Consider the following 57671-nt stretch of genomic DNA (forward strand, 5'->3'; position numbering starts at 1 on the left):
CTTAGATTTCCTTTTTCGACGTTCTTTTTTTAGCGTCTGGAGTTTTATTGTGACATTTTCATATGAGCTTTTCGGGAAAAAAGTTTTTGTGGCCGGTCACAACGGAATGGTTGGATCGGCGATTGTTCGCAAATTGGCTGATCAGCACTGCACGATAATGACGGCCGACCGACGGCAGCTTGATCTCGCCGATGCCGGCCAGACAAAACGTTGGTTCGAGAAGAACAGGCCGGAGGTCGTGGTTCACGCAGCTGGAAAGGTCGGAGGTATTTCGGCCAACAACAGCTTGCCTGTCGATTTCCTCTGCGAGAATCTTCACCTCGAGCTCAACGTCATTTCAGCGGCTCATAACACCGGTGTTGAACGCCTGCTGTTCCTCGGCTCGTCGTGCATCTATCCGAAGCTGGCAAATCAGCCAATTCGGGAGGAAGAGCTTCTCGCGGGCCCACTTGAGCCAACGAACGAATGGTATGCTGTGGCCAAGATCGCCGGGTTGAAAATGTGCCAAGCCTACCGACGACAGTACGGTGATGATTTCATCTCGGCAATGCCAACTAACCTTTTCGGCCCGGGCGACAATTATCACCCCGAGCACAGCCACGTTCCGGCTGCTCTCCTGAGCCGCTTTCACGAGGCGAAATTGACAAAGGCTCCTTCGGTCACGATTTGGGGCTCAGGTAAGCCGCTCCGCGAATTCCTGTACGTCGATGACCTCGCCGACGCCTGTGTATTTCTTCTAAAGAATTATTCCGATCACATTCCGATCAACATCGGTGCAGGATCCGACCTTTCGATCAGGGAGTTCGCTGAAGCCGTTGCCGAGACGGTAGATTATAAAGGCCAGTTTATTTTCGATACGAGCAAGCCAGACGGCACGCCACGTAAATTGCTCGACAGTTCGCGGCTTAACTCACTTGGCTGGCAATCGCGCACGTCGTTGCGAGAAGGTCTGGCCGCCACATATCGCGACTTCCTGCAAGGTGGGGGGCGCCATACCAGGATCTCCGCCGATCAGGTCGCGTCTGCTAGATAGCGTCAGAAGCATAGCAACTCGTTCCTTTGGCTGCCGCCAACGACCTGTCGGATGCAAAGTCAAATCATGACGCATGCCTATGGGGTTAACGCAGCAATTTAGAGGAGAAGAGGAAACAGAGTTGAAGCAGACGAGGCGTAGCACCGGTAACGAAATTGGGCTTTCAACTGTGCTCGCTGAGAAGTTTATCGTATTGCTCATTTTGAGAAGCCAAACTCTGCGAATTCATTGTGAATCCAACCTCCGTTGAGCCCATCAAGCTTCCAGGGAAGGTTTGAACGCGCGATCGTTCATGGCTCAGTATGAAGAGGCTTTGTAGATCTTGGGATTCAGTAGATGGTAAATGGATTTTTGGAAGACATAGTGTTCGAACAGGTTGTGCATTACGCACCTTTATGCGCGATCGATTTTGTTCTCCGGGATCCTGCTGGCGCGGTGTTGGTGGGGGCACGCCGAAACCAGCCTGCCAAAGGTTTTTATTTTGTGCCCGGTGGTCGGATAAGAAAAGGCGAGCGTCTCGCGCAAGCTTTTCGTCGACTGCTTTTGAGTGAAACGTCTATCGAGGCTAACATCGAAGAAGCTGTTCCGCTCGGCGTCTTCGAGCACTTCTATGAGACTAATATATTTGAACGAGACGGTTTCGGCACTCACTACATCTGCCTACCTTACGAGATCACGTTAGATCATCGTCCAGTGATCCGCGGCGACTGCCAACATTCTGAGCTTCGGTGGGCTTCATCATCGGACTTGGCTGCGCTTAGAGTCCATCCTTACGCGATGGCGTACTTAGAGCGTCTGAGGCAGGCTCCGGTAGATAAAAAACAGCAAGTGCGGGTTCATCATCGAGAAGTTCAAAGCGAGTTGGAGTCCGGTAACATTGCAGAATCGATTGACGGTGCAGTTCTGTCGTAACCGTAAATCTGACCTCGCGTAGGGACCGTCTCGCACGGCGGAGCCTGCTCCGGGTCTGGCCCGGGTGATGGCGCAGTCTCCTGCCCCGCTAGGCTGCGGACCTCTCCGCTTGGGCCGACGCTGAGTGCTTCGATCATGTGACATTGTTCGGACACTCGATCGTCCGGTGCGCGGCTTTATCGGTCAATACGCACGGCGAGATGCCCGACCCAAGTGCGCTGTTAAACCTGCGCTGCTGAAAGCGCTAGGTGGCAGCGTTGCAGCCAACGCTTCTTGCATCCAGTGGCAATTCTTCGGGTCCATAGTGGTTGTTTTTCGCGAAGCAGCGCTCTCAGGTTGTTTGACAAGCTTTGCTGAAACAGAAGGTCGCTGTAGTAGCTTAGGTAATTGGCCCTGTACTTTTTGTGACGGCAATCAAGTCAGCCAATCGCCAAAATTCCAAGTCTCAAAAGAAAAGTTGTGAATGGGCTCACTCGGGCAGCGATCAAACGGGGTTAAGGTCACCCGAAAGTTCGTGGTGGAAGGATCTCTAGGGTGATATTCAAACGACGGGGGCAACCATGCCCGCCATATTCGACCTGATCTATCGAGAATACTGCCGCGCTCGGCTCGCTGAAATGCGCAAACAGCTTCTGCTCAGAGGCAAGCATCCTGAACGCCTACCACCCGATTATGGTCGTGCTGATCAGGGTAACCTTGGCAGGACCGACACGCCGCAAGAAATCAGTGCCCGCGAGCCGAATTGAAGAGACCTCCCTACACGTGGTCCTTTCCGCGCCGCACACTGACAGCACTATGGCAATAGCTTCGCTCTCGGGAGGCAATAATGATTTCCGATTGGCTCACGGTCCCTGCGACTATCATTTGCATTGTTGTTCTGAGCCTTACCGTTCTGATTGCCATTGGAGCCTGGTAGGCAGGCAGCTAAGCACTGCTCCGCGTCCGGTGTGGCCCGGCAAGGGCCGCTGGATTGCCACTCAGACTGCCTGATTGACTTGCTCATTTGGGTCGCGCCAATTCCAGGGGCAGCAGCTCATGGACGGATTGGGCTGGATGTGCAGCGATGCGCGCCAAGGACGTGGGCGAGCCAGGGTTGTGGATCCAGGTCGTTCATTTTGGCGTGGACGATCAGGTTGTACACCGTCGCGGGTGATGAAGAGGGCGCCGCATTTGAGTCATGGGACACTCGAACGAGACGCTCTGATCACCGAAACTATGGCCTTCCGGGACAGTCTAGGCTGAGAGTGCCCGGCTTGGGCAGGCGGGCAAGCCTTCGTTGTCGATGAGTTCAACGAAAGCGAGATGGTCGCGACCGGGAGGTTCACTCGGCTGGGCATGTCATGGGCAATTGTTCAGGTAAGCGCATAGCCGTGTGGCCAGCGAACAGTCAGCCGTCAAAATGTCTCGGTAATCTTGCTGAGGCGAGGAGGACGATCCGGGTCAAATCCGCAGCTCAGCGCAGCCTGCTCGATCATTCGATAGGCTGGCATCAGCATGGTGATCGGGTCGGTGGCGGGGTCATCTTCGGCTAACCAAGGCAGCGACCCGTGCGGTCCGCCGCATAGATGCAGCGCAATTTTTTGCTGGCGCAATTCTTTTGCCAGCGCGTCGACCATGGGCGCCGTCTCATCCATGATGCGCATCATGAGAAGCGGCGTACGGGATGATAATGCGCCGCGGGGCCCATGCTGCAGTTCGGCAGCGCTCAGACCAATCGAGGGCAGGCGCAGGACTTCCGAAAGCTTGAGCGCGATCTCCCGCGCGGAGCCGAGGCCCAGGCCGCGTGCCGCCACAAAGACAGCTGACGCTTTGGTGAGATCATCAGTAATACCGCCCCAGTGGAGCGCCAAGGCGCGGCGCAGGCGCTCGGGAAGCCTTTCGAGCGCTGACCGCAGTATGCGATCTTCGGCCAGTTCGGCAATAAGTCCAGCGCCAGCAGCCATCGAGCCGATCACAGTCTTGGTCGCCGCTACTGAGTGCTCTCGCCCTGCCTCGATCGGAATGACGAACTCGGCTTCGTCGGCGACTGGGGACGATGCGGCATTGACGATAGCGATGGTGCGGGCGCCTGCGGTGCGTGCCGACCTGGTCGCCGCGACAAGATCGGGGCTGCGCCCGGATTGCGAGATCACGATGAACAGCGCATGCCGAAGCATCAACGGCGTCCGAAATGCCGTGATCACCGAAGGAGCGCTGGTCGAAACGGGAAGTCGAAGGCGCGTCTCGATGAGGTATTTCAAGAAAACACCGACGTGCCCAGAGCTTCCCCGGCCGCAAACGACGCACAATGGGGCGGAGCCAATCTCAACTCGTTGGGCGATCTCGCGCGAGGCGGGGCGGTTCTGGACTATTCTGGCCACGACGTCAGCGCTTTCGCTGATTTCGATTGCCATGGCGGATGTCATCACGGCTTGACCGCTCCGCCTTGCTCGTGTGCTGCCGCCTGCTTGCGGGGAACACGATCCCTGCCGAGTTCGGCAAATACGCACCGAAGATTACCATGACCGTTTTTTAGCATTCTCTCGGCATCACCCCTGTCGAGCCCCAACGCGAGGAGGCTTGCCGTCTTGATGTCTCCGCCGGCCTGCTCAAGCGCGCGGGCCGCATGCGACGGATCGCAATGCGCGATTTGCGCCACCATGCCTTCGGCGCGTCGCTTCAGCTTGGCATTGGTCGGCGGCATGTTCACCATCATACCCTGATACACCCTGCCGAGCCGCAGCATGATGCCTGAGGAGATCAGATTGAGGACAACCTTCTGTGCTGTGCCGGCCTTCATTCGCGTGGAGCCGGCAATCAGCTCGCGGCCGGTCTCGATCAAAATCGGAAATTTCGCTGAGACCAGGAGTGCAGAGCCGGCATTGTTGGCGACACCGATTGTCGTTGCACCGAGTGATCCTGCCCGCTGCAGCGCCGCGACGGTGAATGGTGTTGTCCCGCTGGCGGCAACGGCGATCACGACGTCGTGCGGTGTGAGCCGCGCAGCATTAATCTGCGTGACCGCATCATCGACATCATCCTCCGCACCCTCGATGCTGCTGACGAATGCACTGGCTCCGCCGGCGACGATGAAGCAGACGCGCCCGCTTGGCCAGGCGAAGGTCGGCAACAGCTCGGCGCCGTCCTGAACCGCCACGCGGCCTGAGGTGCCGGCGCCGACGTACACAAGACGTCCGTGATCGCCGAGCGCCGCTTTAGCCGCTTCGGTCGCCGCCGTGATCGCGGGAAGGGCATGACCAATCGCCGCGACCGCCGCAAGCTGACCCTCCCACATGGCTGCCATCGCTGATGTCAGAGACCATGCATCAAGGTCGGCAAAGCGGGGATCGACTTCTTCAGTGGCCATATAGTTGATCCCTGCCTCATTGAATGCTGAACTTTGATGCCTGTTCACGATCGGTATCTTGCTTGGGCACGTCGAGCCGCCCTCGCGCCAACAACAACGCGCCGCCCGCCGCATCGGCGTCAGGATGCCGCAGGCGGGCCCGCAGGTCGGGCGTCAGCCATGGCGCAATGGCGTCGGCGAGGCCGCCCACCAGCGAGAGCCGCTCTATTCCTCTCGCCAGGAATAGGTCGAGCAGATCGCCAATGGCATCAGCCGCGCGTTCGACAATGCGACGCCCGACCGGATCGCCCTGATTTGCATGCCGCATCACGATCGGCGCGAACGCAGCATAGTCCGTCGCTCTGGCTTCTTCCGACCAGGCCACGGCCTGATAAGGATCACGATCGAATGCGTCCAGCACCTCTGAAAGTAATGGGGTCAGCTCGCTGCGGCAATCTGCGGCCCGCAGCGCCAATCGAACAACCTGCAGGCCGATGTCGGCACCGCTGCCTTCGTCCGACACGGGAAAGCCGTAACCGGCGAGACGGATCTCGCGGCCCGCGATCAGGCCGACACCGACCGACCCTGTGCCGGCTACCACGATGGCGCCGTCCGCGCCGCTATGAGCGCCGAGACAGGCCGCCAAGCCGTCGCTGACGAACATGACGGACGCAAAGGGATGCGCGATATCGTTGAGCGCAGCTGCCGCGCCTCGGCGGCCAAAGCCAGCCAGGCCAATTCCCGCGTGCATCCGCGCGAAGTCCTCTCGCATCAGTCCGGCCTGTGCTGCGGCCGCTTCGGTGGCTTGCATGATGGACTGCCAAGCCTTCTCGAAACCAACCCGCGTAGAGGCAGGGCCCGAATTCGCTGCACCAAGCAATTTGCCGTTCTCGTCCTCAATCCGGGCGCGGCAGCGGGTTCCGCCACCATCAATGCCGAGATATGTGGTACCTTTTGTTCCCATGGAAGTTAACGCGAAGATTTCCTTCCGGGTTCCGCCCAATCACCTGCGGAATGGCGAGCCCGCGCGCACTCGTGTGACGCGTCCGAAACCGGGATATAGGATCAAGGTCGATGGGCTACGCTGGTTCTTCCTCTCTTACGATTGCCGCGCGGCACATTTTCGATGGTACCGATATGCGCGGGCCGGGGTCGGTCAGAATCTCGCAGGGGCGGGTTGAAAGCATCACCTTAGGTGAGGGGGAGACGTGCGCCTCGATTCACCTTCCCGCAGACGCGATCCTTGCACCTGGGTTCATCGACATCCAGGTGAACGGGGGCGGGGGCGTCCTTCTCAACGAGCACCCAACTGAGGCCGGGGTTCGGCGCATCGTTGAGGCGCACCGAGAGCGGGGGACCACCGGATGCCTGCCGACGCTCATCACCGATCGGACCAAGGTCATCGAGCGATTGGCTGCTGTCGCCGCGAGTTGCGTGAACATTCCGGGCGTTCTTGGCTTTCATCTGGAAGGACCGGCCCTCAACAGGTCTCGCAAAGGCATTCATCCAGAAGCCGAGATACGGGTTCCGGATCGGCGCGATGTCGCGGCGATCAAGAGTTTTGGAAGCCATGGCCGATCCGTTGTGACCTTGGCCCCCGAATGCGTGCCCGCTTCGATGATCGACGAATTGATCGAGGCTGGATTGCGTATCGCCGCGGGCCATAGCGAGGCCAGCGCAGCCGAAATCGGGCGGGCGGCCGAGCGCGGGGTGTCGGGGGTGACTCATCTGTTCAATGCCATGTCGCAGCTGCAAGCCCGGGAGCCTGGCCTGGTCGGCGCCACGCTTGCGGATGACCGGCTGTTTGCGGGCATCATTTGCGACGGCATCCATGTTGACCCGGTCGCTTTGCGTGTTGCGTTCCGCTGCAAGGGGCGCGATCGATTGATGCTGGTCACTGATGCCATGCCGTTGGTGGGCACCCAACTCCTGCAATTCATATTGCAAGGAAGGCAAGTCACTTTGCGTGAAAATCGCTTGACGGGGCCCGATGGCACACTCGCCGGCGCTCACCTCAGCATGATCGAGGCGGTTCGCAACGCAGTAGCGCTGCTCGAAATTCCCCTTGCGGATGCTCTGATTATGGCCTCTCGGACGCCCGCGGCTTTTCTGGGCCTTGAGTTTGAGCTCGGACGGATCGCGCCAGGATACCGCGCAGATTTTGTCGCCTTCAATGCAAACTTTGAGATCGTCGGCACGTGGATAGGCGGCGTCGGTTCGATGGACAGCGCGAGCGAGGTTTCTCGCCGAGGTTCGATGAGCTCAACCTAGCTTCGCGCAACCTGTGGCGTTCTCCCTTAGATACGCACTCCGCGCGGCTGCGCAGTCCGGTGGCGGGATAGCCTGGCGTGATACCCTTTCACCACGCGACTGGCTGTTGTCGAACCCAGTAATCGCTACTCCGATGATTACGACCAGAGGGCGAGGACCGCGCTGCCATCATGACATGGCTGTGGGGCGTTAACAGGCAGTCAGCCACCATGTGGCCCGACTGAAGTCGGGCGCAATAACATTTACCTCGAGCAATTTGCGCATGGGTTATTCACTCATTCCGCCGCTTCGTCAGAAAAATCTGTAGGCCAACCGGCTATGCTATGAGCAACCAACGTCGCTTTCGGCTATGCACGAATTGATTTACCCCGATCGTGGCATTCGCTCCGCCCGGCTTCGCTGCCTTATAGTGCCGAGCTTCGAAGGAGCGCATGTTCGCTATCGCGTCCTTACTCTGCAGCTTTAATCAACGATTGGACTTGAGCCGAAGCCGTCGCTAGGCTCTCATGATCGTCTCGCTTATTTCCAACTGCTCCTTTTTTGCCGAATTTTCGGAATTGCCATGCAAATCATTCTGATCGTGCTCGGATGCTGGCTGCTGCTGAACGTTTTTTACGTTCTGCTTGTGGTTCCGCCACGCAGGTCCAGGATCTCAACATCCCTGTTTAGAGCTATTGAGGTCATCAAGGGCTTCTTCAGGAGCCGCAGAGGTTAGGCACGGCTTTGAGGTCTCGCCGCGTTCACGATCGGGAAGCCAGCGAGGATGCGGTTGTGAGCTTCATCAAGAAGTCGGCCGCCATCAGGCACTTATGGGCTCCATCGAAGCTTGAACCGGTCGCGACCTGTTCTGCCATCAATGACCGGGCTCGGTGCAGCATTGGGCGCGCCGGCACCCTTTTTCGAATTGATACCCTCGGCCAACTTTCGAACCTGGCGCGTACGAGATCTTGATTTTCTCAAAATTGATGGAGCCGTCCTGCACAGATAAATGGGATCTGGTCCAGCTTGCGGCAGCGGTGAGGGGATGCCGGACAGCTTTTTGTCTGGAGCTTTCGAGGGGCTATGCCGCCATCTCGAATGACGCAAGCAGGGCACGCACCTCGTTGGCCAGTTCACGATAGTGTTGGCTTGCTCGCAGATACATCTCCCGATGGCTTTCATCAACTCGCTTGGCGATCAACTCGCATTCGGATGCAAGGCATTCGAAACGTTCCAATTTGGCTCGGAAACCATTCATCGTAGCACCCAGACCGGAAAAAGGAGGGCGACGATATTTGATGATCTGGGTCAAGGCAAGCATTGCTATGGAAGATAATCATAACGAGCGAAAGCTGGCAGCCTTACCCGGCGCGACCGGAGGTTCCACTACTCGGGGAAGTTGCGAGTGAAAGCCGCTGTGCCGAAATTTGCATTTCCGCTGCCGTAACGCTCATCTGCGTTGGAGATGTTCTCCGCCACGTGTTCGAACGGATTATCGAGATATGCATTGCCCCCGGTCTGCTTGATGGCGGAAGGATAAGCCGTTGGGAGCCTGATTGTGGCCGACGCGAACAAGCCGCGCTCGATCGCAGGTCAGGATTGGCGCAGGGATCTCGATCCGGCCAGGTCTAACCGCGCGGTGAAGGATTATTTGGCAATCCTCGACGATCCGGCGTGGGGCGCCGCCAGCGATGTCGTCCCGAAGTTTATTTCGCCATCCGAGCCAGCAGCGCAGTGAACCGGCGCTCGCAACGGGCCGGCATTCTTCGCGCACTCCGACAACTATCTCATCGACGTGAAGTTCGGCGTCATCGACGATGTCGAGGCCTCCCGCGCCATTCGCCAGGCGAGGTCGGTGCAGCAAAGACCATGATCGAACGGACCGAGCAGCGCTTCGGTCTCAAGCCAGAGCGACTTGTCGGGGATACCGCTTACGGAGCGGCTCCGATGCTGAACTGGCTGTCGAGAAGGGCATCGCGTCGCATATCCCAGTGTTCGATAATCGAAGCGGGACGATGGCACCTTCTCGCGGAGCGACTTTCGATAGGACCCGACCGGCGGGGGTCGTGGAAGATGCGTCGACCGCTTGGTCGCCCATGAGCATCAATTTCGCATCGTCGTGTGCAATAAGGGCCCGCCGGTAGGCCGTTCGCGTGATCTCAGGGTCCATCGGTGAGCGACCGCGTATGTGTGCTCGTGGCCCATCGCTTCCATAGGCGCGGTGTAGCCCGATGCCCCCGTATGCAGCCAGATCGGAAGTTTGCGGCCAGCATCAACCGACGCGATTGACCCTGAGCGAACATCGCCCACGTGCTGGTTGTTGTCGCGGGCGCGCCCAGTGTACTGGTCGCCCCTTTCTACCTAGGCCGTTGAGGCGGCGCGGCCATTTGAGTAACGAGCTAGTTCGAGTTGATCCTCGTGTGCCTCCAGCTCGTCCTGCTCCGCTCGCGCGAGCGGCTTTGGGAACGGGATCATCGGCCGATTCACCATACGGTCAGATTTCCGAGAACACAGCGACCCTTCGGGGGTTCTAATGGCAAGGCCGGCCTGAGGTTGAACGTGATCGAGGTGACTTCCGTCTTGTTTATGATCGGCGCAACCATCTGCTTGGCCTTATGGGCAATGGGCGCACCGGACTGAGTGCTTTCCGCCGACTAGCAGTAAGATTTACAGGAAATTAGGCCATTTGCGCTGGAAACGGGCCAGTGCTTGATATCCATAGGAACGGGCGCGCATCACCTTGGGAGATCCACAGGTGGCTGCGGGTCGTCATTGCGGTAAACCTGCCGAGCGCTCGCGCTCGAGCCTTGATTGGCCTCATGCCTCAGGCGCTGGCTCTTCGGGCTGGGTTCGACCCAGCGACCATCAACAGTAGAATACTCTACCGCTGACCTACCCAAAGAATGCGTCGCTTTAACCTGTACAACTAAAGAACCCCGCCAGTCCGGCTGAGCGGGGTTCTTGACCGGCTCCGAACGTGACTTGGGGGTCCCGTGGGGTAACGGTGTACAGTGAAGTTAATGCATTCTTAATTCCCACTGCAAGCAGAATTTTGATTGAGGATCTCAGCCGTTCGGATGGGGCGCGTGTGCATCAGTCAGATACGCTGCCTTTGCCGGGGCTGGTATTTGTATCCCGAACAAGATTGCAACCGGTCTTAGGGGGCGCCTTGAGAAAGGCGCCCCTTTTTGCCGAGTGGTGTTGGCCCGAATAGGCCACTCCGCATTTCTCATTCAAAGTAAAAGGCCGCGGCCTTCGTCGCTTCGAACTGGCGGCTCATGCTGACGCCCAACCTTTCCGGAGCTATTCAGCTTCTCTTAACTTTTTGGGAGCTCTCTTTGCAGGCGCGGTATTCGGCTTGGCTCTGAGCGAGGCAAACACGTGTTGAAGGACGGCGAATATGTCGCGTGGTTTCAAACCGAGCACGGCTCTGGTACTGGTCGCCTTCTTCTAAAGGACGGCATTATCTCAGGCGGCGATACAATCATCAGCTATGGCGGTACGTACGAACTCGACGGGACTCGATTTTCGGCAACGCTGACCACTCACCGACACGCTGAAGGACAGCCGAGTGTTTTCGGCGTCGACGAAGTCGAGATCAAATTGACCGGGACTGCGGCGAGCAACTTTGCTTCGTGCTCGGGTCAAGTTACAGAAGTCCCAGGAATGCTCTTTCAGGCTACTCTGATGCCCGTCCAGGAGGAGATAACGAAGCCCGAGCGAATGATCAATCCGGCGGACTTCCATCCCGAGCGACTGCCGAAGTCCAATGTTCGCTAACTCGCGAGAAGTGAGATGTGATGCATAACGTTCATCCGATTCGAAGGTTCCTCGCAGTTCGCATGATCTTAGATCTTACCGCACTGAACAAATGTGTTCATCGCCTCGATCACTAAACATCGAGAACGAAGAAGCCAGGTCGAGCCAACGTCGTCTCTTACTGGGTCACACGAGCCAGCGATGGTTCGCCAAACATCAGGCTCGCGCCGTCAAGTTGATCAGCCGATCAGCTCCACGTGAGCTACCCTTCTGCCGCTGTTCTCCTCCCGCCATGACGTCTCTAGCCTTTAAGAGCAAGTGCGCGTCCACGATGCGGTGATGAATGGCGATCTCGGCGCGGTGCAGCAGTAGAAGTATTCTTCGGCCCAATTGATCACCTTTCTAAATCTCGCTTCCTAAGGTCCCGCGAAAAATAGCCCTAGTTTCCGAGCCGTTTCTGTTAGTCCGCGTAGAGCTCATCACCTAGGTCCGTAGCCCGGGTACGGCATCGACGATACTGGCTGACCTCTATGTTGTAGTCCAATCTCTGCCCGGCTCCGCGGGTGGTTCGGTGACCAAAATGATTGACGCGGTAGATCTGGAGAGCGCATGAGATCGCCAAGAATCTTAATCAGCTTCAGGGGACTATCCGAGTTCCGACAACTCATCAATCGCCTGATGAAGCCCACCTGCACCAACATCCAGTGGGACGAGCAACGCGAATAGTAATGCTGTGTGCGGAAGTCGTCCAAAACGACGATCATGATAGATCTGTCGCTCTTCGGGCCGCGCGATCCGCAACCGGAAAATGGAGAAGTCATCGCACAGGGGCACTTCTCCTGATCTCAAGGAGGATAACCTTTTGGGCAGATATTCATCGTGGATGACGGCTTCGGCGGCAGCATGCTTCCTTTCGGCAAATGCAACGACCGGCTTTCATCGACCTCAAGTGTGAAAATTGAGAGTGAAAAACCCTCGTCCATATGCTCATTTCTCCTCACGCCGTTGGTCTCCTGCGATCGGCACTTCGCACTTTGATCGCAAATAGTCCGACGACTGCCTTTTGGCGGCCGTTCCGAAGTTGGTACTGCCAGCACCGCGGCTGCGCGCTTCGGGATGTGGACAAAGTAGGTCTCGGGGGGAGCTTACGAGCTCATGGGATGAACTCGAGCGAAGAGAGGGGAGAGAAGCGCTTGAGCCGCGACTATCGAATAAACTGGATTCCTATGCGGTTTTGCGAGGACCAGACCAGCCGACATTCTCGAACGGAGCGGTCGCTATCCAACATAAGCTGGAATTGAGGCCGCGCGAGGTGCGGGTCGGCCAACTCGATCGCTGCGCCATTTTCAGAGATGTTCTTGATGACGCATCGGATGCTCGACCCGTCATCAAAAATGTAGCCGATCTGCTCGACCCCGTCGCGTGGAGCTTTTCTACGTTCATCCACGCAAGCTACCTCTTGGACTGCATTTGTTTTTCCAGCATTGTGCCGGTGTTTTGAGCCATCCTCTTTACTGATGCGGGATATCGCCTCAGTTGGATGCCTATTTTGGATGCGCTCGCTCCTTCTTTGGCGAGCCTGATTAGCTGGCCGATCTCGGCTGGCGTCCATTCTTTTGGTTTGCGAGATCTCACTGATTATGCGCCCTTCTAGTATTTTTCCTGCGCTGGACGACGCTCAATAGCTTCTTCTCGAACAGTTTTCGAACCTGCTTTGATTGCCGTAGTGAAGATCGCCTTCAGAACGGGCCGGCGCCGAAGTTCGGCCGCGGCATCAAAATCCTTATCCTTATGCCATTCCGCTCCAGGCTGCGGATGGGGCATGTCGCTCGCGCGCGTGACGTACGTTATCCTGCCGGTCAGGCGACCTCGGCTAAGCCACTCCACATATCTGTCGATCAGAAGCTCAGGTTTGGTGCTCATCAGCGTTGAGCCCGCTCATCCGTAGACAAGAGCCGGAGGATTGCGACTTGCCGTTCCATTTGCTCGGCCAACCGCTTGCGTTCGGTCTTCAGTGCCGCATGCTGTTCGAGTGGGTGGTGGCCGTCACTCTCAAGAATGCTGATCAAGAAGACCTGATCTTCAATGTGTCGCTGGCGAATTGCGACCTGCTTGCGCAGCTCCTCTAATTCTTTCTCAATATCGAAATCCACAAATATAAACCCCTAGATCGCCCAAGGACTCTAAAGGGCACACTCTTTCATGAGTCCGCTTAACGGAACGTTGCGGTGAGCCAATATCTGGGCAAAACAGCCGAGACGATACGGCTCAACGCAAGCGCACGGCCAACGCGGCCATCCCGGCGAGCATGTTCGTGAAGCCGTGGTGGCTGGGCCAGCACGGGCGGGCAACTTCGTAGAGGCTTCCATGCCAGCGCCGGGGCACTTCTAGGTGGTGGGCGGCTGCTAGCCTCCATTGCGTAGCGGGTAAGTTGGCCAGATCGCGGCGCACCACTCTGCCGCGACGCGGGCGCGCGGACCATATGGAAGCGGGAGCTCCAATGCTCGTCGGCCAAGTCAGAAGAGCACGGTTAAACTCCTGGTGTAGGTTCTACCTTGGGCGCAGCCTAGCCAACACGGGTGCCAACGAAAAAGGTCGGCGTGAGCGCTCACTCGGGAGCGTCGCTTCCTTTCGGCTGTTGCAAGAACTTTGGCGTGTGTCCACGCGCTTCACGGTCACTAGCGGCGGAGCGTTCGGATGGAGTGCGGCCCAGCTTGGACTGCAGCTCGACGAGGTCGGTGAAGACGTCAGCTTGGCGGCGCAGCTCGTCGGCGATCATCGGTGGCTGGCTGGCGATCGTGGAGACCACGGTGACGCGAACACCGCGGCGCTGAACAGCCTGGACGAGGGGGCGGAAGTCGCCGTCTCCCGAAAACAGCACCATCTGGTCCATGTGCTGGGCGAGCTCCATGGCGTCCACGGCGAGCTCAATGTCCATGTTGCCTTTGACCTTGCGGCGGCCGGAGGCATCGATGAACTCCTTAGTCGCCTTGGTGACGACGGTGTAGCCATTGTAGTCGAGCCAGTCGATCAGGGGACGGATCGAAGAGTATTCCTGATGCTCGATAATGGCGGTATAAAAGAACGCCCTAAGCAGGGTCCCACGGCTCTGAAACTCCTTCAGCAGGCACTTGTAATCGATGTCGAAGCCTAGAGTTTTTGCCGTCGCGTAGAGATTGGCTCCATCAATGAAGAGCACGATCTTGTCGGTAGATGAAGGTAACATTTCAGTCGAGCCTTTGGCAGCGCGAATCTACGGACTGGAGCGGCGCAGAACACGCGTCGTGAAAGTCCGGCCATCGTGAGGATAAGCTACCTTGATAGTGAGTAGCGCGCCTTATTCAAGCTTCCTCGCCGCGCTGCGATCTGAAACTCAGGCGGGCGCAGCGAATAATGTGCATCGCGAGTATGGCATACTTTCTAAACATTGAAATCGCGCTCTGTTTGCTGGAAGCAAATTAGCTCAGGGGGCGCCGGCACGCCACGTTCGGCCGCGGAGTGCTAGTCGTGCTTGGCCCTGGTCTGCTGGCGACAAATTACGACGCTCAGAGCAAAGAAGGCCAGCGGCCCAGTACCGCACAAGCGATATTGTGCCTAATAACTCCGCATCGAAGCCGCACGAGCCGGACCTGAGGCGGAGTAGACCACCTTTTCTATCTACTCTCTTCAACTGGATACCGATACGATTTTGGATTGTATTTTAAGCGCAATTTGGTTGGTGGTTGAGCTGGATACGCGGCTGGCGCGGCGCTCGGACAGTGAGAAAGCCCCTCGGCAAGGCAGCGGCCGGCATCGACTGCCGGTCTTTAGATGCCCAGCTTGAGGAGGACATCGGCCGATCGAGACGAGCCCAAAGACGCTTTCCGCCCCAGTCGCGTCTTGAGCGCCAGACTCGTTCGTAGTCAGTCTCGCCACCGCCCGATGGGGCGATGTGGGCCTTCGCTGCGTCGCGTCTTATCGAAGTCCGAGCGCGGGCGGACTCCGGAAAAAGACATTCCCTTTTGCCACAGGATAAAACGAAGATGTTGTGCCAGCGCAAGTAGCGATTTGACCAAGGACCTCCGCCGCACCGGCCAACCCCAATCGAGCCAGCTGGACGGTGCGCGTACGCAGAGCTTGCGAACCGCCGGGCTTAGGATGTGCGGGCAAGCGAGCTGCACCCTTAGGTCGCTACGCTCGGCGAAACTCTACTGCTTGGCTCTTCAGAGAGACCCTGGCTTTGAAGCCGGCTTCCAGCCACGCCATGGCCTGCGCGTGACCCGCTTTGCGGGAGCTCTCGTTGCCCCACCAGGCGCTGAACCTGTAGGCAGATGCAGGTAGCGGCCTTCCCAGGATGTTTTCAATTTCTGCAAATGTGAACCGCACGGCGTTCTGTCGCACGCCCTCCAGCGTCCTTCGGAGCGGATCGTAGACGGAACCAGTGCCTCCCTTCGTCATCGCGGTCTATCGCCGTCGTGGCTCTTCAGGCTTGTTGAAGTCGCGCGCGGCAAGCTCCAGCTCCAGATCGGTGATCCGCTCGAAGATCCGCGCTGCGATCGCCTCTGACTCTCCGGCAGTCAATGATCGAATGCCCCGCAATGCAAGTTCGTCTCGAAGTATCTTGGCAACTATCAATTGGATGGCCATAGGAGTGATCCCGAAAAACCACGATCAGACCGCAACCTGAGTGCGAACGCAAGGGTCAGCGCATCGGCAACCTGTCCACCAGCTGCGCAAGGACGCGAGACGGTAGGGTGATGCCGGACAGCTGCCACGTCGTCCCGCAAAGTGCATGCTGATGTTGCCGGCGTTCTCGCCCCCGGCAAGCCGCAACGCAAACTCGACAGGCTTGACGGGCCTGACCCGCCCGGCAATGCCGAATAGGTTCGAAACGTCAAGCTCGGCCAGAGACGGCATCGATCCAAAGGTAATGTTATCCGCCGCATTGCGAACGGTGCCGCTTTTCAGGAGAACTGCGAGGTTCTCCGGTGTCATGAGTTTGGCGGCGAGCTCATCTGCGAGCGTTGCGCCAAAGGCGTTGATCGCCACCCGCTCAATCGGCCGGAGTGGTCGTTTCTGCCCCAGGCGATCGAGGTAGGCGGCAATCACCTGCTCGACGAGAGAGTGGCGGACACGCGGCATATCTGTCCGGGCCATGACCTGAGCGACATCGGCATTCCGAACGGCCGAAACCAGACCTATGAGCGAAACAAAAGCCGATCCGGCGTAGATGCCCAAACAGACCAGGACGGCGGCAAGTGTGCCGATGAGCCATTTCATGCAATTCAAACGGTGGCCCTGACCTTTGTTCCAGGGGCGCGAGCATCAAAGGGTTAGCCGCCGCGGAGGGCGCTCGCGAGACCGATTGCAATCGAAACAATGGAAACGCGAGTCGAGACGCGGGCGAACCGAGGGAACCTGGTTCGTCCCGCTAACTTCAGGAAGAGTTCCGGCCTGCCCCAAGGCGGGGCTTTCTTTCGTTTCAGAACAACCCGAACGAGACCGAATAGCCGTAGAACATAATATCATGAGCGACACCAGTAGGCCGATCCCGCAAAAAATCACGATCGTCTTCAATTCTTCGAACGGAAAGGTCGTTCGGGCGACGTCGGTTATCATTTTGGGGAATGATGCCATCGTTGGTCCTCCGATCCCCGCAATTGAGGCCTCGATCAACTTGGCGGATAAATCTTCTTCGGGTTATGAAACAGGTCACACCCGGCTGATCAGGTCATGAAACGCGTCGCATCCGTGAAACGGGAAGATCGTGACGCTCAAGAACTCTGCCAGCGCGCGCGGCGCGGTCGCCTCGCATTGATTGAGGGTGTTGATCGTAGGTAGCGGAGAAATATCTGCCGCAGAGCAGGGCACAACATCGTGCGGTTGGCGGCAGGGCTACTTACTTTGCAGCCAGCTCAGGGCTGAGTACCGCCAGAACCCCATCGACAAACGCCTGACATTCGGCGTGAGTCTTGAATGTACCCTTGTACTTGCCGAACAAGAAAACCGTCCGCCCGCGCCCTTTTCCGAAGAAGTACTGCCCTATGGGCCTGCCGGCATCGTCTTTAAGCTCGATACTTTCCAAGCTTTGCACCAATTTAAGATCGGTGTGAGGAAGCTTCGGCACAATGCATCTCCGTTATCTCGGGGCATGCAGTTTAGTCTGTGCCTGCTGAGAACGCTAGGAGGCGGAGTTGCGAAGCGACGACTAAGCACATGCACAGCCAACATTAGGCACGCCGTAGTGGGAATCTCCAAAGGAGAACTGTTGTAACAGGGGAGCCTGCTCGGATGTCGGCAAAGGGCAGCAGCCGCATTCCTGCGACGCCTGCAATCGCTCGAGCAGGCCAGCGCTCGCGGCAATCTTCTCCCGGCCGACTGTCTGGTGCCGCGCGTTGGATTTCAATAAGCGGCTGCAGTATTGCGCGCACGGCTCGACGTCCTTGAGTATGAGATATCCGACGAAGCATTCGCGCCGGCAGGGCTCTGTTACGCGCTCGATCCGTCCGAGCGACCTCCTTAACGCCGCATCTCGCGTCAACCAATAGGGAAGGTCGCTTGCGCACGGGCGCCTTTTGGTCTCGGCGCTCAATGCCACTGCCAAACGCGGGCGGGCAATCGGAGAAAGAGGAAGAACAAGCCCCCCGGCCGCCGACGACCAGCCACGTCAGGAGGCGCTGCTGTTGCGGCAGCGACGAACGGTACTAGTTTGACCGGTGCGTTAACAGCCAGCGTTGCAAGTTACTCTGGACCGCGCTCGTGGGTAGGACGAGAAGTCGCATGGCATCGCTGCATTGTATTCGGCACCGTGATCGATACGATAGGTTTCGCGCTGCCGAAGAGGTCGAAGTGACTACAACGAAGAAACACACACACAGATAGATTGATCCTGCCTCGGGCTACAGAACAACGGACAACATTTGGCTGAAAATGGATTTAAGTTTAAAGAGCGGCCGAAGTCTGGATTGGCGGCGACTATCCTGTGTGGGTAACCCAAGGGCGATCGGTTAAGAAGCTTTTACGCGCAACTGTGCGAGGGGGGGACCCGCTTCAGTTATCGATCATCGCAACGTAGTCGATGTGAAGAGTGATAGGTCCCTTCGATCCGTCTAAGATCACACGGAGGCTCTTCGAGTAAGATCCGGCCCCGATCACAGTCCCGGTCCTTCCGGCCAAGCGAGGGCCGGCTGTGGGCTTCACCTGAACTCGTGAGCCTGGCGGGAAGTCGAGTTGCGCTGATCCTGCCATATCTCTTTGACGCGAATAGGCCACTTGGGATTTCTCTTGCCGGCGTCGAGCAATGGATCGTGCGCAGTTGAGAGGCGATTTAAAAGCGCACGTTCGGGAAAATAGCTCACATCACTTCCAACGGTGGAATAGGCGTCGGAGGAGATGCTTTGGGCCTATGGGCCCGGGATCGGCACCCTCCTCTCTCTCCGCCGAAGGCTGTTCCTCATTGAGTACCAGAACCGCTTCCATGGAAATCCTCCGTCAGGGGTACCCCGCCAGATTGAGCGAGTTTGTCCATCTCAGCAGGCTGCACCCGCTTGCCACATTGTACGATTTCGCCCGCCTTTTGCCGCTCGCGACAAGATACTTCTTGGCCCAAATCGGCCGCATGAGATTGAAATCGCCCGCTTGTTCGAAAAGTTGGCGAAGCAGAGGTGTTAGTTGCGATCCAAGAATCGGCACAATAAGCCCTTCGTTCCGCCCGATGGAACGGAGATTCCTGCCTTAAATCTAAACATACGTTAACCACGGTGGGACGCACGATCGGTTGTCGTGCGCTCAGACCTACGGGTCATGGGGGCTTCAACACAGAACAGGGGACTATCATTGACAACATTACACTACGCTGCGGGCGGGGGTCTGGACTCGCAAGGTAACTTCGCACCAGCCCAAGCGGGCTTTAATCTGGCGGATGTTCAGTATGTCGACCAGGTGAATGCTCTGCCAGATGGCGTGCAGGGTCTGGTTTGGCTCGACCAGTACCAAGGTGTGACTCAAGACTTCATCGACCAGGTGACGCCGTTTCTCAACAATCCGAAAGTGTTCGGCTTTTACCTTGTTGATGAGCCCGATTTAACTGGGGAGTGGGGACCGCAAGCCGACCCTGCGGATCTGAAGGCTGAATCCGACTGGATCCATCAGCACGATGCCGGGGCCAAGACGTTCACGGTCTTAATGAATACCGGATCATCGGACGACCCGAACTACATGAACAGCTATAACGCCGCGAACACACACATCGACTACTTCGGCCTCGATTGGTATCCGGTGTGGTCGGACCGTTCGAACGTCGATCTCAGCACTATCGACAAGTACGTCTCTGCAGCGGAGCATGCTGGCATCCCGCTTGACTCCATCGTTCCGGTTTATCAGGCGTTCGGGGGCGGCGACTGGTCCACCGAAACCGGCAGCAAGGTCGTGATGCCGACTGCTGCGCAAGAGCAGGCGATGATTGATCATTGGGCGCAACTCGTTCCCAATCCGGCTTTCGACTATGCGTACGCGTGGGGTTCGCAGAATGGCGATACTGCACTCGAGAGTTCGCCGGAGTTGCAGCAGGTGTTCCTTGCGCACAATACGCACGATGGCACCTCGACCGGTGGCACGACCGCTCCGCCCATTGCCGATCCCGTGAGTGACACGCCGCCCGTGCACAGCGGCGATAGCACCGGCACGGGCGGCACCACGCCGCCTGTTGCCGATGCTGGCGGTAGCACCGGAAGCACCCCTCCCGTGTCGGGCTCAGACGGAACGACGGATCCGTCGACCGGCGGCACGACGGTTTCTGGCGGCTGGGGTGATCATCACCACAGCGGCTCGTCCGGCGGTTCGTCTTTGCAGACGGTCGGCGGTGAGGGTTTGCACGAGCACAGCCGTGGAGGGCTCGATTTTTCGCAGTGGCTCAATGCCGGCACGTCATCGCCCGCGATCGAGGATCATACCTGGTCGCGGGGGCAAACTGCGACATTGACCACCACTGCGGATGCCGAATCTAAGCAGACGGGTACGCCGGACACAGACTCGTTCGTTGCGCATCTGCCCGATCTGATGTCTCACTACAACGATCATCACGCTTGGCACTCGTAAGCTCGTAGCTCGTCTACATCAACAAGGGCATGCGCGCGGTACGCCGCGCGCATGGGAAGTTCCTCGCGGTCGCGAGGCGGGGTGCTATTCCGCGCACGCGGAATATTGAAATGCGAGCGTCTTGACGCTCAACCGCATGCAATTTTCAACCGTTTACCGCCGCCCGTCCAAGGGCGGCCCGGATATGCACATGCACGCTTCGGCAAAACAGTCTGCGCTCCTGGATGCGGCCCGTCGGATACGTCCCGGCCTGCTCGCCGCCGGCGCACTATCCATCTTCATCAATCTGCTGGTGTTCGTGTCCCCGATCTACACCATGCAGATCTACGATCGGGTGCTGACGAGCCGAAACGGCATGACGCTGCTACTGCTGTCCGTCATCGCGCTCGCGCTCTTCATCAGCTACGCGACTCTCGAACATTTTCGTAGCCGGGTTCTCGTGCAGACCGGATTGCGCTTCGACCGGTTCCTGTCGGGTGAGACGTTCGAGACCGCGCTCGGGCAGGCGCTGAGCACGAGCAGCTCGCATCACGTTCAGCTGCTGCGCGATGTCGACACCTTGCGTGAGGTGCTGTCGGGCGGCATCATCACGTCGCTGATGGACGTACCGTGGACGCCGGTCTTCCTCGCGATCTGTTTCCTGCTCCATCCGCTGATCGGCCTGGTCGCCCTGATTGGCGCGATCATCATCCTGACGCTCGCTTTCCTCAACGAGCGGGTTACGAAGGCGCCGCTGAATGCGGCCGCATCGAAGAACCTTCACGCACTGGACCGGTTGACGTCCTCGCTGCGCAACGCAGAAGCGATCCGCGCGCTTGGAATGGGACCCGCGCTGCGCGCCGCCTGGTCTGAAACTCATTGTCAGGCGCTGAAGGAAAGCGCGACGGCCGGAGAGCGGGGCGGGACCTTGCTTGCCATCTCCAAATTCCTGCGCATGGCGATTCAGGTGGCCATCATGGGAGTGGGTGCGTATCTCGCGATCCAGCAAGAGATTTCGGGGGGCGTTCTGTTCGCCGCTTCGCTGATCATGGGACGCGCGCTTGCGCCCGTCGAGGCTGCCGTGTCGCAATGGAAGGCGCTGGTTGCCGCGCGCACATCATATGCCCGGCTGGATCGCGCGCTCGCGAACCGTGCGACTGAGCGACCGCCGACGCGGCTACCGCCCCTGGTCGGCGAAATCTCCGTCGAGGCGGCGACTGTGCTTGTCCCCGGATCGCAATTGCCGGCCATCGCCGACGTCTCGTTCCGGCTGGCCCCCGGCGAAGTCGTCGCCGTGGTCGGCCAGTCGGGCTCCGGTAAATCGTCGCTGGCGCGGGCAATGGTCGGCGCCTGGCCGCTGGTGCACGGCTGCGTCCGCATCGACGGCAACGATGTGAGGCATTTCGATGCCAATTTCCTTGGACAGAACCTCGGCTACCTTCCGCAGGACGTCGAACTGTTCGCCGGTACCGTGCGTGACAACATTGCACGTTTCCGCGACGACGCATCTGACGAAGCGGTGGTTGAGGCAGCGCAGCTAGCGTCCGCGCATATGATGATCCAGCGTCTTCCGAAGGGCTATGACACCGTAATCGGGGATAATGGCGCAGGTCTTTCTGGCGGTCAGCGGCAGCGCATCGGGCTCGCCCGCGCCCTCTTCGGCAAGCCGGTGCTGGTTGTGCTCGACGAGCCGAATGCAAATCTCGACGGCGACGGCGATCGTGCGCTTGCCGAAGCGATCCAGCGGCTGAGGAAGAGCAAGGTGACGATCGTCATCATCAATCACCGCCCGAACCTGCTCGCCGCGGTGGACAAGATCGTGTTCATGCACGAGGGACGGCTCGGGCAAATCGGCACGCGCGAGGAAATGCTGCCTGCGCTGCTCGGCAAAACAGTTGCACCGATGCGGCGCGACGTGCGCGAGCCCGTTGAACATCATCGCACTGCTCGTCATCACCATGCTGACGGCAACCATCGAGCCGATGGCACTCACGGTTCGGCACAGCTTTTAAATCAAGTGCGTCAGGCGCACGCGACGAGGCAATAATGGACAATCTATTGCGGCGGGGAACGGACGCTCTTCAGGACGAACTGGCGGAGCTTTTGAAGCAGTTCAACAAAAAAGACAGAGCGGCACAGGAGCCGCGACCTCCGAGCAAACTTCGTCCGAAGGCGGAGACCGTAACAAAGTCGCTACTCGATCTCGCCAAGGCGAAACTGCCGACCCTGTGGTCCCGAAGGCCAGTGGGCAAGGAAGAGGATCCGGCGGGTGATTGGCAGACCCCCGCGCGGCGAGGCTTCCTGGTCGTCTTTCTGACCTTCGGGGTATTTGGCGGCTGGACCGCCCTCGCATCGATCGACGGTGCCGTGGTGGCTCCCGGCTCTGTCGTTGTCGAGAGCGACCGCAAGGTGGTGCAGCATCTCGAGGGTGGAATCGTCCAGGACCTGTTGGTCAAAGGCGATTCTCATGTCACGGAAGGTGAGGTCCTGTTGCGGCTTGATCCGACACAGGAGCGGGCCAGGGAAGAGATCGCTCGCTCGGCGGTTTACTCGGCAGTTGCCGAGGAGGCTCGCCTGCAGGCGGAAGCCGAAGGAAAGGACAGCATCGCGTTTCCAACCGAGCTGCTCCAAAAGAGGTCCGATCCGAGCGCGATACGCGCAATGGGTGACCAGAAGCGGCGCTTCGATGAACGTCGCGCTGCGCGAAAGATCGAGATCTCTATCCTCGAGGAACGTGTCGCGCAGGCGCAGCGGCAGATCCAGGGGAATATCGCGCAGAACAAGGGCGCACGCGCGCAGTTCGACAGTGTCAGCCAGGAGTACACCAAGCTCAAGCCGCTCGTAGATCAGGGGATCGTTGCGTTCGCGCGCGTCGCCACGCTGGAGCGCTCCAGAGCGGATCTTGAAGGAAAGATTGGCGCATATGAAGCGGATATCGCTCGCTATGGCCGCATCATAGACGAGTCGCGGCTCCAGATCGATCAGGTCGGGCAGAAGGTGCTGGAAGAAGCGACCGGCAAGCTTGCCGACACGCGAGCCCAGCTTGCCGATGCACGTGAGAAGCTGCGCGTCGCGGCCGATGTCCTGGCCCGGCTGGAGGTACGCGCACCGCGATCGGGGCGGATCGTGAACCTCAAGCTTCACACGATCGGTGCCGTGATCAAGGCCGGCGACGTGCTGATGGAGATCGTGCCGGACAACGACGTTCTCGTGGTGGCCGCGAGGGTGTCGGCGCTTGATATCAATCACGTTCAGATCGGCCTTCCGACGGAGGTGCGCCTTCCCTCGTTCAAGGCGCGCTCGACCCCGATCGCTGTCGGCGAGGTTCTTTCGATCTCGGCCGATGCCACGCGTGACGAGGTCACCCATCAGCCCTATTACGAGGTGAAAGTCTCCGTGCAAGTGACGCAATTCCCCGACAAAGTCCGCGAGAAGCTCAAGCCCGGCATGATGGCCGACGTCCTGATCGCAACCGGAGAACGCACAATTCTCGCTTATCTCACCCAGCCGATCACGGACGCGATCCGGCGCGGGATGCGGGAGAGCTGATTAGCCGACCGGCCCGCGCAAGGGCGCTGGGTTCAGAGTGCCACGCTACAACGCCAACGCTCGTTGTGGGGGAAGTGCTCGAACCCGGCTATCGCTTCGCGCAGGCCATGACGACGCGACCGGCGCCCGCGTCGTCCAAGACCACGCTGACATTTTCGTAAGCGCCGTTGCGTTCGAGCAGGGTGGCCACCTGTCGATCCTGGCCGCGGCCCACCTCGAACAACAGCAGTCCTCCCGGCCGCAAGTAGCGAGGTGCGTCCTTTGTAACGCGCATATGGATGCTCAGTCCGTAGGGCCCGGCGGCGAATGCCTCCCGCGGCTCGTCCGTGAGCAGAGAGGCGCGAGGGCCTTTGAGCCGAGCTTCCGAGATATAGGGTGGGTTGCAGACGATCAAATCGATGGTTTGCTCGAGTTGCAGGCCTGCGAGAGCTTCGAACAGATCACCCTGGAGCACCATGATGGAGGATTCGGCACCCTGGCTCGCGGCATTGCGTCGCGCGAGCTCGACACATCCATCAGTCAGGTCGCTCGCCCAGACGCGAGCGTCGGGAATATTGCGCAAGATCGCGCATGCAAGATTGCCGGCACCGCAGCACATGTCGACGATCCGCGCCGAGGGGAGTTGTGCTCGGCGCAGCGCCTCAACCGCGGTCCAGCCAAGCAACTCGGTCTCCGGCCGGGGCACTAGTGCGCCTGGAGCAACCTGCAGTTCGATTCCCATGAATTGGGTACACCCTCGCTCGTAAGCCCGGGCTACATCGATCGTCTCGCTCATCGCATTCACACCTCACGGGTGACGTCTTCCCTGTCGGCCGTTCAGTCCGTCTTCTGGCTATTCAGCTGGGCGCCCGGGTGCAGACCTTTGCAAGCCGCCGGCGAACGGCGTCCAGGCCTGTCATTTCAAATGTTTCCTCGTAGGGCGCATCCGTTCCAGCATACACTTTGGTCAGAAGCCGGCCTCCGTCTGGCATCGAGCTCATGAAACGGGCGGCGTCGCCCGGAAAGGCGAGACTTCGTCCGCCACCAACAACCCTCCATCGCTGATCGACAGGCGGTTGATCATTGATCTGGAATACGACCCTGATGTCGGTGCCTGGAGGTTTGGTCCAGGAACTCGCCGGGGAGAGCAACACCTCAGTCCGATTGGCGCGACAATAAAAGGCCAACGACGAGGGTCCATCCTTCGCGCCGGCTCGCGCGGTGGTCCGGGCGACGATCTGCGGCTTGTGGTCCACGGGTGACGTCGTTTCGCTCAAAATCCAGTTCGGACTTTGCGCCGGAGCTTGGAAGGATTGCTCAGGTGCTTCCCCAACCTGCTCGTCGACGCATGTCATGTGCTCCATTCCCTGAAACTGCGCACATGCCCTCGAACGATTTGGCGTGTCGTCAGCTAAAGCGCAGCTTAGATGACCGATCCCCGCAAGCAACGAGGCAAGGGTACCGGCTCGCCTCATCTCGATAATCCGACTGTCGCACTGGGCGAGCGATCGAGCCATTCCTGCGCCGGACCAAACCGGGCCAAAGTGGGGACGCTGGCGCGGAGATTCACGTCCTTCCATTTTGTATCGAAGCCGGCGGATTGCAACCGGTCAAGCCGTCCGAACAGGTGATCAACAAAGCGCACCATGCGCCGATAGCGATCAGTCTGCGGCTGCCAGTTGTAGGCAGCAAGAATCGTCGGAACGGCAATGGTCGCGACCCGCTTGCCGGCTGGCAGGAGGTTTGGATAGTCTTTTGATTCGAGGAACGACGGAAGATAATAGTCTTCAAATCGCTGGTCGTAATCGATTGCCAGGAACTTGAAGCCATCATCCCAACGTCCTTTCAAGAAGGCGTCGACCGGCTTCGATGTAATGAAGACAACCGCCGCGATTTCGCCGCTCTTCATCTGCTGCAATGCGACCTGGTGGGGAATGAACATCTTTTCGACGTTCAGTCCCAGTCGGCTGAAGATCAGCGGACCAGAATATGCGGCTGCCGTACCCTGGGTGTTGAAATTGACCTTCTTTCCCTTGAGGTCTTCAAGTGAATCGATCTCGGGACGCACGAAGACGTGCAACTCGGCAGGAAAGAGATTGAGAACATAGACGATGCGGTTTTCGATGGACGGAACCTGGGCCTTGTACTCGTCAAGGGCATCCATGTTGATGATCGCGGCATCAACGCCCTTAAGATAGAGCAGAGAATTGACGTTCTCGGTCGCACCCGTCGTCACGATCGGAATGACGTGAAGCTTGTCCTCTTCGTTGGCGACGCGTGCGATCTCTGCGGCGAGCCGAAGCGGCGCGCCCTCGATAAGTCCTCCCGCGAGCCCCACTGTCCATGCGTTGATCCGTTCCTTTGCGGTCGTATCAGCTTTCCGAGGCGCGGTCGGCGCCGGCGCGTCGCGCGGCGGACGAGATTGGGCATTGGCACCAAGCTGCAGGCCTATCAGTGCCAATGCGACCGTGAACGCGAGCTTGCTCGATGACATGGACCTCTCCACTCTGTGGTCTGGCTTCCGGAGTTCGCTCCAGCAGCTATTTGAGCCCCTTGACCCGTCCTTCTGCATCTCGAATGCCGCCAGCCTGGGCTCGTTCGTACAGCTCGCGCGCCTTCGCGGAATCGCCGGCGACGCCGCGAGCGTCCCAAGATTGCAGCACGTCAGGATCGTAAGTTTCGGCCAGCATAAAGGCTGCTTGTGCGCTGCCATGTCCAAGGACGTATTCCAGCAAGCCGCGGGCGCCGGTGATGTCGGCCTGCCGCAACAATGCGCTGGCGCGCGCGAGCAGTCGATCGTCGTTCGGAAGCGGGCGCGGTGCTCCGCTCTCGGCGACCTGTCGCTCCACCGAAGCCATGGACTTCGAGTCGGCTCCAGGCAGGGCAGTCTGCTTTGTGATCTGCGCGCTCTGTGGCGTCGGGGCGGAGGCTGAAGTCGCGGGCGAAGGCGAGGCGGCAGGGTCGAGGCTGCTCTGGCCCGGTGCGCGGCCGGTGGGCTCACGCGAGGGCGCCGCCACAACCGTGGAAGCATTCCATGCGGCCAGATGATCTCGGGCGGATGCCAATGTTGGGAGCATTGCCGCGTCGGTGCCCGGTTGCTCCTTTTCGCGGTTGCTTGCGGTCTTTGCGGCGGCCTCGGCGGCTCGTGCAGCCTCTGACGTTTCAGCCCGCGCCAGGTCGCGTTGATCCTTCAGCGACGCCGCCTCGCGCGCGAGAGCGTCCGCGCGGCCGCGCTGCTGTTCGAGCTCTCGTTTCAGTGCCAGTATTTGCTCGGCGTCTGCAGCTTGGGACGCAGTCAGCTCAGAACTCGCGGCTTGCGCCGCACGGAGTTCAGCCTGAAGGGACTGCAGCCGGCGGTCCCCGCTCTCAGCCCTGTCTCGCTGCTTCTCAAACTCTCGTTTCAGCGCCAATTGCTGCTCGGCGTCTGCAGCTCGGGCGGCAGCCAACTCAGAGCTCGCGGTTTGCGCTGCCCGGAGTCCGGCCTGAAGGGGCTGCAGCTGGCGGTCGGCGTTTTCAGCGCTGTTCCGCTGCTTCTCGAGCTCTCGCTTCAGTGACAGTATTTGCTCGGCGTCTGCAGCTCGGGCGGCAGCCAACTCAGAGCTCGCCGTTTGCGCTGCCCGGAGTCCGGCCTGAAGGGGTTGCAGTTGGCGGTCGGCGTTCTCAGCGCTGTTCCGCTGCTTCTCGAGCTCTCGCTTCAGTGCCAGTACTTGCTCGGCGTCTGCGGCTCGGGCGGCAGCCAACTCAGAGCTCGCGGTTTGCGCTGCAAGGAGGTCAGCCTGAAGAGACTGCAGCCGGCGGTCCGCGGTCTCAGCAGCGTCCCGCTGCTTCTCGAGCTCGCGTGTCAGCGCCAGCTTTTGATCGACATCTGCAGCGCCGACCGTCGCGGTGTCAGAGGCCGCATTCCGAAGGGTACCGAGTTCGGCAATCAGGGCTTCTGTCTTGTCCTGCTCCTGCTTTAGTTCGCGCTCGAGAGCCTGCCTCTGTGCGGCCTCCGCCGCAGCAGACTTCGTGGCTTCGGATGCTTCGGTGCGCGAAGCATCAAGGCTCGAGCGAAGCGAGGCAAGCTCGAGAGCAAAGCGTTTAGCCCCATTTCGCCGGTCGACTGGACGTCCTTGCTTCGGCTCGGATTCGGCCGCCTGCATAGCCTTTGAAGCCGCAACCCTTGCAACCTCGAGCTCCGCCTTCAAGAAGGAGATCTCACGTGAGAGATTATCGGTCTTTTCCCGCTCTCGTTCAAGCGCCTGCGTTTGCTGAATCCCAATCTCCATGGCGCGGACAGTGTGCGTCTGGGTCTGCCGCGCCACCTCGATCTCCACGCGAGCCGCAGACAATTCGCGCGCAAGCTTGTTCGCTCGTTGCCGCTCCTTGTCCAGCAACAGGTTCTGGTTGAGCCGTTCTGCCTCGGAGGCCGCTTGAGCAGTATTTGGCACCGGGGGCGGCGTAGACGTCATTTCCTGCGCAGGGGCATCGGCAGCCGCACGGGGCTGCTCGGTCCTCGCTCCGCGCGATCCGGCCGCCGCGGGCCTGCTTCCAGCCGGCTGTGTCGCGGCGGGTCGCGCCTCGTCCGCGCGTTGGACGAGCCTCAGCCTTTGTTTGGTCCGGTCGATCTGCTCTGGTCCGCGCGAGCATCTGCATTGATCGAGCATCGCCGGATTGCCATAGGAGATGCCACGATCGCCGTCCTCCTGGGGTTTGGCATCGGCAGATCCGGTCAGAACCGGCATAAAGAAAGTGATCAGGACCACCATGAGCCGGCTGGCTCTGTCGCTTGCGCGCGAGCCGTCAGCGATGTCGAACAATCCGAGTCCGCGGAACGGAAATTTCCGCTGCCTGGGCGGGGGCGCAGCTATGGTGGTCCGCGCGACGGCTGTTCCTTTCGACAGATCGAATCCGTGTATCCGCATTGCGACGCCCAACTGCTTGGTAGGGTTCTTGATGCTTGGTAGCGATCATGGCATGTCGTTTATGACGGCGCTTTCATCCATGCGATGTCGATGTCGCAGTTGCGGTAGCCAAAATGGAGTAGTGCGCCGACGATGGCAATTAAGTATATCGGACGGACCTTTGCCCCAAGCTGCTTGCCCCTACGCTTGCGCTTAATTAGCGTGCGAGACCACGCTTCATCACACAACCAGGAAGCACGGTCATGAGCAGATCATTTGCCATTTTTGCCAGCGTGGCGGCTGTCGGACTGGTTCTCATTAGCGGCGTCGAAAGCCGCGGTTCTGCGCCATCCACCCTCTCCACCAAAAATCCCAGCACCACCGCCAGGAACGCAAATGCCAAGATGGGTGTTGCGACACCCCGGAAGCAGCCGCCGCATAGACTTGTCATCCATGTCGACGTCAACGATCCGGCCGTCATGAATCTCGCTCTCAACAACGTCAGCAACGTCGTTCAGCACTACGGGGACCTCAGTCAAAAAGTCGAAGTCGAAGTCGTCGCATACGGGCCAGGACTGCACATGCTGCGAGACGATACCTCGCCCGTGAAGGGGCGCATCAAGATGATGACCGAAACAACGCCCGAGCTCACGTTCTCGGCCTGCGGAAATACGCGAGAAAACATGACGAAAAATGAGGGCAAAGAAGTGCCTCTCATCACGCAAGCGAAGATCACCAAATCCGGGGTCGTTCGCCTGATGGAGCTTCAGGAGCAAGGCTGGAGCTACCTGCGGCCCTGATGATCGTATGCGGCACGCCCAAGCGCGAGACGGCGGGGGCAAGCCTATGAGCCGGACCCGCCGTGATCTCTCTCTGCTGTCCTGTGGTAGGCAGGACTGACCACTCAAACGCATTGTGTTGTGGATCAGCGGCAGGACGCCCCGATCGCGCGCTCGATGACGGGTCGATTAATCGAGAGGTGGGGCTCGACCACCAGATCAAGATGTCCACCGACAATCGGAATCACGTCCAGTTCCTCAAACAGCGACTCCCATCCGAGGTGCGGCGTCACGCCAGGCCGATGACAGGCAAAGACGGTTGCCTTGACGGCTAGACGAGGCTTGGAATCCCGGACCCAGCGTGCGAACGCGCGCATCCTGAGAATCTCCTCGAGCTCGAGCTTGAGCATGAAGCGTGTGTTTGCCAGGCGAGGCCATGTAATGGCGTCGATGAGCCTGCAGAATCGAACCTCCTGGCCCAAGCGAGCGGCGGACTTCGCCACGGAGCGGCAGAACATCCGGTAGATCGTCACTCGATGGGATCTAATCCGCTGCAGCGTACGAGAGAGGGCTTCTCGGTGATTTGATCTGCGAGGGCCGACATTGGTGTCGAGGATGCCCAGGAATTTAACTGCACGACCTTGTTCGATCAACCGGCTTGCGACTTCGAACGCTACGCCGCCGCCAAGGGAATAGCCGATCATGCGGACATCGCCGCGTGGTTGGGCTGCATTGATCTGTTCGACGGCCATGGCGGCCACCTCCTGCACGGAATCGCGTCCCGCGAGGCTCCAGCTCAGATCTGGATAGCGAATCGGAATCACCCGCGCCACCTTGCCGAGCTGAGCGCCAAATGCGGCCATGCTCGGGCCATAGCCCATGGAGCCCGGCAGTATCACAAGAGCAGGGAGATTCTCGTTGTTGAGACGCTGCCGCACGGGTGGCTCCGCCGTCGCAATAGCTCGGATCATGTCTTCAGCACTCATATCGACCGTGAACGCTTCCATGTTGACTTCCCGGCCGATGAGGTCTTCGATATCCATAACGCAGCGCAGCAGCTTTAGGGAATCACCGCCGGCCTCATCCCAGCGTCCGGCCGCTTCTGGCACGCCGAGAATGCTGCTCCATACCTGCTGCATGATCCTGTTGGCCTCGGCCATTCCTTGCATCGTCGGCGTGGGCGCGGGCGAGGTCGTTTTTCTCTCGAGATCGAGCAGTTTCAGCTTGGCGTGATCGATCTTACCTCCTGGAAGGCGCGGCATCTCCAGTATCTCGTGCAGCCTGGTCGGATGCAAAGCCGCAGGAACAGCTTGTCGGATGCTGTTGCGAACGTCGGTCCGGAAGTGCGCTCGTTGTGGATCGGCCGGCGATGCAAACAGGACCAGCTCGTTCGCGTCCGTCACGACAGCGACAGCGTCCTTCACATAGGGGAGCTTGCGCAACGCACTCTCGAGCTCCGCCGGCTCAACACGCTGGCCATTGATCTTGAGCTGGCGTCCCTTCCGTCCAACGATCCGCATCAGTCCGTGCGTATTCACAATGACGAGGTCGCCGGTCTGATAGATGCGAGACTTTGGGTCATCGGCGGCCGGCAATGCCGGAGAGAGTCGTCCGTCCTCCCAGTATCCGAGCATGATGTACCTGCTCTTGATCACCAGTTCGCCGACTTCACCGTGCGGGACGGGCTTTCCATTTTCGTCGACCACAGCGTACGATATGCCGGGAAGCAGGTAGCCAACAGGAACGGTGACGCCGTCCTCTCGCCATTGCTTGGGGAGAAACCACTGGGAGCCGGTGGTTTCCGTCGACAGATAGCTGACCTGGATGAAGCAATTTGGTGGTATCGCTCGCCGAACGAGCGCGATATCGGTCCACAGGACCTTCTCCCCCCCGATGCGGATCATGCGAAGCGAGTCGAGATCGCCTGGCCGGCTTGCGTTGATCAATGCACGCACCAGGGCTGGTACAACGTATGTAATCGTCACCTGTTGCGTGGTGATCTGGCGGAGAACACCGCGCAATCCGAGCGCCTCGACGTCGACGAGATGCAGTTTCGCCCCCGTCAACAAAGCGGAGAGCATCTCCCGGCAACCCGCAATCGTGGTGGGGCCGCTCAGAGGCATGAAGACGTCTGTCGCACCTATGTGGCAGGCGTCCACATATTGCTGGACCCGCTGGAGCAGGTTGCGTTGGCTGTTTACGACCCCTTTCGGTGCTCCGGTGCTGCCGGAGGTGTAGAGCACCACGGCAGGCGCATCGACCGAAACCTGAGGGAGTCTTGAAGTTGAAGCGGAAGGGGCGCTGGCGGCGGCGACGTCGAGCGAGTGCAGGCCGTGCTGCTTGATCCACCCGGCGGAGCTGTCGCCGTCTTCTCCGATCAGCACGGAAATCCGCGCGGCTGCGACGATAGCCGTGAGCCGCTGCGCTGGATCGCGGGGATTGAGTGGAACGAGGATGCGTCCGGCTGCCATGCATGCCAGCATAGCGATTGGTTGCCAGGCCGAGCTGCGCAATAGCCATCCGACGGCTTCTTGCTCCGGGATCAGCTCGCTGATCGCCTGGGCCAAGCTCAAGACTCGAGACAACAGCTGCGCGTAGGTGAAGCTGTGATTGCCGTCGCTGATTGCGAGCTTGTCGGCGAACTTCGCCGTCACCGCAATCAGGTGTTCGATGGCGGGGACTCTGGCAAAACCGGCTTCCAGGGGATCGAATGATCGATCGACCGGACCGTTCAGGTCGAGAGGCACTGCCACGGGGCTTAGCCAGCTCAGCGTCGCTGGAGCTTGCTGAAGGGTCGAGGCCAGGTGTGCGTCAAGGGAGTCGCTTGGATCACCCGACGGATGGCCAGATATCTGAAGCCGCATCACCGTAGTTGTCATTTTCCTATCCCAACGTATCAATCAGGCTTGGCCCCGCATAGTTCAAATGAAGGACGCCGGTTTCGTACCAGCGGCGGGTCGATCGGGTGCCTGCCATATCGAAGGGCCCAGGTGATTAACCCAAGCAGTCTGGTAGTCATCGCCGTGGTCTCATGCGAGCTTCCGCCTGGTCGGAAACATTGATTACAGGTTCGATGCTTGTCCACCGGACCACCGCTGTTTTAAAGCAGCGATAGTAATGCAGCAAAGTCGATGTCGATGACGGCTCCAGATCCGAGGGCGCGAGCTCGGACGGTACTCCGTGCGTTAGGACACACCAGAGCTTGACACGAGCATCGAGATCCGAGGTTCCGCAAAACCGATTCAAATTGCTCCGTACGACGTCGCGGCTCGTGCTTCCGGCGCGGACGGCAAGTAGAACGTGATCCGCCCAGGAGGCGAGGAGGCGCACCTCCGGCGCATCATCCAGTGATGGTGCGTTGATGACGACCAGATCGTAGGTGTTTCTGAAGTGCTCGAATAACGAGGCGACCTGCGGACCCGCCAACGGCCCCAGGCGACTGCCCTCGGACAATCTCGACGATATGTAGTCAATTCCGAGCTCCGGGATGTGCTGCACGGCCTTGGCAGCAGCTCCGTCGTGCGCCAACAGTTTGAACAGATCTGCAGCCTCACCTCCGACGCGCCTTGGCAATTGAGAGAAGTCCAGGAACAGAACGCGCTGTCCGAGTTGCGCCGCGCAAAAGCCGAAACTCCAGGCGATAGCGCTCTTGCCTTCACCGTGCAAGCTGGATGTCACCAGGATGACATGCCGCTTCTGTGGCGAGACCGAATCGGCGGCCATAAGCGATACGACGGTCGAGCGAACGGCCCTGTTATGCAAGACAGCCGATTGCTGTACGAAGCGCTGTGGCGAGATGCTCAGCTCCGGCGGGATCGAGCGGATCAACCCGAGGCACGGGATGTCCAGGGCCTCTGCAGCTTCTGCCTCGGTGTGCAGACTTCGATCGAAGCGCTTAAGGACGATCGCGACGAGACATGCCAGGAGCGCGAAGATGATCGTGATCGGTGGAACAAGGAGTAACGGGTTCAACGAGCTCGGAAAGTCGGGTGGCGAGGCGTCCGCGATGACGGTCACGTCTGGCTCGGCGACCACGCCCTTCGTGGTAAGATCCTGCCGCTTTCGTATCAGCGTTTCATATTGCTGCGCCAATGTAGTGATTTTCCACTCCAGCGCAGCGGCGGCCTGTGCGGCTGCCTGTGATGACGAGGTCTGACCTGAGAGACGGGCGTCCCATTCCGCCTTCGCGCTTGACAATTCGCGCTGAACATTCGCCGATTGCGCTGCGATGGCGTCCAGAGCCTGCAGCTCCACGGCCCGCTTTTGCCGGACGAGCTCGTCAGCGTAGGATCGGGCGACCAGGTTTGCGACGTCTGCAGCTCGTCGCGGATTGGCGTCGCTCGCGACTACGCTGACAACTCTCGATCGGCGCTCCTGGCTGACCTTCAGGCGCCCTTTCAATCCTGCCACCGCCGCGCCATCGCTCGGAAGGTCTCTCTGGAAGGAGACGAACCCCTGTATCTTTGACAAGGCGTTGCGGAGCAGCGAAGCCGTACCGTTCTCGTTGGCCGGGGTCTCGAGCATCCTGAGTGCCGGCAGGAGCCGCCGCAGATATGCATCGGATGACATGACCGTCACGTGCGTATCAATCGTTGGGTCGTCCGAACCGCCAGTCGGCGTGGAATTTCCGGGTGCACCGGGATTGTCGGCCGCTCCTCCACCTCGAGCGCTGACGACGAGCTGTGCCGTCGCGAGATAAGTGGGCGACATGAGAAGACTACCGAGCACTGCGAGCAGCGCGCCCGCGCCGATCATTTTGACAATGAAGAGCTTGTATCGCCTGATGCTCTCGAAGACATGCTTAATTGCCGCGACCGCCTCATCAGGAGGTGACTCGTCACCTTTTGACCGGCCCTGAGCCAGGACAGTCACCGGCAGAATCCGTTTACTTGTGAACGCTTCCATCGCATGCTCCTCTACTGCGCCGGTTCCATCACGCCTGCTGTTCGCGACGGCCCGGACGTATCTGCTGAGTCGAGCCAGGACTGCAGCATCAAGACAGCCCATAGCGGTCGTGAGAAATCGCGGCGACCGCTAAGATGTTGAAGCCAGCACTCCTGCACGCGGGAAACGTCCAGGAAATGCTGGTTGCGAAGATGCGACTCCGAAAGGAGGTCCGACGCCCACGAACGAAGCGGTCCCTTCAGCCAGGAGCCGATTGGCACGTCAAAGCCCTGTTTCGGTCGCTCAAACAGGTGGCGCGGCAGGTAGCGGCCAAGGACCTCGCGCAGGAGCCATTTTCCCCGACCATGACGCACCTTCGCGGAATTCGGCAGCGCCCAGCTGAACTCGACAACGCGATGATCCAGAAGGGGGCAGCGGGCCTCCAGGCTCGTGGCCATGGTCGCGCGGTCGAGCTTCACGAGAATATCGCTCGGGAGATATCCAAGCATATCCCGAACGATAAAATCGGACAGCAGATCGTCGAGCGGCGGGATCGAGTCCAGCTCCGGGCCTGCTTGGGTTCGCGTCAACTGCAGTTCCGAGAGCTGCGTCGACCGGCGGTACATCTCGCCGACGTCATTGCTGCTAATAAGGTCTGCAAGGCGGTTGATCCGGTCGCCGTGTGTCATGCGCTGCAACCAACCTGGAAGACCAAGTGTTTCGATCACGCTTTCGCGCATGCCGCGCCCGAGCATCGCCACACCGCTGGCGGCCACGGTCCGGATCGATCGGTTAAGGCTCAGCAGGGGCGCTAAGCGCGCCGAAAGTACGTGCCTGGAATACCCTCCGAAGCACTCGTCACCCCCGTCGCCCGAAAGCGCAACAGTGACATCCTGCCGCGCAAGGCGAGATAGAAGCAGTGTCGGGATCTGCGATTCGTCGGCAAACGGCTCGTCCCAGATGGTTGGGAGTTCGGGGATGACCGCTCTGGCGTCCGCGGAGGTCAGACGTAGCTCGGTATGGCTGGTGCCGAGGTGTCGCGCCACGGCCGCAGCATTAGCTGTCTCATCAAAGGCGCGCTCACCGAATCCGATTGTAAAGGTCCGCACCGGGCGCGCCGATTGGGCCTGCATCAGGGCCGCGACGGTCGAACTGTCTATTCCGCCCGACAGGAACAGCCCGACCGGAACGTCGGCAACCATTCGGTCGGCGACCGCGGCCTTGAGCAGATCGCAAGCCTGCGAGATGAGCTGCTGGTCATCGGCAGCGGCCAGCGCTGCGCGGCCCGTGTGCGCGACATCGGCCAACGACCACCAACAGCGCGCGCGTTCTCGTAACGCTGCTGCATCCCGGCAGACCGAGAGGTCCTCGGCACGGATCGATAGGGCGCCCCCGGGTGGAATCTTGAGGACGCCTCGCCATATGCACTGGTCTTCCGGCAACCATCCCCGGCTTAGAAACTCCGCAACTGCCCCCGGGTCGATCTCCTGGTGAAACTCGGGGAATGCCGCGATGGCCTTCAACTCAGATGCGAACACGACCGCGTTCGACGTCCGCGCGACATAGAGCGGCTTTTTTCCCATTCGATCGCGGGCCAGGTGCAGAGTGCGGTTCAGCCGATCCCACAAGCCGATTGCGAACATGCCATTGCAGCGCTGGAGAGCCTTCTCCAAGCCCCATTTTTCGACTAGGGCAAGCAAGACCTCGGTATCGCTATTGCCCGTGAAGCGCTTGCCTGCGCTCTCGAGCTCTCGCCGCAATCGCTTGTAGTTGTAGATCTCGCCGTTGAACGTAATGACGAAGCGGCCGTCACTCGAAAGCATTGGCTGCCGGCCCGCATCGGAGAGATCGATAATGGACAGCCTGCGATGCCCGAACGCAACGCCGGCGTCGCGATCGCTCCAGAACCCGTGCGCATCAGGACCGCGGTGGCGCAGGCGAGCCGTCATCGGCCCTATCGCCGCCAGATCGGCGGATCGAGAAGCCTGTGGCGACCGAAGGATTCCTGTAATTCCGCACATTGTTTAACTTCCAACTCGCGCATGCGCCAATGAGCGCCGATCCGAGCCCAAGATGAGGCCCAGCGTGACGGCAAACCACACGGTCGGGTGCCGCAGAATGAAATGACTGAAGCTGAAGACGGCGAGTGCAAAGATCAGGACAGCCAGGGCATCGAGCCGTGCGCGGAGCAGGAGCGCAAAGGTGCCGGCAAGCAGGCTGAAAATGGCGATCACCCCAAGCAGTCCGCCTTGGGTGAACACGTCCAAGAGGGTGCTGTGAGCTTCCACCGGCAGCGCTACGCCCTTGTCAGTGATTCCGGTTGGCTTCTCCAGATGCGGCCCAGGCCCAAGGCCGAACGACCCGGACTCCAGTCCGACATGCAAGGCGTCTTGCCAAAGACTTAGCCGTAGATTGGCAGTTGCCTTCGTTGCCTCACCGCCACGATCCTTCATCAGGCCGGCCGCCAGCCCCTCGACATCATTCGCGGTTGCCAGCCCGTAGGGAAGCAGCGAGAGCGAAAGGGGAATTATCGCCACTACGGCGATCACTGCAGCTGCGAAACGAAGGCTCCATCGAGGTTCGGGGGATGTCAGCCAACTCCGCAAGCGCAGCGCAATGAGCAGCGGTATCGATAGCGACATCGAGATAAGAAACGTATCGCTCTTCGTCAGCCGGCCGACGACGAATGTTACGATGCAGCTAAACACCGCGACGGCCCGGCCAAACCGCTTGGCGATCAGAGCCATGTGAAGCGAGATTGGTGTTAGAACCGCACAGTAGATTGCAAGCTGGTTTGGATTCTCCGACCATCCGCGAAACCGGTCCCAATACCACGGATCGACCGACGGAATACTGAGGTAGCCCCAGCCCGCTGCAAGTTGCACCGCCACGGCGAGGAGCCAGAATCCGATTAGGAACCATAGCGAGTGGCGTAAGGTATCCTCCGGTCTCAACGTTGCAGCCACCAGGCAAGTGAGGGCCGCCAAGAGGAGATATGCGAAGATGTCGTGCACGACGAGATCTGGCTCGACGATCTCCGGGCGCAGCAATGCAAGCAAGCCGCCGAAACTCTGAATCAAGACAAAGCCGCCCCAGAATATAAGGAGCCAGAGCAGAGCTTGCGGGTTGCAAATTCTTGAACCGACGAAGAGATGCAGGGATGCGAGACCGAGCCAGAGGACGAGGCAGGCCTCCCCGATGCCCAGGGGAAACGCGGGAAGACGCAACTGCGAGGCTGTCCCGAGCACGAGGCCAAGCGCAAGAAGGGCACTGCCGATCATTGTATTTCACTGCCGCTGTGCGCCGCCGCCCGCCAGCCACTGAAATAGCTGCCGGAAAGCAGCTGCGTGTAAAGCTCTGCATAGCGATCGGCGACCACGTTGAGGTCGAACTGTTTGCGCACCACGTTGATCGAGCGTTGACCCATCTTCTTTGCGCGCGGGGAATCCTGAAGAAGTTCGAGAATTGAGTCTGCGAGCGCGCGCGGGTCACGCGGCGTTACAAGTTTGCCGTTCCAGTCTTCGCGGACCACATCATCGCACCCCGGCATGCGGGAGGCGACGATTGGAACGCCAGCCAATCCGGCTTCCAAAAGAACACGGGGAATGCCTTCACGATATTCGGTCGGAAAGGCAAAGAGGTCGGCGATACCCAGGAGGACGGGAATATCCGATCGGGCGCCGGTCGCAATCACATACGGCGCGTGAGCCTCGATCAGCGCCTGACCTACGGCGAACGGACCCTCGCTTTCGCGCGGACCCACGAGCAGAAATCGGACATTCGGGCGGACCTCATGCACGAGCTTCGCCGCTTCGAGGAGCGTTGTGATTCCTTTTTGTACGGTTAATCGGCTTACTGTCACGACAATCTCGGCATCGCGCAGCCCGAGTTCGGCGCGTAGCTCGGCAGGCGAGGCGGTTCGCGCTCGCGCCGCTTCGAAAGCGCCGACATCGATCCCCGAGCTTCCGATGATGACAGATGAGCTCTTTCCAAGCAGGCGGTGTCGTTGAAAGAACCTGCTGTCGGCCTTGTTCTGGAAAACCGTTGCGGCGGTCCAGCAGGCAGCCAGGCGTTGCATCGCCAGATAGACAGGGCGAAAGGCCAAGGCTCTCAATTCTGTCGATGAAAATACCCATCCCATTCCGTTGATCGTGCGCACAACGGGTAGGGAGCCGCGAAGCGCCAGCGGCGCAAACAGGTTGGGCTTGGTATCAAACGTCTGGATCACGTCGGGCCGAGCGCTCTTCACGAGCCGCGCCAACTGACCCATGGCAGCGCGATCGGAAAAGCCCACGCCAAATCTGTCGAACTGATATTGATGATACGGGATTCCGGTCTTCGCGAATGCAGATACTGCACCAGTGCCGGCCGCGCTCACACGCAGACCGCGGTTCTGCAGAGCCACCAGGAACGGGATACGCAGAGCGTGATCCTCGCCTCCTACGCAAAACACGTGCAGCGCCATGTTGGCTCCCTTCCAACCTTTTGAGCAACTCCGCCAAGATGTCGATCTTCGCGTAGGCCTCCCGGTCTTCTCTGCGAAAGTTTGACAGGATCAGGTTAGGACGTGGCCGCGGCCTGTCTTCATTCATTCGCATGACAGCGGAAGTGAGCGGTTGGCGGACGTGCTCCGGGCCGCGAAGCACGTCGATGTCCGACCAGTCGAGAAACGACACGGTAGTCCGCGTCCGCGCTAGGGCAGGACGGCCAGGCGGCCCAGCAACGCGATCAGGTCTGCTTGCCGGCGGGTCTGTGTTTTGACAAACAGGGAAGCCAACTGGGAGCGTACTGTCGTTCGACTCAATCGTCGCAAACGAGCAATGTCGATCACGTTTTTGCCTCGCGCCAACTCGAGAGCAAGATGGGTTTCGGCAGCGGTGAATCCAAACAACCGCTGCAGAGTCCGAGGCGAAGGCTCCGGATGTGCGTCGAGGTCCAGCAGTATCAATGCGATGGTCTCGTCGGACCACGCATTTACAACCTGGTTGATCAGCGCGGTAAATCCCTCCTTGGTGGATGTCGCCAACCAGGAAGTCGAGCCTGCGGGACAGTGTGCGCCGGCGCGGTGGACCAGCTGCTTGATGGCGCCATAGACCGTTTCGTGGCTCGCATCCACGCGCGCTTCGCGCTCCAATATTGCGCGACCGGCCGGACTGAGTTCGATGACCTTGCCGCGTCTGAGCAAGACCTGTCCGCAGCCGATTCGCGCGAGCACCCCGCGCAAGCCGTCCTGCTTGGCATTCTGGGCTTCAGATTGGGTAGATGGTAAGGGAATGGAGATATTGAATATTGATTCAGAAGAATGACGCTGTAGAGCAATGGCAGATCCTGGCAATGCTTGGCTTAAGTTCAGCATTTTTATTCCCCGGCCGCGCTGACCCGATGGAGTGAACGTGCCACAAACATTCCCAACTTCGAGAAGCGTGTAAACGTTGAATGGTGGGTAACCCCTATCGTCCCGGCGGCGGTGAAACTTGCCGCTCCTCCGGGGATCAACCTGATCGTGATCAACGAAGAGGTAGCATGGCGGGTTGAAGGGGTAGCAAGGGGGAGTTTAAGGCTCGCGGGAGTCCCCATGGGGGTATGCTGAAGCTACTCCAGAAGGAGCGCTCTCGCTTACCCTCAAGGGAGTACCACCGTTCCCGCTCAGTTCGAGAAGGCGGCGGCCGGGCGCAATGTGACTTCGATCACATCGCCGGGTTCAACGTCGAAGTCGACGGACGCGGGTATCCTATCCCACTGTTGACCGAGCCGCCGCACGACTACCACGTCGGGGTTGAGCTCGCCTGAATTGACGGGGATGGCACCCGAGCCGCCGATGGGCTGCAGTTTCTGGCTCAGCGCCTGCATTCTCACCCGCAAATCCGCCAATCGAACGTTTGAGTCTTTCTGCTCCCTGAGCAGATTGATCGTGCGCTGGCTGGTGACACGTCCCGCTTGCCTCAGGAAGTCCTCACGCTGACGCTGGAGCCGCATGAGTTCGACGCTCGTCTGCAGGCGCCGAGTCGAGGACAGCAACAGAGCGCGCCGGCTTTCGCTGACACGAGGACTTGCAAGCAATCCAGAGCCGAACGCCTTCATGACCCGTTCGAGTTCCTCTTCGTCGGCCTGCACGCCCTTCTCTTCACCTTCCTGTTGCTTCTTGAGCGTCGCGAACTGAGCGTCCGTTTGCTTTACGGCGTCGTCCAGGAAGCGCTGTTCTGTGCGGTAGTCGCTTTGCGAGGTTTTCAGAGAATCCCTCTCGGCTTGAACGACTGAACCGATCACGCCTTCGGGCAGAGAAATGTCGCTTGGCGGCGTGGCGTCGAGCGTGTCGCGACCGTCAAGCTCCGCGCCGGTTCGGACGATATGGAAATATTCCTTGGTGTATTCGGTGGCGAGAGACTGGTAGTCCCGTACAAGATCCGCAGGGTCGGTGGCGCCGGGTTGCATGCCACGCGAACGCAACAGGCTGAAACCGCCGGCCACTGCCACGGCCTGGCGCACGGTCATTGAAGCCCGATAGGTCTGCTGTCCGGGCGTGAGCACATCGCCGGAAACATAGACCGGCCGATATTCCACGACGCTTGCTATGACGTCGCCGGGCTTGACCACGAATGCCTGGTCGCGGCCGTCGGTCAGGCGTTGACGCAGTATCCGTGCCTGCAGCAGCGTCTCTATGCGGTTCTGCATCTGCGCCGGGGTCAGGCCGGCAACTTCAACCGTCCCCCCTCCCGGAAGTGGGATGGTGCCATCGATCTGGATCGGTGTGCGGTTGCGCTGATCGGGGAGGCCAGCGATCGAAATCTCGATGGTGTCACCCGGTCCGAGCTTGTACGGCGCGGCAAGGGAGAGGCCGCTTGTCGCGAAAAGCAGAATTGCTGCGCATGGAGCCAGCAGGAGGGTGGAAGAGGGCCTGCTTTCCTTCTTGCATTTCATGGACGAACTCCCGATGCGACCCAACCTTGTCGCTCAATTTAGGATAAGGATGGAATATCCTTCTCAGCCGGCTTTCTTCAGTTCCGGGATTCGTGCGGTTGGAAGGAATATCTCGTAGTTTCCGAAGAAGTGCCTCTTCTCCTCGACGTGGTCGAACAAGCCTTGGCTCAAGGCAGCGAGGATTTCGCTGATCCCTTGCTGAACGCTGATCTCAGGCGTGAAATTCAATACCCGACGGATTTTGTCGAAGTTCACGCGGTAGTTCCGAGGATCGGCGCCGCGCTCCTGATAGGTCACCTTCGATCGCGGAATGTGCCGCATGATCTCCTCGACGACCATCAGCTTGGTGAAGTTATTTTCATCGCAGCCCACATTGAAGACTTCGAAGGCGACCTTACTGGTGGGCGCGCGGAGCACTTCCTCGATTGCGCGGGCAAAATCACGAACATGGCAGTACGGACGCCAGGTCTTGGGATCGAATACCAGAAGTTCTTTTCCCAGGTGGAGTTCACGCACAAATTCGTTCACCGTGAGATCGAAGCGCATTCGCGAGGAAAGACCAAAGGCCGTCGCAAACCGGAGAACCGTTGGATGGAATCCAGCCTTTCCGTTGAGACCGAGGATCTTCTGCTCCATCTCCACCTTGTGCTTGGCGTAAAGGGAGAGCGGCGCGAGCGGGTAGTTCTCGTCGACGGCCGTGTCCTCTTGCACTAGCCCATAGTTCGAGCAGGTGGACACGAAGATCAGTCGATTGACCGGAAAGTGTTGCATCGCGTCGATGAAGGACGCGACGCCATTCCGGTTAATGGCGTGACTTTCATCGGGGTACTTGCTCGTGATTGGATCGCCGACGAGCCCGGCCAGGATCACGACGTGATCCACACCCTTCAATGCTTGATTGGCGAGACCAGGATCGCGAATATCACCTTTGATGAATTCATATTGCGGAACGCTCAGATAGGGCCAGGCACAGCTCTCGTTCTTGTAGATGAGCTGATCCAAGCAACGGACTTGCCAACCCTTTCTTAGGAGATGGCCCGTGATCACCGAGCCCACGTAACCAGCACCACCTACCAGAAGCACAGTTCTCTTTTCAGTCGCCATGTGATCACCCGTCTACTTTCGAAATGAGTTCGCACCGACAGACCCGCCAGCTGGCGCTATGCCGCTCTGGCTCTCCGGTCGGGATTTTCGCATGCGGTTGAGAAGCGGCTCCCCCACGGCGATCCAGCCGGCCTGAACGACCCACCGGAGATCGGATGTGACAGTTCGATCGGAATAATATGCCAGGTCGATCTTCGCCTTCGCGGGAAAGAGAACCTCCCGATAGAAGTCCGCCACATCGCCGTTCGGCGGGAACAGCTTACTCTCGTGCCGGAAGAGAACCTGGCACGGCCCAACGAGGCCTGGCCGGTGTTCCAGGATCTTTTCGAATCCGTTCCTGAAACAATCGGCAAATACGAGCGTCTCGGGTCGCGGGCCGACGAGTGACATGTCGCCCCGCAGGACGTTCCAGAGCTGCGGTAGCTCGTCCAGCTTGAATGCAGCTAGCAGCCCGCCGATCCTTGTCATGCGGTTATCGTTCACCATCGTGAGCGGACTTCCGCGATCGTCGCAATCCGCTCTGAACTTGCGGAACTTGTACATGCGGAACGGCGCCCCGTTTAGCCCGAGACGAAGTTGCGAATACAATATCGGTCGCCCGCCTTCGATCCAGACTGCAAGCCCGATGACCAACAGGATCGGCAGTGAGACGAATATGGCCGTCCCGGCACAGAGGACATCGACGAGGCGCCGCAAGCGCACGGCCGGAGCTGCCGGCCGAGCGCATCCCGCATTGACCGTCTCGCTCATGCCTGTACGATCTCCGCGGGGGTGGTTGTCCGAAGTGCATCTGAGAGGCTGTCTGCGACGTGATCGACGTCGGCGGGAGTCATCGCGGGATGGAGCGGCAACGTGAGCTCACGTGCGCAAAAATCCTCGGTGTTGGGGAGGCTGATGCCCGGATACTGATCCTGGTAGAACGTCAACCGGTGCACCGGCGGATAGTGAATGGTGGTCTGAACGCCGCGCTTGCTGAGCTGCTCGATCAGGGGCTGCCGCGCGCTTGCCGCAGGGAGAACGACCGGCATGAGATGGTGGGCCGATACCCACGAGGCGTTGAACGGCACCATGACGGAAGGGCAACGCTCCGCGAGCCGCCGCCTATAGTGCAGCGACAGATGCCTTCTGGTGTCGTTCCAGCCTGTCAATTTACGCAGCTGCACCAAGCCTACCGCGGCGCGCAACTCGTCCATGCGGTAGTTGAAGCCAAGAAGCGTCACGTCGTATTCAGGGCTGCGACTGACGAGGCGCTGGCGCGTGTTGGTGGTCATGCCATGCGACCTGGCGCGCTTGATCACGTCGTTCAACCTCCGGTGAGCCGTTATGATCGCACCGCCTTCAGCAGTCGTCATGTTCTTGTTGCCGTAGAAGGAAAACGCGGCCGCATCGCCAAACGTGCCCACCCCCTTGACGCCGGGGGCGTGCGCGGCGTCCTCGATCAGGAGCAGACCCTTGCTGCGAGCGAAGGACTGCCACTCTTCTCGATCAGCGAGGTAACCCCCGAAATGCATGAGGATCACCGCTTTCGTCCGCGAAGTGCACTTGCGGAGCGCGTCGGCCACCGACATCAAGGGAACGGCTCCGGACTGGACATCGACAAAAACGGGCCGCGCTCCGACGTAGAGCACCGCATTAGCAGTGGCAACAAACGTGAGAGCTGGAACCAGGACCTCATCGCCGGGACCGACGCCCAGCGCATGCAGGATGAGGTGAAGTGCGGCCGTGCACGATCCGACTGCAATCGAGTCCTCGACGCCATGCATGCGTGCAAACGTTTGCTCGAACTCTCTTACGCGATCCCCCATGGTGATCCAGCCGCTATCGATCGCAGCAACAAGTGCTTCCTTTTCGTCAACGCCCAAGGCCGGTTCTGATACCAACAGCATGTGTTCCTCTTCCGATTCACTCCCCATACGAAGGGTGACGACGCGTCAGGCGGCCGCCGTTGCGAATGCAGGTGATTGCTCGTCCCACGCAATGTCCTGGGCTTTCAGGAAGTCCTCGACCCGCCCGATATCGAGCCACAGGCCAGTGTGCTTGAAGACGTTAACACGGGCGTCTTCCTCGATCATTTGGAACATCAGGTCGTCGAATCCGAAAGGGACGCCCGACGGAATGCGCTCGAGGACCACTGGATTCATGCAGTAGATTCCCATGCTGACGAGGTTGGTGAGCTCGGGCTTCTCGCGGAATCCGGTCACGCGCCCATCGATTTCATCAATCACGCCAAAGTCCATCTTGGTGTTCCGAACGGAGGTTCCGATGGTGATGTTGGCGTCGGATTTTCGATGATTGTGGATCAGCTGGTTCAGGTTCAGGTCTGTCAAGACGTCACCGTTGAGGACCAGGAAAGGCTCGTTGAGCTGTTCTCGCAGCAGTGACAACGGGCCGATCGTGCCGAGCGGCTCGAGTTCCTGCGTATAGGTGATCTGCATGTTCCACTGGCTGCCGTCACCGCAGACGCTGCGAATTAAATGGCCGAGATAGCCTGTGGTGACAAAGACCTCTCCGATCCCATTCCGTCTCAGCCATTTGAGAACGAGTTCAAGTACGGGACGGGCGCCGATCGGCATGAGAGGCTTTGGCAAAATGGAAGTGTGTGGACGAAGTCGAGTTCCTTTGCCGCCACACTGAACGACCGCTTTCATCCTGGAGCTCCATGATTTGAGAATTTACGCTTCAAACAACGGGATGTGCTTCTCAGGATAAAAAATAAGAGCAAACCAAGCACCCGTCTTCGTTCGTTTGCATGAGAGCGTTGCGGTCGGACGGCAGAAGAATGCCGCCGGGTTGTACCCACTGGCGTAGTCGAGGCGTACCTCTGGGGAAGACGTGCGCGTTCGCCTTGACTGATGGACTAATGCGAAAGGGTTCGCGAAGAAAAGAAGCGCCGCGTGGTTGATCAAGATACCCCCTTCCGCCTGAACAGAACATGCAGCGGCCGCTAGCCAAGGCGGCGGCGTTCGTGGGCTCGCCCTCATGCGCTGGCGAAGGTTGGGATCCTCAGCCTGGGTCGTCCGATATCTCATGGTCATGCGGCAGCAGCCGATGGCTTTACACGCCCGCCGTTCGCCCACCCTACGGGCGTCCACCAGATGAGCGACAGCTTTCCGCTTCCCTGCGGGCGTCACCACTTTCCCAGGAGATCCTTCAGCGCCGCATTGTCCAACATGGCGTAAGCCAAAAGCCGCTTCAGCTTCGAATTTTTGTCCTCAGCGACCGCAGTCGCTTGGCCTCCGAGACGGCCATCCGGCCGAACCTGGCGTTGCTTTTGTGATGCTGGCCTCGCTGACACCCTGCTTGCGCAGAGATTGGCGACCGGAAGCCCGGCTTGGCGTTCTTCAAAATCCCAGATGATCTGTTCTTGCGTAAGCCATTTGCGCTTTATGCTCTGGTCCTCATCTTGGGCCAGAACGAATTTCAAACTGGATAACCCCGAGGGGCAAGGTCAGGAGGAAAGCTCTGGCCTCACCCGCGCTCGTCGGTCGCTCAGGTAGCGGCGGCCAATTCGACCTTGCTGGCGATGTAATGGGCCATGCCCCGAATTGAATCGAGATTCTCGGGCAGGATTTCGCTGTCCTCGACCGCGATTCCGAAGGTCGTCTCAATGAACCCGACCACCTCGAGCACTCCGGTCGAATCGATGATGCCCTGATCGAGCAGGGAATCCTCGTCGTTCAGCGCGGAGGGGTCGCTGATGTAGAAATTCGATGTCAGAAACGCGCGGATCTGCTCGTTGTAGCTGTCGTGTGCCAAGGCCAGTGTCATTGCAATGGTGCTCCATATGAAAGCGGTGCGTAGATTTGTCGTCCACAAGCTACCCGGTGATGAGCTCTCTCTTGTTGATCTTGCCCGTATCGGTGCGCGCCAGTTCCGGTACGATAACGACGTACTTGGGGACCATGAAACTCTCGAGGCGCTTGTGACACTCCCGTTGAATCTGCTTGGCGTTGATCGGCCGTATCTGGTCTATCACCACGAATGCCTTGATTGCGTGACCCAGCAGATCGTCGGGAACGCCGACGACTGCCGCTTCCCTTATGCCGGGAATGTCCAGCAAAGCGCTCTCCACCTCCTTGGGTGCGACCTTCTCCCCGCGAGATTTGATGACCTCGTCGCTCCGGCTGACGAAGTACAGATATCCGTCGGCGTCCATCTGACAGTAGTCGCCGGTGTAAAGCACCTGCTCGCCGAGAAGTGGTCCGGGCTTGAGTTTCTTCGCAGTAGCTTCAGGCTTTCGCCAATAGCCCTTCATGACGGTCGCACCGCGGATCACCAGCTGTCCGGCGATGCCGGCGCCGACCCGTTGATCACAGTCATCGACGATCCACATTTCGGTATTTGGGATAGCGATTCCTACGCTCGACGGCTTCCTATCGAGGTCCTCAGGCGGCAAGTAGGTGCAGCGTTTGCATTCGGTAAGACCGTACATGGAGTAGATGCGTGCGGCGGGGAACGTGTGTCTCAGCTGCACCAGGTGCCGGACTGGCAGTGCGGCTCCGGTGCTTGTCACGTAGCGAATGCTGGATAGATCGTGACTCGTCAACGACTCAAGCTGCAGCAAAGTAGAAAACATTGTCGGCACGCCGGGAAAAGCCGTCACTCTCTCCTCTGCAATACGCCGAAGCGTCGCGGCGGGGAAAGCAAACGAGCGTTCGAGAACGAGGCGTGCTCCGGCGCGTACGGCCATGATCATCTGATACAGACCGTAATCGAAGGCGAGTGGCAGAGCGTTGAGGATCACCTCATCGTCACGGACGTCCAGATACGACGAAACCGACGTGCACGCGGTCATCATGTTTCGGTGCGTCAGCATCACCCCTTTAGGCTCGCCGGTCGAGCCCGAGGTGTAGACAATGGCGGCGAGATCGATATCGATGCAGCGACGTGCGGGTGCTGCGTCGTGCTCGGCGGCCGTTACAGTGCTCCATCGCACGGCATGCGGCAGTGCGTTCAAATAGCCGTCGTCGACAGGGTCGGACACGATCATGCGGCGCAAGGACGGGCAATGTCGTCCCGATTCACGGAACGCCGCATAAAGGCGGGTGTGCGTAATGAGCGCGGTCGGCTGACAGTCGTCGAGGAGATAGCCCAGCTTGTCGGGTTTCGTGAGGGGATTGATCAGGCATACGATCGCGTTGGCCTTGAGGACGGCCCAAAAACTGACGGCCGCCTCGACGGTGTTGTCGAGAAAGATCATCACACGATCGCCGCGCTCGACACCGGCCTCGACCAGATGGTGCGCAACTGCATTTGACCACGCCTCCAGCTGGCTGTAGGTGACCCGATGACGCTCGCATACGAGCGCGATCCTGGCGCCGTTTTGATGGGCCGCGTTGATCAGGTAATCATGCAGGAGCGGCACGGGATCGTTGATCATACGTAAACTCCCGGTACGTCCTGGTGGTCGACGTCCACGCTGAGCTCGAGACAATGCGGTGTCTCCGGCCGGTCTACGACGAACTGCTGGAACAGGAGCTGAGTGGACAAGACGCCGACGAGCGCCATGTTGTCGAAATTGGACAGGTCGCCCTCGCCGGCGTGTACATGGGCTTGGCACTTGGTGCGAAGCCGTTCCACCGCCACCGGATCGAAGATGTTGGCGCCGCGGACGCTCGCGCTTGATAGCGCTTCGTCGACATAAGGGGGGGCATCCGTGTCGACAAAGCAGAGCGCATTGGGAGTCCGGTACGGCTGCTTCTTGCGTGTGACGATCTCAGGTGGAACCCGCGACTGCGTTACGCGCTTAAGGACGTGCTTCTCGTCGAGGACGCGAAGTTTGCAGGCGTCGGGAAGGGAGTTCGCAAGCTCGACGACGTCGTCATCTAAGAATGGAAAACGTCCCTCGACCGAGTGCGCCATCAGCATGCGGTCTCCCTGGGAGGAGAGCAGGTACCCGGCCAGGAGCGTTTTGATCTCGAGGTACTGATCTTGTGCAAGCGGTGTCCAGCGGGAAAACTCCGGTGGCAGACGATCGAGCAATTCGGTCACCGGGTCGGCTCGCGAAGTCGCCGCGCGCATGTCTGCGGAGAACAGGCGCCTGATCGCGCTGGTGCTGCGCCAACGCGGAGAGTGGGCAAAGCCGGGTGCATTCGGGTCAGAAATCCCGTGTCCGAAGAACTTTAGGGCGATGGCCTGCATGTGGACCGGCGATCGCGAGATGTAGGGATAGAGCCGGCTCAGGAGGGCGGCGCGCCGCGTCGAAGCCGGCTGGCAGCCCCAGAAGCGGCGGATCTTGCCCTCGCGAAACACATCGTAGCCAGCGAACATTTCATCTGCGCCTTCGCCGGTCAGCACGACCTTGATGCCGCGTTCGCGCACGAGCTTCGAGAGCAGGAATAGCGGTGCAGGGGCGGTCCTCAGAATTGGCCGCTCAGTGTGATAAATGACCTTTGGAAATACCGCGGCGATATCCTGCCGCGAAACCATGAGCTCGTGGTGCTCGCTCCCAATGGTGCGTGCCATTAGGCGCTGATAGGAGGTCTCGTCATACTCAGCGTCGGCAAAGCGCACGGAAAAAGTCTGGAAGCGCTTGCCTGCAAACCGGCTTCCCAATGCCGCAACAAGCGAGCTGTCGAGACCACCGGAGAGGTAGCCTCCCACAGGGACGTCGGACCGGACCATTCGGAGCGCCGTAGCCGCCTCCAATGCGCTACGCACGGCATCGATCACATCATCATTGCAACTGGCGGATGAAATGCGATGCTCGTCGGACCGGCTCGCAAAGCACGGAGTCCAGAATGCGCGGTCCCGGACCGCGCCGCGCACGTAAGTGCGGACGTGTCCCGGTTCAATTTCCGTGATCCCCTGAAACACGGTTTGCGGCGGCACGCTGCTCCAGAAGGTGAAGGTCTGGTCGATCCCTGCTGGATCGAGCGCTCGAGGGATTGCCGGATTTGCCGCGAAGATGGCCTTGATCTCACTCGCGAAATAGAGTTGGCCTTGATGGTTGCAGATATACAGCGGACAGATACCGCTCCGGTCACGGGACAAGACGAGGCAACTGGCGGAGGCGTCCCAGATGGCAAAAGCCCATTGCCCCTTCATCCGGTCGAATGCCGCCGCGCCCCAGGCGCGATAGGCTTGAATCACGACCTCCGTGTCGCTGCGGGTGCGGAAGCGATGGCCTAGCGAGATCAGCTGCTCGCGCAACTCGACATAGTTGAAGATCTCGCCATTGAACACGATCCAGGCGGGCGCGCTGGGATCGGCGAGAGGCTGTTGTCCGCCCGCTATGTCGATGATCGAGAGCCGGGCGTGCGCCAGGCCCGCGCGTTGGTCCCGGTAGAGGCCTCGCTCATCCGGCCCGCGATGTGCGAGTGCCCCAACCATCCGCAGAAGCGCTCTCCGCGATGGAGTCGGAGCGTTCGCACTCAGCGCCACGATTCCGGCGATGCCGCACATGCCGTCTAGTCCTCAACTACCGCGTCAACAAGCAGGGGGCGGCTGTGAAGATAGCGCGTCGCCCGGCGCTTGGAAGTGATGTCCTTGAAGACCTTCTGCACCTGCGCTGCGGCCAGGCCTACGGACTCGGCCACGTTGTCGGCGGAAATACCGTGGTTGACCGCGTACATGCAGACATCGGTCAATTGATACGGGGCAGCGAAGTAGAACTCCTCCTGGCTCTGCGGCAGCGAGAATGTGTCGGACGTGGGCGGCCGTCGCCTGATCTCGTCGTCGATGCCAAGGTATTCAGCCAGTTGGTAGACCTGGCTCTTGTAGAGATGCGCAATCGGCATGACGTCCGCATCTCCGTCACCCTGCTTCACGAAGAAGCCTTGATCGTGCTCAAGCCGGTTTGGCGTACCTATCACGGCATATTTCAGACAGTCCGCGTGATAGTACTCAGTCATCTTCCGGACCCGTTGCTTGTAGTTGCTTGCAGCAACGATCTGGAGGTAGACCTCGGGTCGAAGGCGCACGGTGGAGGTTTCGCCGTCGGGGTCTTGTACGATCAGACGAGTGATGTTGATGCCGGCGCTCTCCGAACCCGAGCCGAGTACCAGCTTACATTTCCAGCCGGTTCCGTACTCGGGTACGACGGCTTGGATCGCCTCTCGCTGTCGGCGGTATGCGCCCAATGCTTCGAGCGCCGGTGCGATGTCTTCGACGACCGTCGTGAGGCGCAGTTGCGTGGCAACGGTGCGGCCGAGCCTCAGCGAATCGGGCGACGAATCGCGCTCGGGCATCAGCAGACCAAGGACCTTCGTATTTCCAAATGCGCGCGCACACAGAGCTGCGACCACGGAGCTGTCGATGCCGCCGGAAAGTCCGACGATGGCTCCGCGTCGGCCAAGCACGCCAAGGACACGATCACGCAAGAACGCGACGATGCGCTCGACCTCCAATGGCGCATCCAGGACGAGCGCGTCTTTACCGAACGCGGGTTTGGTTTGGCTGTGGGCTGCTTGCAAGTTCACTTGAATAATCCGCCTCTCTCTGGGGAAACTCGGCCGGTGAGTAGGTTTGCGACAGCGCCTTCTGGAGGAAGTGCAAGTTCATCGCGAGGTAAGGCGGCATGACCAGATCGGTGTGAGTGCCCGCGCTTGGGACGACGTCGATCTGAGTAAACGCGCGATCCCATCCCAGCGTTTGCGGCATCTTCTTTCGTTGGCATCGGAACAGAACGGCGGAGAACGGCAGCATCGATTTCGGCTCCGACAGCCAGCGGAAGTAGGCCTTCGCGCGCAAGACTTCCTGCAATTCCTGCTTGAGCCTGAAAGACGTGAGATCGAATTGCCCCTTCGCGCGGCGATCGAGCATCCGGGCCAGGTTAGCTTCATGGCCGATCGCGACGGTTGCCTTGGCGAAGGCCCGGCAGACCATCCGAGGCGCGGTGACCCGGTTGTTGCGCAGTCGATGGATCGTGCGGGTGAACGTCTCCCATGCGGAACTGCGCTCGCCCATGAGGCTGGTGTCGAGAATTCCGAAGAACTTCACCGAGCGGCCGGCGGCAAACATTTGCGTCGCGACCTCGAACGCGACCGCCCCACCGAGGGAATGACCGAGAAGTCTGATGTGGCCCCGCGGCTGGATGCGATTGATCTGTTCCACGGCAGCAGCAGCCATATCGCAAACGCTGTCCCGCCCCTGCAATATCTTGCCGAGATCCGGGTAGCGGATCGGAACGACGTGTGCAATTTCTTGCATTGAGGCAGTCAGGGCGGCGAGGCTGGCTCCATAACCAAGCGAGCCGGGCAGTAGGAAAAGCACAGGCGGCGTCGACGCCACAATGCACGAGGGCGGAGAAGCCGAATCCTCGCCTTTATTATTTAGTGGCCGTAGTTTCATTGGCATGCAATCGACCGACGGAGCTCCGGAGTAGAGTATGAAGACGTTGGAAATCCTCTCATCGTTCATTTGCATGAAGCATATGGTCGCGCCCGGGAAATCGGTTATTTTCGTCACCAGTGCAACTGCCGCTCATGCGACGCCTCCTCGAGCGGACGCGAAGTTCGGGGCGTACTCTTTCGACCGCTGGGTCACACCGGACCATTGATCGGTACCGACGTTTGCGCGCCGCCAGGCCCATTCAAGAGAAATAGCGCCACGATAATCCCCAGGGCGTAGCCGGTAGCTCCTCCGGCGGCCATCATGTAGATCACCTGCAACGGGGCGAGGCCGACGTGAGCACCGATGAAAAGCGGGCCAAATACAAACACGGCCCGCACCAAATCAAGTAGCAGACGCAGTTCCTGACGACGGCAAAGAGTTGGAACCTCTTGAATGGGTGTCGCCAAGGCCTGCGCGGCGCACATGAGTGCTAGGGCGCCCATGATCTGACCCGTCGGTATCCAGGATTCTCCGAGCAGCGGAACGACGAGATAGGGGGAGACAAATCCAAGCCCGAGCACCGGCAGAACCATCAGGCCCGCCGCAACGACCAACAGGCCGCATGCGGTGCCGAGCAGATGAGGACGATCGAAGTCTTTGCTGGCCTCGGCGACGAAGACATTGCTGAGCGGCAAGGCGATCAAAGTGACCGGACCGGTCACGAGACGGGCGGCGACGCCAAAATGCCCGGCGAATGCGGTACCGAATAGCGAGCCTATGAAGATTGCGGGGAGATTGATGATCGCGAATCCCGCAAGGGCCGAAGGCAGCTCGAACAGCGGAAACTTGTACTCTCGCCGCACCGTCTCCGCGACCGAACCCCACGGGGCTTGCGCGATGCGGCGGATGTCCTCCCATTTTAGGAGCCGGACGCAGAGAAATGCGATCAACACAGCCTGGCTCAGGATGTGAGCTTGGATCATCGCGTCGTCCCCGAGGTGCGCGAGGCCGAAGCTCACCTGGAGCACTGCCATCGACGCCGGCAGGATCAGGCGGCCCATGCCGAAGTCACGCATATGATTGAAGCGCAAACACCAGCAGTTCATTGCGTCGGCAACGCCGACGGCAGCCATCCCGATGGGTACGAGGTAGGTAAGATGTTGCAGTCGTGCTGGCACTACGTCCGACAGTAGGTATCCTACGGTAAGCACAACAGACGTCGTAAAGCAGACCGCCACGAGCGTGAGCTTGAGCGCGACCAGCGCGTGAGCTCTGTCCTCGACCACATACAGGGACGTGCTGAAGCGAAGTCCGGCTATCGCGCCGACGATGTTTACGATTGAGAGATAGATCGTGAAGATTCCGAAATCCTCCGGCGAGTAGAGCCGGGTGAGGATGGGAATGGCCGCCACGAGCATGAGCTGGCCGGTGAGTGCGAGGGCAGAGACGCCCGCTGCTGCACGAACAAGAGCTCCTGTCCCCGTCGGACCGGTCGCCGGTTTCGCGGCCATGAAGAACTTCCTCGGTCCAGAATTCATTTCAAAAACGGCAAGATGCTCGTAGCGACGGTGCGTCGATCGTAGGATGGAGAGGCGGGTGCGCCATCATTCGTTCGCATGATGTCACTGAAGTGTCGCGCTCTTGCAGAGGGCTTGCATGAAATGTGGTGCCCGCGGAACAGACGACGCATGGAGCCCGATCGTTGGACGGGAACCCGGCTGTAATGCGCGTGCCTTGTGGGCGGAATGATGGATGCTCACGCAAGCCGCGCCGATGGGAGACGCCGATCTACAGGCGAAGGGGACGCGAACTGTGAAAGCTGAAGGCCGGTCCGCACGAGCAGCTCCGACAAATCGGATGGTCTGACGGCGATCAAGTTATCGTCGTCCGGTCCCGGTATGTCAGGAGAAGCCGGCTCGAGCCGTCCCGCTCTCAGATGGAACAGCGCAAACCCGTGATCGATCAGTCGGTCATATAGCTCCGCACGTGAGGTGCCGGCCCGCCGAAGGTTGCGCTCCGAATCCTCTATGTACAGGCATCGGCAATTGGAAATGGTCTGATCGGCGCCCTTGAGAAGATCGACCTCGAATCCTTCGACGTCGACCTTCAGAAGATCGACGGCCCGATTCCGGATGATCGAATCGAGCGTTCGTACTGGAACTCGTAGCGCCGCGATGCCGGCCGGAGGAGTAGCGCATGCGAAGTTCATGTCATCGCTCCGAAAGTCGGTGAAGACGAGCTCGCCTTCGGTGCTGCCAATCGCTGTGTTGTGGACCTCGACGCTCAATCCATTCAGGCGAATGTTGCCAAGCAGGTATTTGCGGATGCGCGGATGCGCTTCGATAGCGATAACTCGCCCGGACCGGCCAACGCGCACGGCGGCGGCGAGGCTCAGCTGTCCTACATTCGCGCCGACATCGACGAAGGTTTCTCCGGACTGGAGGTAAGATCCGATGAAGCCGGCGTCTTCGGCGCGAAGATCCCGTTTGCGCCAGAGTCCTGCGGACATTGAGCTCGGATAGAAACGCATTCTGTATCCGGCAGGAAAGCCGAAGGTGATAAAGCGGCACAACCCGCTCACCCACAGTGCGCGCGATAGCAGGAACCGAGCCTTGTCGGGCTCCTCTTGAATTCGATCGAGTAGTTGATGCCATTTTTGCAAGGGGCCACCCATTTCCTAGCAGCTAGGTGTTCGGCAGAGCGTAGGCCGACCGGAGCGCCCCGCCATCCTTCATTTGCATGATGGTATGGATCTCGCGGTCCGCCGTCATGCTGCCAACCGAGCTGACCGCTTCCAGACCTCGCGTCTGAGGACAATCATCGTCATGCGAATGAAGGATGACCAGTCCCGTGTCGCCACCTAGCGTTCGTCGTGTTTAATTCGGTCGGTCTTGACGTTCCCTGCTTATGAAGAAGGCGCGGTGTAGCGTGACGAGGCTGGTTTTTTGCGGGCTGGAGTCGCGTGTTCATCAGGGTCGACTGCCTGAATGACATGAACCGAGGTTAAGGGAAAAGCGATGAACCTGTTGCAGCTCGATGGGTCGGAGGGCATTCGAGATCAGGACGCCCGCCCCATGATTTCGGTGGCCATACCAACCTTCCGTCGACCAGATACGATACGCCGTGCGATCGAAAGCGTGCTGCAACAGAACTACGTGGACTGGGAAACGGTCATCAGCGACGACGAAGGTCCAAAGGGCGTCAGTTGGGGCATTCTGTCTGAATATGCTCGGAGCGATTCCCGTATTCGAATTGTCCAGAACCACCGAGGACGGGGCCAGGTTGAGAATACGAACAGCGCGATGCTCGCATGTCGGGGCCATTGGATTAAAGTGTTGCATGACGACGACTGGCTCGTGCCGGGGTCGCTCGCTACTTTTGCGGAGTTGGCGAGGACGTACCCCAGCGCTGCGTTCATGTCTTCCACATCTAATCTCGTTCGGGATGAAGGCATAAAATACCGCCGGGGAGGGCAGGTCACGCGGTATTCAAGCCAGCAGTGCCTGATTGACCTCTACTTGGTCGGTAAGACCCGGCTGCTTGGGATTGTGCCGTCGACCCTGCTGATCAACAGCGGAGTCGTTCAGGCGGGTTGTCTGATGCGCAACTACAAGTCGATCAGTTGGGGAGTGGACCAGCTGTTCTTCGTCGACCTCGCCTGTCATGGCGACTTGGTGACGATCGACGACGGACTAATCTTCTACGATATGACGGACCACGCGAACATCACCGCTTCCAAATCGTACTCTCATATCGATGAGGAGACCCTTGATCTCAAGAAATTGACCTGGAGCCTGGTTGAAGACAAGCAAGGGCTTCCGGATCCCGAAGCGGTCGTGCGTGCATTGCGGGTTGCAAGATTGCGCGGAAGATTTCGCCACCAGTCCTGGGGGGCGACGATCCGGGACGCGCTCCAGATCCTGCGACCTTCGGTGCTCAAGGCGGCCAACAAAGCGATCCGGGCACGAGCGCGTACATCGGCAGCGGGCTCATTGGCGCGCGTTGGTCACGCCTGACGGGGCCGCCGCCTACATTATCGGGCCAAGGCGCTGGTCCGATCGGAGGCATCGAGGCGTGTTACGAAGTCGAACACGGGGCCGCCCGCTACGCCCCAATTGCTCGACCAGATCACTTGGGAACCGTCCGGCGACGGGGAGCCGTGAGTCTCGCTCCAGTAGTCGTGCGGGACGTTCCGTGTGTACGCAATGCGTCGGAATTCGCCACTGCCGTCAATTCGCAGGGCAATGACTTCCCGAGCGAAGGGCGCAAAAGTTGGTAGCTGGGCGATCTCGGCCGGATCGCCGCCATAGCTTAGGATTACCCAGCCAGGCCACTGGATCGCGCGGGTGGACGCATGCGACGCCTCTCCACGCGGAGCAAGGGCCGTAACCACGCCGTCGTCCAGCCGGCGCTTGATCACCTGGTATATGTCGGGATCAGATTTGCTGATTCCCACGTATACCTCGCGTCCGTCAGCGTCCACGGCCATGTCGCCATGACTCGGACGATGATTTTCGGTCCAACTTTGCACCAGATCGCCTGAAACGGTAAAGATGAATGCCTCATCCTTTCCGTCGACCCATCGGCTGCATCTGATGTAGTTGCCCAGTGCCGATATCTCGCAAACGCCGTCTCGCCCGGGCAGTTTTCCCACTTCGATATCCGGAAACTTCTGTCGGCTGACGAGGTCAAACGCGAATGCGACGACGACGCCGTCAGCGCGCGTGCCGCGCACGGCGACGCGCCGGCCGTCTTGAGAGGGATTACCTTTGCCCGGTCCGAACTGAAGGCCGTGATAGCCGTTGGCCATCAGCATGATCTCTTCGGCGTTTGTTCGCGGCGTCCAGAGCGAGATCTTGCGCCCGATCACGCATATCATGCGCGTGGGATCGCGCGGATGCCATTCGCACTCGTCTTCGCGCTGCCGACGGAACAATGGAACGTATGTTTGTCCATCCAGAAAGCAGAGCCCGTTGCAGCCGTTGGCGATCAGAAGCAAAGTCTGGTCGGCATTCCAGGCTTGCGCGCTCGAATAACGGTGAGTGCAATAGGTTCGTTGACAGGCCAGGCCCGCGCCCAAGGGCCCCGGGGTCGTTATCCGGACGATCGTGGCGCCGATGTCCGGGTCGGTGACCGGGACGAGATAGTCGGGCAAGTTCATGCTGCTGGGATTCGAGAGCTTGGTCTTTGGAGGCTTCTGTGCGGGGGCGATGCCTGCGAACGCAAGCACGACCACCAGGGCGCCCGCCAGGCCAATTCGCGTGTAGAAAGACGGAGACATTCGTATCATGCTCCATGGCAAGTAGGGCTATCGGACCGGCAAGCGATGCCGGTCACGAGGCTCCTGCGGCGACGAAGAATAGCGGTCGGCGATGCTTTCTATCTGCGTGGTCGCAGCGCGCATCCTTTGAATGCAGGAGACGCTCCGCGAAATGTTGCCGATCCAGGGCAGGTTCTGATCCGCTCGATCGAGAAGATCAGCCCGGCGCGGTCACTTGGGCGGCGCGTATGGGCGCCGCCCAGCATCTGTTGACGGCTTGACGGGCGCCAGGCCGATCGGCCGGATCAGTCCGGCTCCACGGCGCCGATTTCGTGACGTCCGCGGTCGCTTGATACAAGGCTGAGCGCAGGTTCCCGATCGCTTGACAACGGTAGTGCGTGACCGTTCGAAACCCGCACCAGTGATCCGTTGTTCATTCCCCAAATTGCGGCCTGCGTCCTGTTCTGGACCCGTATTTTGCGCAGGATCGCTTTGACGTGGACCTTCACGGTCGCCTCCGCAATATCGATCTTTCGCGCAATGCACTTGTTGGAATTTCCTTCGATCAGATAGGACAGAATCGCCTGCTCTCGCGGCGACAGGTGAGGCGCTACCCGTTCTTCGGCGGCAACGAGGAGATTTGCCCCCTCTTCGATCGCTGGCTGAAGCTGAGGCTCGCGATCGAAACCGCCTTCAAGCACGAACGACA

At 59.7% G+C, this 57671-nt stretch carries 46 protein-coding genes, 1 tRNA gene and 3 pseudogenes (1 of these 50 only partly in view); 12 read left to right on the top strand and 38 right to left on the bottom strand.

Features of this window, described 5'->3' with window-relative positions:
• Positions 1-46: 46 nt before the first annotated feature.
• From C7G41_RS28825 to C7G41_RS28835, 3 genes are all read left to right on the top strand, one after another.
• Entirely contained in the window at positions 47-1033 is a 987-nt protein-coding gene (locus C7G41_RS28825) for a GDP-L-fucose synthase (protein WP_106945753.1), read from the top strand.
• A 336-nt stretch (positions 1034-1369) separates the two neighbouring features.
• Complete coding sequence (locus C7G41_RS28830) at positions 1370-1945, top strand: GDP-mannose mannosyl hydrolase (RefSeq protein WP_106945690.1); 576 nt, start codon at positions 1370-1372, stop codon at positions 1943-1945.
• 560 nt (positions 1946-2505) lie between these two features.
• Positions 2506-2691, top strand: coding sequence for a hypothetical protein (locus tag C7G41_RS28835; protein WP_106945691.1), 186 nt, complete (start codon positions 2506-2508; stop codon positions 2689-2691).
• 231 nt (positions 2692-2922) lie between these two features.
• Here the strand turns inward: C7G41_RS28835 and C7G41_RS37970 are convergent.
• From C7G41_RS37970 to C7G41_RS28850, 4 genes and pseudogenes are all read right to left on the bottom strand, one after another.
• Positions 2923-3092 (bottom strand): annotated as a pseudogene (locus tag C7G41_RS37970) (transposase domain-containing protein); the annotation flags it as partial.
• A gap of 247 nt (positions 3093-3339) precedes the next feature.
• Positions 3340-4338, bottom strand: a complete 999-nt coding sequence (locus C7G41_RS28840; protein ID WP_245446745.1) for an SIS domain-containing protein — start codon at positions 4336-4338, stop codon at positions 3340-3342.
• Positions 4339-4349: 11 nt separating this feature from the next.
• Positions 4350-5339 carry an N-acetylmuramic acid 6-phosphate etherase gene (locus C7G41_RS28845; RefSeq protein ID WP_306768061.1) on the bottom strand — a complete coding sequence of 330 codons (990 nt, stop codon included), beginning with the start codon at positions 5337-5339 and terminating at the stop codon, positions 4350-4352.
• A complete protein-coding gene (locus tag C7G41_RS28850) occupies positions 5308-6234 on the bottom strand; it encodes a BadF/BadG/BcrA/BcrD ATPase family protein (protein WP_106945694.1) in 927 nt (308 codons plus the stop codon). The genes C7G41_RS28845 and C7G41_RS28850 overlap by 32 nt, the downstream gene beginning before the upstream one ends.
• Before the next feature lie 110 nt (positions 6235-6344).
• Between C7G41_RS28850 and nagA the strand changes: the two genes are divergently transcribed.
• The gene (nagA, locus tag C7G41_RS28855) at positions 6345-7541 is read left to right on the top strand and encodes an N-acetylglucosamine-6-phosphate deacetylase (protein ID WP_106945695.1); all 1197 of its coding nucleotides are present in this window, start codon (positions 6345-6347) and stop codon (positions 7539-7541) included.
• 1060 nt (positions 7542-8601) lie between these two features.
• Here the strand turns inward: nagA and C7G41_RS28860 are convergent.
• Positions 8602-8832, bottom strand: coding sequence for a hypothetical protein (locus tag C7G41_RS28860; RefSeq protein ID WP_146159815.1), 231 nt, complete (start codon positions 8830-8832; stop codon positions 8602-8604).
• A 152-nt stretch (positions 8833-8984) separates the two neighbouring features.
• Here C7G41_RS28860 and C7G41_RS38390 point away from each other — a divergent pair.
• Positions 8985-9561 (top strand): annotated as a pseudogene (locus tag C7G41_RS38390) (IS5/IS1182 family transposase); the annotation flags it as partial.
• Between the two features lie 791 nt (positions 9562-10352).
• On the opposite strand, the gene C7G41_RS37465 reads toward C7G41_RS38390, so the two are convergent.
• Positions 10353-10423 (bottom strand) — tRNA-OTHER (locus tag C7G41_RS37465).
• Positions 10424-10901: 478 nt separating this feature from the next.
• Between C7G41_RS37465 and C7G41_RS28875 the strand changes: the two genes are divergently transcribed.
• Positions 10902-11300 (top strand): hypothetical protein, encoded by a 399-nt coding sequence (locus tag C7G41_RS28875; protein WP_158268047.1) that lies wholly within the window; start codon positions 10902-10904, stop codon positions 11298-11300.
• A gap of 1183 nt (positions 11301-12483) precedes the next feature.
• Here C7G41_RS28875 and C7G41_RS28880 read toward each other — a convergent pair.
• The 6 genes from C7G41_RS28880 to C7G41_RS28900 form a co-directional block, all read right to left on the bottom strand.
• On the bottom strand, positions 12484-12726 hold the full coding sequence (locus tag C7G41_RS28880) for a PilZ domain-containing protein (protein WP_106945699.1): 243 nt from the start codon (positions 12724-12726) through the stop codon (positions 12484-12486).
• 203 nt (positions 12727-12929) lie between these two features.
• Positions 12930-13202 (bottom strand): hypothetical protein, encoded by a 273-nt coding sequence (locus C7G41_RS37070; protein ID WP_146159816.1) that lies wholly within the window; start codon positions 13200-13202, stop codon positions 12930-12932.
• Positions 13202-13432, bottom strand: coding sequence for a hypothetical protein (locus C7G41_RS37075; protein WP_146159817.1), 231 nt, complete (start codon positions 13430-13432; stop codon positions 13202-13204). The genes C7G41_RS37070 and C7G41_RS37075 overlap by 1 nt, the downstream gene beginning before the upstream one ends.
• 455 nt (positions 13433-13887) lie before the next feature.
• Positions 13888-14505 carry an NYN domain-containing protein gene (locus tag C7G41_RS28885; protein ID WP_106945700.1) on the bottom strand — a complete coding sequence of 206 codons (618 nt, stop codon included), beginning with the start codon at positions 14503-14505 and terminating at the stop codon, positions 13888-13890.
• A 1217-nt stretch (positions 14506-15722) separates the two neighbouring features.
• The gene (locus C7G41_RS28895) at positions 15723-15905 is read right to left on the bottom strand and encodes a hypothetical protein (protein ID WP_106945702.1); all 183 of its coding nucleotides are present in this window, start codon (positions 15903-15905) and stop codon (positions 15723-15725) included.
• A 24-nt stretch (positions 15906-15929) separates the two neighbouring features.
• Positions 15930-16538 carry a DUF2939 domain-containing protein gene (locus tag C7G41_RS28900; protein ID WP_245446747.1) on the bottom strand — a complete coding sequence of 203 codons (609 nt, stop codon included), beginning with the start codon at positions 16536-16538 and terminating at the stop codon, positions 15930-15932.
• Between the two features lie 247 nt (positions 16539-16785).
• On the opposite strand from C7G41_RS28900, the gene C7G41_RS37080 reads away from it, so the two are divergent.
• Positions 16786-16995, top strand: coding sequence for a hypothetical protein (locus C7G41_RS37080; RefSeq protein ID WP_146159818.1), 210 nt, complete (start codon positions 16786-16788; stop codon positions 16993-16995).
• A gap of 162 nt (positions 16996-17157) precedes the next feature.
• On the opposite strand, the gene C7G41_RS28905 is transcribed toward C7G41_RS37080, so the two are convergent.
• The gene (locus tag C7G41_RS28905; protein ID WP_245446749.1) at positions 17158-17385 is read right to left on the bottom strand and encodes a hypothetical protein; all 228 of its coding nucleotides are present in this window, start codon (positions 17383-17385) and stop codon (positions 17158-17160) included.
• 1709 nt (positions 17386-19094) lie between these two features.
• Here C7G41_RS28905 and C7G41_RS37980 point away from each other — a divergent pair.
• The 3 genes from C7G41_RS37980 (at position 19095) to C7G41_RS28925 (ending at position 23882) form a co-directional block, all read left to right on the top strand.
• On the top strand, positions 19095-20354 hold the full coding sequence (locus C7G41_RS37980) for a calcium-binding protein (RefSeq protein ID WP_199198664.1): 1260 nt from the start codon (positions 19095-19097) through the stop codon (positions 20352-20354).
• A gap of 184 nt (positions 20355-20538) precedes the next feature.
• Positions 20539-22380, top strand: coding sequence for a type I secretion system permease/ATPase (locus C7G41_RS28920; protein WP_106945754.1), 1842 nt, complete (start codon positions 20539-20541; stop codon positions 22378-22380).
• Positions 22380-23882, top strand: coding sequence for an HlyD family type I secretion periplasmic adaptor subunit (locus C7G41_RS28925; RefSeq protein ID WP_245446751.1), 1503 nt, complete (start codon positions 22380-22382; stop codon positions 23880-23882). The genes C7G41_RS28920 and C7G41_RS28925 overlap by 1 nt, the downstream gene beginning before the upstream one ends.
• A gap of 88 nt (positions 23883-23970) precedes the next feature.
• Here C7G41_RS28925 and C7G41_RS28930 read toward each other — a convergent pair whose 3' ends face one another.
• The 4 genes from C7G41_RS28930 to C7G41_RS28945 form a co-directional block, all read right to left on the bottom strand.
• Positions 23971-24657, bottom strand: coding sequence for a HemK/PrmC family methyltransferase (locus tag C7G41_RS28930; RefSeq protein WP_106945706.1), 687 nt, complete (start codon positions 24655-24657; stop codon positions 23971-23973).
• A 61-nt stretch (positions 24658-24718) separates the two neighbouring features.
• Positions 24719-25216 carry a hypothetical protein gene (locus tag C7G41_RS28935; RefSeq protein WP_146159819.1) on the bottom strand — a complete coding sequence of 166 codons (498 nt, stop codon included), beginning with the start codon at positions 25214-25216 and terminating at the stop codon, positions 24719-24721.
• Between the two features lie 116 nt (positions 25217-25332).
• Positions 25333-26355, bottom strand: a complete 1023-nt coding sequence (locus tag C7G41_RS28940) for a TAXI family TRAP transporter solute-binding subunit (RefSeq protein ID WP_106945708.1) — start codon at positions 26353-26355, stop codon at positions 25333-25335.
• A 46-nt stretch (positions 26356-26401) separates the two neighbouring features.
• Positions 26402-28660, bottom strand: coding sequence for a hypothetical protein (locus C7G41_RS28945; protein ID WP_106945709.1), 2259 nt, complete (start codon positions 28658-28660; stop codon positions 26402-26404).
• 347 nt (positions 28661-29007) lie between these two features.
• On the opposite strand from C7G41_RS28945, the gene C7G41_RS28950 reads away from it, so the two are divergent.
• Positions 29008-29544, top strand: a complete 537-nt coding sequence (locus tag C7G41_RS28950; RefSeq protein WP_106945710.1) for a DsrE family protein — start codon at positions 29008-29010, stop codon at positions 29542-29544.
• 125 nt (positions 29545-29669) lie between these two features.
• On the opposite strand, the gene C7G41_RS28955 is transcribed toward C7G41_RS28950, so the two are convergent.
• The 19 genes and pseudogenes from C7G41_RS28955 to C7G41_RS29045 all read right to left on the bottom strand — a co-directional run bounded on the left by C7G41_RS28955 (position 29670) and on the right by C7G41_RS29045 (position 54364).
• Positions 29670-32402: a non-ribosomal peptide synthetase gene (locus C7G41_RS28955; protein WP_106945711.1), complete on the bottom strand. Its 2733-nt coding sequence runs from the start codon at positions 32400-32402 to the stop codon at positions 29670-29672.
• 136 nt (positions 32403-32538) lie between these two features.
• Complete coding sequence (locus C7G41_RS28960; protein WP_158268048.1) at positions 32539-34428, bottom strand: hypothetical protein; 1890 nt, start codon at positions 34426-34428, stop codon at positions 32539-32541.
• 11 nt (positions 34429-34439) lie between these two features.
• Positions 34440-36428 carry an asparagine synthase (glutamine-hydrolyzing) gene (gene asnB, locus C7G41_RS28965; RefSeq protein ID WP_106945713.1) on the bottom strand — a complete coding sequence of 663 codons (1989 nt, stop codon included), beginning with the start codon at positions 36426-36428 and terminating at the stop codon, positions 34440-34442.
• Positions 36429-36431: 3 nt separating this feature from the next.
• Positions 36432-37688, bottom strand: a complete 1257-nt coding sequence (locus C7G41_RS28970; protein ID WP_106945714.1) for an O-antigen ligase — start codon at positions 37686-37688, stop codon at positions 36432-36434.
• Positions 37685-38872 (bottom strand): glycosyltransferase, encoded by a 1188-nt coding sequence (locus C7G41_RS28975; protein WP_106945715.1) that lies wholly within the window; start codon positions 38870-38872, stop codon positions 37685-37687. The genes C7G41_RS28970 and C7G41_RS28975 overlap by 4 nt, the downstream gene beginning before the upstream one ends.
• Positions 38873-39100: 228 nt before the next feature.
• Positions 39101-39763: a helix-turn-helix transcriptional regulator gene (locus tag C7G41_RS28980; RefSeq protein WP_146159820.1), complete on the bottom strand. Its 663-nt coding sequence runs from the start codon at positions 39761-39763 to the stop codon at positions 39101-39103.
• A 290-nt stretch (positions 39764-40053) separates the two neighbouring features.
• A complete protein-coding gene (locus tag C7G41_RS28985; protein WP_106945717.1) occupies positions 40054-41325 on the bottom strand; it encodes a polysaccharide biosynthesis/export family protein in 1272 nt (423 codons plus the stop codon).
• Positions 41326-41388: 63 nt separating this feature from the next.
• Positions 41389-42429, bottom strand: a complete 1041-nt coding sequence (locus C7G41_RS28990; RefSeq protein WP_106945718.1) for an NAD(P)-dependent oxidoreductase — start codon at positions 42427-42429, stop codon at positions 41389-41391.
• A gap of 12 nt (positions 42430-42441) precedes the next feature.
• Positions 42442-43179 carry a sugar transferase gene (locus C7G41_RS28995; protein WP_106945719.1) on the bottom strand — a complete coding sequence of 246 codons (738 nt, stop codon included), beginning with the start codon at positions 43177-43179 and terminating at the stop codon, positions 42442-42444.
• Positions 43176-44315 carry a DegT/DnrJ/EryC1/StrS aminotransferase family protein gene (locus C7G41_RS29000; protein ID WP_106945755.1) on the bottom strand — a complete coding sequence of 380 codons (1140 nt, stop codon included), beginning with the start codon at positions 44313-44315 and terminating at the stop codon, positions 43176-43178. The genes C7G41_RS28995 and C7G41_RS29000 overlap by 4 nt, the downstream gene beginning before the upstream one ends.
• Positions 44316-44360: 45 nt before the next feature.
• On the bottom strand, positions 44361-45077 hold the full coding sequence (locus C7G41_RS29005; RefSeq protein WP_106945720.1) for a sugar phosphate nucleotidyltransferase: 717 nt from the start codon (positions 45075-45077) through the stop codon (positions 44361-44363).
• Positions 45078-45376: 299 nt separating this feature from the next.
• A pseudogene (locus tag C7G41_RS38395) lies at positions 45377-45817 on the bottom strand (transposase); the annotation flags it as partial.
• Between the two features lie 101 nt (positions 45818-45918).
• Entirely contained in the window at positions 45919-46197 is a 279-nt protein-coding gene (locus tag C7G41_RS29015) for an acyl carrier protein (protein ID WP_106945722.1), read from the bottom strand.
• A gap of 49 nt (positions 46198-46246) precedes the next feature.
• The gene (locus C7G41_RS29020; protein WP_106945723.1) at positions 46247-47809 is read right to left on the bottom strand and encodes a class I adenylate-forming enzyme family protein; all 1563 of its coding nucleotides are present in this window, start codon (positions 47807-47809) and stop codon (positions 46247-46249) included.
• A complete protein-coding gene (asnB, locus tag C7G41_RS29025) occupies positions 47806-49833 on the bottom strand; it encodes an asparagine synthase (glutamine-hydrolyzing) (protein WP_106945724.1) in 2028 nt (675 codons plus the stop codon). The genes C7G41_RS29020 and asnB (C7G41_RS29025) overlap by 4 nt, the downstream gene beginning before the upstream one ends.
• A 5-nt stretch (positions 49834-49838) precedes the next feature.
• Positions 49839-50843, bottom strand: coding sequence for an NAD(+) synthase (nadE, locus tag C7G41_RS29030; RefSeq protein WP_373681168.1), 1005 nt, complete (start codon positions 50841-50843; stop codon positions 49839-49841).
• Positions 50803-51795 (bottom strand): thioesterase domain-containing protein, encoded by a 993-nt coding sequence (locus C7G41_RS29035; RefSeq protein ID WP_106945726.1) that lies wholly within the window; start codon positions 51793-51795, stop codon positions 50803-50805. Before C7G41_RS29035 ends, nadE begins: the two co-directional genes overlap by 41 nt.
• A 116-nt stretch (positions 51796-51911) precedes the next feature.
• A complete protein-coding gene (locus C7G41_RS29040; RefSeq protein ID WP_106945756.1) occupies positions 51912-53213 on the bottom strand; it encodes a lipopolysaccharide biosynthesis protein in 1302 nt (433 codons plus the stop codon).
• Between the two features lie 245 nt (positions 53214-53458).
• Positions 53459-54364, bottom strand: a complete 906-nt coding sequence (locus tag C7G41_RS29045) for an FkbM family methyltransferase (protein ID WP_245446753.1) — start codon at positions 54362-54364, stop codon at positions 53459-53461.
• Positions 54365-54719: 355 nt separating this feature from the next.
• Here C7G41_RS29045 and C7G41_RS29050 point away from each other — a divergent pair, with 355 nt between their 5' ends.
• Positions 54720-55718, top strand: a complete 999-nt coding sequence (locus tag C7G41_RS29050) for a glycosyltransferase (protein ID WP_106945728.1) — start codon at positions 54720-54722, stop codon at positions 55716-55718.
• 17 nt (positions 55719-55735) lie between these two features.
• On the opposite strand, the gene C7G41_RS29055 is transcribed toward C7G41_RS29050, so the two are convergent.
• Both C7G41_RS29055 and C7G41_RS29060 read right to left on the bottom strand, forming a co-directional pair.
• A complete protein-coding gene (locus tag C7G41_RS29055; protein ID WP_106945729.1) occupies positions 55736-56983 on the bottom strand; it encodes a hypothetical protein in 1248 nt (415 codons plus the stop codon).
• Between the two features lie 284 nt (positions 56984-57267).
• On the bottom strand, positions 57268-57671 hold the 3' portion of the coding sequence (locus C7G41_RS29060; RefSeq protein ID WP_106945730.1) for a response regulator transcription factor. It continues 400 nt past the right edge of the window; 404 of the gene's 804 nt are visible here — the last part of the coding sequence; the start codon falls outside the window, past its right edge; the stop codon is at positions 57268-57270.

This window comes from Bradyrhizobium sp. MOS002 (assembly GCF_003020115.1).
Classification (GTDB): domain Bacteria; phylum Pseudomonadota; class Alphaproteobacteria; order Rhizobiales; family Xanthobacteraceae; genus Bradyrhizobium.

Bases quoted from the DNA above. Each gene is read 5' to 3' on its own strand.
- C7G41_RS28830 (WP_106945690.1), top strand. From the start codon at position 1,370: ATGGTAAATGGATTTTTGGAAGACATAGTGTTCGAACAGGTTGTGCAT.
- C7G41_RS28835 (WP_106945691.1), top strand. From the start codon at position 2,506: ATGCCCGCCATATTCGACCTGATCTATCGAGAATACTGCCGCGCTCGG.
- C7G41_RS28840 (WP_245446745.1), bottom strand. From the start codon at position 4,338: ATGGCAATCGAAATCAGCGAAAGCGCTGACGTCGTGGCCAGAATAGTC.
- C7G41_RS28850 (WP_106945694.1), bottom strand. From the start codon at position 6,234: ATGGGAACAAAAGGTACCACATATCTCGGCATTGATGGTGGCGGAACC.
- nagA (WP_106945695.1), top strand. From the start codon at position 6,345: ATGGGCTACGCTGGTTCTTCCTCTCTTACGATTGCCGCGCGGCACATT.
- C7G41_RS37070 (WP_146159816.1), bottom strand. From the start codon at position 13,202: ATGAGCACCAAACCTGAGCTTCTGATCGACAGATATGTGGAGTGGCTT.
- C7G41_RS28885 (WP_106945700.1), bottom strand. From the start codon at position 14,505: ATGTTACCTTCATCTACCGACAAGATCGTGCTCTTCATTGATGGAGCC.
- C7G41_RS28895 (WP_106945702.1), bottom strand. From the start codon at position 15,905: ATGGCCATCCAATTGATAGTTGCCAAGATACTTCGAGACGAACTTGCA.
- C7G41_RS28900 (WP_245446747.1), bottom strand. From the start codon at position 16,538: ATGAAATGGCTCATCGGCACACTTGCCGCCGTCCTGGTCTGTTTGGGC.
- C7G41_RS37080 (WP_146159818.1), top strand. From the start codon at position 16,786: ATGAGCGACACCAGTAGGCCGATCCCGCAAAAAATCACGATCGTCTTC.
- C7G41_RS28920 (WP_106945754.1), top strand. From the start codon at position 20,539: ATGCACATGCACGCTTCGGCAAAACAGTCTGCGCTCCTGGATGCGGCC.
- C7G41_RS28925 (WP_245446751.1), top strand. From the start codon at position 22,380: ATGGACAATCTATTGCGGCGGGGAACGGACGCTCTTCAGGACGAACTG.
- C7G41_RS28930 (WP_106945706.1), bottom strand. From the start codon at position 24,657: ATGAGCGAGACGATCGATGTAGCCCGGGCTTACGAGCGAGGGTGTACC.
- C7G41_RS28935 (WP_146159819.1), bottom strand. From the start codon at position 25,216: ATGACATGCGTCGACGAGCAGGTTGGGGAAGCACCTGAGCAATCCTTC.
- C7G41_RS28940 (WP_106945708.1), bottom strand. From the start codon at position 26,355: ATGTCATCGAGCAAGCTCGCGTTCACGGTCGCATTGGCACTGATAGGC.
- C7G41_RS28950 (WP_106945710.1), top strand. From the start codon at position 29,008: ATGAGCAGATCATTTGCCATTTTTGCCAGCGTGGCGGCTGTCGGACTG.
- C7G41_RS28955 (WP_106945711.1), bottom strand. From the start codon at position 32,402: ATGACAACTACGGTGATGCGGCTTCAGATATCTGGCCATCCGTCGGGT.
- C7G41_RS28960 (WP_158268048.1), bottom strand. From the start codon at position 34,428: ATGGAAGCGTTCACAAGTAAACGGATTCTGCCGGTGACTGTCCTGGCT.
- asnB (WP_106945713.1), bottom strand. From the start codon at position 36,428: ATGTGCGGAATTACAGGAATCCTTCGGTCGCCACAGGCTTCTCGATCC.
- C7G41_RS28970 (WP_106945714.1), bottom strand. From the start codon at position 37,688: ATGATCGGCAGTGCCCTTCTTGCGCTTGGCCTCGTGCTCGGGACAGCC.
- C7G41_RS28975 (WP_106945715.1), bottom strand. From the start codon at position 38,872: ATGGCGCTGCACGTGTTTTGCGTAGGAGGCGAGGATCACGCTCTGCGT.
- C7G41_RS28980 (WP_146159820.1), bottom strand. From the start codon at position 39,763: ATGCTGAACTTAAGCCAAGCATTGCCAGGATCTGCCATTGCTCTACAG.
- C7G41_RS28985 (WP_106945717.1), bottom strand. From the start codon at position 41,325: ATGAAATGCAAGAAGGAAAGCAGGCCCTCTTCCACCCTCCTGCTGGCT.
- C7G41_RS28990 (WP_106945718.1), bottom strand. From the start codon at position 42,429: ATGGCGACTGAAAAGAGAACTGTGCTTCTGGTAGGTGGTGCTGGTTAC.
- C7G41_RS28995 (WP_106945719.1), bottom strand. From the start codon at position 43,179: ATGAGCGAGACGGTCAATGCGGGATGCGCTCGGCCGGCAGCTCCGGCC.
- C7G41_RS29000 (WP_106945755.1), bottom strand. From the start codon at position 44,315: ATGCTGTTGGTATCAGAACCGGCCTTGGGCGTTGACGAAAAGGAAGCA.
- C7G41_RS29005 (WP_106945720.1), bottom strand. From the start codon at position 45,077: ATGAAAGCGGTCGTTCAGTGTGGCGGCAAAGGAACTCGACTTCGTCCA.
- C7G41_RS29015 (WP_106945722.1), bottom strand. From the start codon at position 46,197: ATGACACTGGCCTTGGCACACGACAGCTACAACGAGCAGATCCGCGCG.
- C7G41_RS29020 (WP_106945723.1), bottom strand. From the start codon at position 47,809: ATGATCAACGATCCCGTGCCGCTCCTGCATGATTACCTGATCAACGCG.
- asnB (WP_106945724.1), bottom strand. From the start codon at position 49,833: ATGTGCGGCATCGCCGGAATCGTGGCGCTGAGTGCGAACGCTCCGACT.
- C7G41_RS29035 (WP_106945726.1), bottom strand. From the start codon at position 51,795: ATGCAAATGAACGATGAGAGGATTTCCAACGTCTTCATACTCTACTCC.
- C7G41_RS29040 (WP_106945756.1), bottom strand. From the start codon at position 53,213: ATGGCCGCGAAACCGGCGACCGGTCCGACGGGGACAGGAGCTCTTGTT.
- C7G41_RS29050 (WP_106945728.1), top strand. From the start codon at position 54,720: ATGAACCTGTTGCAGCTCGATGGGTCGGAGGGCATTCGAGATCAGGAC.
- C7G41_RS29055 (WP_106945729.1), bottom strand. From the start codon at position 56,983: ATGTCTCCGTCTTTCTACACGCGAATTGGCCTGGCGGGCGCCCTGGTG.